A 49,575-nucleotide genomic window follows, 5' to 3' on the forward strand; every position below is an offset into this window, starting at 1 on the left:
CGTAGCGTGTACACGCCCGGTTTTTGGGAATCTACCGTTCCTTGCGTCCGGATACGGTCCGCCAGATCCCCATAATAGGAATCCGAAGCGGTCGCGCCCGGATCGAGGAATATCCCGCCTTCTTCGATCGTCATATCGGTCTTGCCGTTAAGCGTCAAGACAGGCGGTTCGATAACATGGACGATTCGTTTCGCTTCCGCCTCGTTGTCTGCCGGGTCGCTTACCCGGTAAACAAGCTCGTACGCTCCCGCCTGATTCGTATCGACCGCGCCCGACACCGTGATCATGCTGGAGAGATCGCCTCCTTGATCATCTTCGGCCGCGGCGCCCGGATCGGAGAAATTCGCTCCGATCCCTACGACCGTCGGGTTCTCGCCGTTCAGTTTAATGACCGGCGCCGTCATATCGTAAATCCGGCTCAGCGGAGCGGAAGGCACATTTCCGTTGCCCGCCGCGTCGCGAAACGCTCCGGCCGACATATTCACCGTCACTGCACCTTCGCCGTCCGGCGCGACATCGAAGCTATACACCCTGTTCGTGCCAGATGCCCGGACATTGCTCGCGGTTCCGTTGACGACTTCGATACGCCCTTCGTCCAAGACGACGACGTCTTCGCTGAAGGTAGCCGTCACTTCGAACGACCCGTTCACCGAATTGCCCGCCGTTGTCGTCAGCGCCACGGTCGGCGCGGTTGCGTCATACTGAAGACTCAACACATTGGAGGCCGTATTCAAGACTCCTCTGGCACTCTGAACCGCTCCTGCCGGTATAGCGATTTGGACTGCGCCCTCCGCTGTCGGAAGGATGTTTAACGTATAGGTTTGTCCGTTACCAACAACGGATTGCGCCAGACCGTTGACCACCTGCACATCCGTCACGTCAAAACCCGCGGTGTTTTCGCTGAACGACGCAACGACTTCAAACAGCTTGTTCGTCGGATCGTTCGCCGTCGTCGTCAAAACGACAGTCAGAGGCGCAAGCATTTGCCAACGCGCGTGCAGTGTTAGATCCCGGCTGATTACCGTTGACCGCGTGACCTGTTCGCCGCCCACCGATTCCGTATACCAGCCTTCGAAAGAGTACCCCGCGCGCGTCGGAGAAGCGGGAAGCATCAGCCCGGCTTGCTCCAGACTCGTCGCGTACAAAACGATCGGGCTCGGCACCGCGCTCGTACCTCCGTTCAGTTCAAAAGTCAGGGTGTAACGGTCATGCACTACCTGTGGACCCATAACGGAAACGCTGATCGTTCCGGTATCGTAAACTCTTCCGCTTCCGCTGATTTTTCCTTGCCCGTTGATGATTCCCGCATTTTCGACCGTAACGCCCGCCGGAACATTCAACTGCTGCCCCGACGGAATCGTGATCGTCCCTGTATTGATCAAGGAAAAGAACGGACGGGAGGCCGAGTTTCCCGCTCCGACAGCCGGACCGGTTCCGGCATCGGTGGAAAGAACGACGGTTCCGCCTTCGATCCTGATTTCTCCCCCCGCGCCTTGATAGCCTCCTCCGATTCCCGCTCCGAAGGTCCCGCCCGTCGCCGTAACCGTTCCGCTTTCGATAATGATCGTTCCCGCCGTTTCATTACGGCCGCCCCCGATTCCCGCTCCGTACATGCCTCCCCTTGCCGTCAAGCTCCCTCCGCCCGTTGCTCTGATCGCGAGCGAAGCGCCTTGAGGCACCCCGATCGCCGCAGCCATCTCGGAGGTCTCGATCGACAGGTCGTATCCTGACAAGTCCAGCGTAAGGCTCCGGCCCGCAGGAACCGCCACATAGCGTCCCTGTTCCGAAATATTGCGATCCAGTTCGATGATCGTGCCGCTGGCACTATCCCGAAGAGCCGCGTACAGCGTAGCCCAGTCCGACGCCGTAACCCGATTTTCTTCGGCACGCACGGATAGCCCTCCGGCTGCGAACATGCCCGTTGTCACGAGCATTACGCACATTAGAAGACGTAAACTTCCTTTCCATAACCTTGCGGTCGCCGATCGACGCTTTTGTATGTTCATGACCCTTTCCTCCCGGTTCTCTTTGTTCGAATGGCAAGCTTACCGAATTGATCTTTATCAGTATAAGCGAGTGTCGATTTTGTGAACACTACCGTTATTCGCAAACGCCGACTATTTTTTTCGCGGCGGACAAAGGCGGACAAAAAAAGACTCAAATCCCGCTATCACAGCGAAATTTGAGCTTTCTGATCGGAACTCAGACCGTTTTTCGTATATACGATCCGCTTTTTATTTCAAATTGACTTTCAATACGTTCCCGGCTGCTCCGCCGAACACGATCTTTCCGCCTTCCGGCAGGACCGCCGTATTCGAACCCATCGCGACCGACAGACCTACAGGCGCGCCGTTGGCATCGTAGACCGCGAAGCCCGTGCCTTCCGGCAGTTCTGCCGTCAATGTTTTGCCTGCCAGGCTCGCCGGAATATCGAACCAACGCACGCTGCCCGAAGCGGGAATCGTCACGAGGGAAGCATGCCCGGCGTAGATCGGCTGAATCGCGTCTTCGCTCACATAAGTGCGGCCGTCGGCTTGCAGATACTCGATGCCGCCTTGGCGGGAGAAGTCCAGATCGAACGTATCGCGACCGTTCATGACCGGAATTTCGGCAACGTTGACCGCATGATCGGCATCAACGATTTTCGTTCCGTTGGCGTAGCCGCCGCTCGCATCAAGCTTGATCGTTTTCGTCAGCACGGAAGGCGCGATGTAAAAGAGCGAATTAATCTTCTCGTCCAGCGCGTAGTAGGTCTTGCCTTCGCGCTGTTTCCAGGCTGCCGCCGCCGAAGCTTCTACCGGATTCGCGTCCAGCTTCTGCACTTCGTAAAAGGCCATGCGCGAACTTCCGATCGACGGAAATTGAAGATCGCTGGTAATGCGCATGTACGTGTGGCCGTTCGTCTGCTCGTCGAAACCCAGCACGGCGCGGCCGTCTTCGCTCGTAAACTCGCCGTCTCCGGTATAGACGTAAGACTGGGCCGGAATCATGTCGCTCATGAGAGCGGGCATTTGGATGGCGCCGTTTTCGATTTTGACGATGCGCGTCTCTCCTACGTTGCCGTACAAGCCGCTGTATTTGTCCATGCTTGCCGGCATGGCTTGTTTGACCGGTTTTTGGAACGTCTGTTCAGGCAAAATGTTCGTGATTTTCCCGGTCTGCTTCAGATACTCCAACAGGATGTCGGTACCCGCCGTCGTGTTGAATACGGACGAGCCGCCGGACGTGACGAACGCGATCGAAATATCGTCGTCGGGCAAAGTAATCAGCGCGGAGTGGTACATGATCGTGTCGCCGCCTTTGGTTGCCGCCCGGATGTTGTAGTCGCCGAATGGTTCGAGATCGACGGAATCCCAGCCGAGTCCGTAACCGAACGCGTTTTTCGTATCCGGCACCCAGACGCCGTTACGGTACTCCGGCTGAAGCATCGCTTCCGCGGACGCTGCGGACAGCAGCTCGGGATGCTTGCCGCTCAGGACTTCGGAGAACAGCGTCATTTCTTCCGCGGTCGAGTAGACGCCGCCCGTGCCGAGGATATTGGCGTTTTCCGGCAGCAGCGCATTCGGAATGCCCGGCAGGCGGATCGGTTCGAGCTGGTTGCGGTCGAAAGTATCCAGCGGCGTTTTCGTGGAGGTCAGGCCGAGCGGTTCGCTGACGTTCTTTTGCAAAAACTCGCTGTAGCCCATGCCGCTCACGCGTTCCACCAGCAGCTCCAGCAGTTGGAAGCCGTCGTTGGCGTATACGGAATATTCGCCCGGGTCGGACTTGAGGCGCTGCTTGCTTAGATTGCTGAGCAGTTGATCGTAGTTCTGCGTGTCGTTGTCTCCGAGCAGCATGCTGTTTTTGTAATGGGAACCGTACAAGCCGGCCGAATGGTTCATCAGCATGCGCGGCGTGATCTCTTTGTAGCGCTCGTCCGCCATTTTGAAATCGGAAATGTACGTCGTCAGCGGTTTGTCCATATCGATTTTGCCGTCGTCGACAAGCATCATCGTCGCGGCGGTCACGTACATTTTGCTGACCGATCCGATGCCGAACATGCTGCCCGCGTCGATGTTTTGCTTATTGCCGCTGTCGTCCAACGTCGTGCCGCCGGACAGCACCACTTTGCCGCCGTCGCGAATCGCGTACTGCGCCCCGGTCACGCCGTAGTTCGCCATCAGCGCCTCGACCATTTCTTTCGCTTTGGCTTGCGCGGCGTTTTTCTGTTCGACCGTCTGCGCGGATGCCGCAGGATTCGCCGCTTGCGCGGAACTTTGTCCCTCGGCTACCGGAAGGGCCAGAAGCAGCGCGAGAAGCGCAGCCGTACTTGTTTTTTTCCAAACGTTTATCGGTTGTGTCATGTTTATTCATCCTCTCGAAAAAGTGTGGGATACCGTTTCTCCATGCACAAAGCATACCGCACAAGCCTAAGCCGAACGAAAAAATGCCCCGAAACGCAAAAAAAGATCCCCGAACGACAAGTTCGGAGAACTTTTTCATTTGGGGAAAGGAAGCATGACCATGTTATCGAACGTCAGATTTTCCGTCGCGATCGTCATATGCCCGCCGTACTTTTCGCAGATCCGCTCGATATTGGTCAGTCCGAAACCGTGCTCGTCGGCGTTCGCTTTGCGGCTGCGCAGATCGGTCACCTCGCGCTCCGTCCGGTTGCGCACGCGGATGAACATCGCGGCTTCGCTGGAACGAATCTCGACCCGGATCAACCGATCCTCCGCCTGCCGGACGATTTTGGACGCTTCGACCGCGTTGTCCAACATATTCCCGAGCACGACGCACAGATCGTATCGCTCGATCGCAAGCTCCGGTTCGCGCAAACGCAGTTCCGTATCGATTCGAATGCCGTTCGCGCGTCCGACGTTGAGCGCATTGGTCACCAACGCATCGACGACCAGGTTGCCCGAGTTCACCCGGAGATACGCGTTATCGATGCCTTTGAGCGTCGTGCGGATATGCTCGATCGCTTCCTCGCTCCGGCCGCGCTCGATATACTCCGCCACGACGAGCATATGCTTGTTGGTGTCATGGATGATGCGTTTGATCTCTTTGAAGCTGTGCACCGTTTTCTCGTAATTGGCGTCCTGGTAGTCCATCTGATTCTGCAAACGGTCGTTCTGAAGCGCCAACTGAAAACGGGCGATCACGGTATCCAGCATATAGACGACCAGCACGTTCAGCACGATAAACCCGAAGATGGACAAGAAGTAATGAATATTTTTTTCGCTGTATAAGGTAAAGACGTTCACCAGATAAATGCTGATGATCGGCACGGAAAGGAACAGCAGCGAATAGCGCGACTCCAACGGAAAACGGCGCTTTTTGACCACGAGACGGATCACCTGAATCACCGCGAACATCATCGTGCACCCCAGCAGCATCGTCATGGCCAGCGACAAATCATCGGGGATTTCGTCCGAAGGCATCCTCAAACTAAACGGTTCGAGCGAAGGATGGATCAAATAGATGAGAATCAGGTTGATCAGCGTCAGCAAAACCGCGTACAAGATGGCGAACATCAGCTTCAGCTTTTGCGAGACCCCATAACCCTGCGCGAACAGAAAAATGATCGACACCGCGAAAAAAGACGAGAGCAGATCCGGCAGCGCAATCGTCAGATAAACGAAAATCAACGGCAGAAAAGCAGCGATCCAGTATCTTTTGCTGCGTTTGCTTTTCTCTTTTCCGAACACCGAATTGAAATAAAAGTTCACCTGAACCGCCATGACCAGCGAAGTCCCGATGTTCAATACGTACAAAGGCAGCATATCTTCCATCATTCCATCCTCAGCACCATGAATCGCGTGCAGGCATCCTTCACTTCTTTGATCTTCGAACGTCCGATCGGCAGTTCGATTCCGTTCGACATAACGACGCGGCTGCCGGAAAATTTGCGGACATGCGACAAGTTGACGAGCACCGAACGATGAATTTGCAGGAAACGGCCTTCTTTCAACGCATCGGCATAACTCGAGATCAATCCTCGACCGTCGTGCGCGCCGCGCGTCGTCGTGATCTTCAGTCTGTTTTTCACCGTGAGACTATTGGCTGCTTCGATCGCGATAATCTCGTCGTGCCGCAGTACCAAATCGCCCTCCGCGGATTTGACGATCAGAATTTCTTGCTCTTTTTCTTCAAAATATCGGCATAGCTTCAGCATTTTCTCTTCAAAAACGATAGGATCGACGGGCTTGAGCAGATACTGGAACGTCATGACGTCGAAGCTCTCCAGCATATACTCGGCATAACTGGTCAGGAAAATGATCTGTTCGCTCAACCGCTTCATTTCTCTTAATTTGCGCGCCGTCTCGATCCCGGTCAGTCCGTTCATTTCGATATCCAGCACCCAAATATGAAAAGGCTCCCCACCGTTCTCGTAATGAGACAACAAAGCTTCGCCGTCTTCGAATTCTTCCGGTTCAAAATCAATGCCGGTCTTGACCGACAAGTCGAGCAGCATGCGCCGAACGTCCGCCCGGCGCGGCTGCTCGTCGTCGCAAATGGCAATGCGGTACATGATGGGCGTCCCTCCGTAGTTTTTTCTTCTATTATATAGGTTGCGGAAGGGAACGCCTATGCTAAAGCTTAGGCATTGGTCAAAGGCCAGTGCTGTCGATCCAATCTCCGTAGACGGCATGGATCTCGCGCAACACCTGCTCCGCTTCTTCTTTGTTTTGCGCAGCGCCGGTAATTTTTAGCAGACGAGGTTCTTCTTCGCCCATCCATTCTTCTGTCGTTGTCCATAAATGGAATTGTTCAAAGTCGTTATCGAAAAAGACCGTTGCAAATTTGGCATGTCCAAACGAAGGGGAGCTTGAATACTGTTGTTCATGGTTGTAAAAGATGCTCCCCATATTGATTCCGTCTTTTCGTTCGCCAACCAAAGGCCCCGTCATGGAATGACGCCCGTCCGTCATCCAGTTAAATCCGTCGACCGTAATTTGCGTTTTCAACTCCGGTTGGCGAAACAATTTGCGGTAGACCGTGCCTTTCACATGAATCACGGTCGGCTTATTCGTATGCGTGATCGCCAATTCTTCGGAATCGGACGTCTCGTAAGGGTACGGCGTATCGGCAATCGACACGATCGCCGGAATCTCTTTGTCGATCTGCTTGGGGAACGGATAAACCCAAAGAAAAATCGCCAAGAAAAAAAGAATAATGAGTCCGAGTGCGTAAGGTGTTTTCATGACGTTCTCTCCTTCGGTGTGCAAATTCTTGTCTTGATTGAACGTTTCGTTTGTTCGTTTCGTTATGCCGTTCGACGAAAAGAACCCTTCGCTGCGGGGAGCAAAGGGGGTCATGAAGACTCTATTTTATTCGAATGCAATCGCCGTAAACGTTCAATAGACTTTCTGCACCGTATACTTACTCGATTCTTTGGCGAACGGGATGCTTTTTCCGGCTTGCTTGTAAGCGGCGTCGACGGTCACGTCCACGATCACCCATTTGCCGTCCAGAAAGATTTCGTTCCAGGCATGATATTCGGTGACGTAAGTCGTGCTGCCCATCACCAATTTGGTCGGAATCCCGACGCTTCTCAGCATGACCGCCATCAAGGACGCGTAATCGTAACACATCCCTTTTCCCGAAATCAGCGTATCGTCGACCGAAGGAAGATAAGCCACTGGTGTTTCTTTGTCTTCATACACAATGTTCGCCGTGACGTATTCGTGGATCGCTCGCGCTTTGTCTCCGTCCGTTTTTAGGGTCGCCGTAAGCTTAGCAGCAAGCGCGGTCGCTTTTTGGGATTCTTTCCAATTGACGTTTTGCACGGAGCCCAAAAACACTTGATCCGCACCGGAATCCGGAAGGTCGATCGACGTCGTGCCAAGCTTCCGATAGGTTGTGCCGCTTTTATGTTCAGCCCAAGTAATCTCGTACGTGCCGCCTCCCGATTGCAAAGGGAAGGTCTCGGAGGTGCGCGCAGGGTCCAGATCGTACGTGTACACCTTGTCTCCTTTGACGATCATCAACTTATGCCGCTTTTTTGAAAAACGAATATCGTAACCGATCGTTACGGTTCCTGCTTGCAAGGAAGAAACGTCGATAAACAAAGTTTCCGCCGACATGTTCGCGGTCGTCGCAACGGAAGTCGAACTCCAGCATACAGTCAAAACAAAAGCCAACGCTGCTTTCAGCATCCACTTGTGCATGACACAGACTCCTTTCGATAGCTGGCTGTCACCCTCTCGGGAAAGACCCTTTAGCTTTGCGTCCCTGTTTTTCAATCAGGTTTGCCTTTATCGGATATAGAGATCATGCGAGACGAAGTGCTGTTCTTACTATTTATAAAACACAAAATCGACGCTAGTCTTCTAATCGATTCCTATTTTTAAAAATAAAAACCCCATCCAAAGGATAGGGCTTGATTTTTGCTTAGTATACTTTTTGTACGCTGTATTTGCTTGCGTCTTTAGCGAACGAGATTGTTTTGCCTGCATTTTTGTAAGCTGCATCAACCGTAGTATCCACAACCACCCATTTGCCGTCCAGGTAGATTTCGTTCCAAGCATGGTACTCTTTGACGTAAGTCGTGTTGCCCATTACCAATTTGGTCGGGATGCCGGAGCTTCTCAGCATAACGCCCATCAAGGAAGCGTAATCGTAGCAAATGCCGGTCTTGGAGATCAGCGTAGCGTCTGCCGAAGGCATATACACGTTGCCGACCGTTGCTGCCAACTTTGTATCGTATTTAACGGTCAATACGACGTAGTCGTAGATCGCTTGTGCTTTTTCTTTGTCGGTTTTTTTGCCTGCTGTCAGTTTCGCTGCCAATGCCGTTGCTTTTTTAGCGTCTTTCCAGTTTACGTTTTGTACCGAACCCAGGAATACGCTAGCTTGGCTATCGGAGCTGAGTTCAACCGAAGACGAGCCGATTTTTTTGTAGCTTGTGCCGCTTGTGTTTTCGAGCAGCGTCACTTCATATGAACCAGCGCCGGATTGCAGCGGGAAGCTTTCGCTCTTTTTCGCCGTGTTCAAGTCGTATGTGTATACCGTGCTTGCTTTGGCGATCATGACTTTAACCCGTTTGGAAGTGTTCGCGCTGTAGCTGACACCGATCGTGCCTTGACCCAGGGTCGAAGTGTCCAACCACGAAGCATCTACGGAAGAGGCGGAAGCCGGTGCGGCTACCGTAGGCAGTAAGCCGGCAGTCAAGCTAAGTGCGAGTGTAAGTTTGAGGATCCATTTGCGCATGGATAAAACTCCTTTCGGTGGCTGGCTGCCAACCCTTGCGGGTAAGGCCCTATAGCTTTGCGTCCCTTTCTTTCGAAAGGTTTGCCTTTATCGTTTTAGTCTTATCGTTCAATAGTGAGATACGGATGAATAAAATATGTGAGTATACGAAAAAAGCCCTATCTTTCGGCGGCTGGCTGCCAACCCCCTGGGGGTAAGGCCCTATAGCTTTGCGTCCCTGTCTTTCGATCAGGTTTGCCTTTATCGGTGAAAAGCTTCTTCTAGTTACATAGTATCACGAAAAATCAATTTAGCAAGACGGGTTTTTTATCTTTTAATACTTTAGACCCAATCCCATTTCCGCTCTTGCCAATCCGGCTTTGAAATTTCGCTTCCTTTTAATACTATCGGATTAAACTCCGCTATTTTTTACAGCGCAAGTCTCCTATTCCGAAAAGAAAAATCCACTCCCTGGAAAAAGAGAATGGATTTAGGACAGATCTTTTGATGTTATTTGCGTGCTCCGCGTCTGAACAAACCAGCTCCAAGCGCGACCAAGGCCAAGCCCAGCATATACATAGGAGTTTGTGAAGCTTCACCCGTTTGCGGCAGCGTTGCCGGTTGATCGCCGGTCGGTACGGGAGTCTCTGTAATTACGGGTGTGCCGAGAGGCGTCGGATCTTCCGGAATCGTCACTTCGTCCGTAGGAACCGGTGTCGGATTCACTGGAACTTCCGGTGTGCCAAGCGGCGTTGGATCTTCCGGAATTGTCACTTCGTCCGTAGGCACGGTTGGCGTTTCCGAAGGAATTTCCGGCGTGCCGAGAGGCGTTGGGTCTTCCGGAATCGTCACTTCGTCCGTAGGAACAGACGGTGTTTCAGTCGAAGGCGTAGGGTCCGGCGTTGGCGAACCTTGCGGAACTTCTTCGTCCGGGATTACGACCGTGCCAGGAACGGTTGGGTTCGTTGGGTTCGTTGGGGTCGGATCTGGAAGTGCTGGTGTTGTCGGTGGAACCGTTGGCGGCTGCTCCGCCGGCGGCTGCTCTGTTGGCGGCTGCTCCGTTGGCGGTTGTTCCGTCGGTGGCTGTTCCGTCGGCGGTTGTTCCGTCGGCGGTTGCTCCGTTGGTGGTTGCTCTGTTGGTGGTTGCTCCGTCGGCGGTTGCTCCGTTGGTGGTTGTTCCGTCGGTGGTTGTTCCGTCGGCGGCTGCTCCGTTGGTGGTTGTTCCGTCGGTGGTTGTTCCGTTGGCGGTTGTTCCGTTGGCGGCTGCTCCGTTGGCGGTTGTTCCGTTGGTGGCTGCTCCGTCGGCGGCTGTTCCGTCGGTGGTTGCTCCGTTGGCGGCTGCTCCGTTGGTGGTTGCTCTGTTGGTGGTTGCTCCGTCGGCGGTTGCTCCGTTGGTGGTTGTTCCGTCGGTGGTTGTTCCGTTGGCGGCTGCTCCGTTGGTGGTTGTTCCGTCGGTGGTTGTTCCGTCGGTGGTTGTTCCGTTGGCGGTTGCTCCGTCGGCGGTTGCTCCGTTGGCGGTTGCTCCGTTGGCGGTTGCTCCGTCGGCGGCTGTTCCGTTGGCGGCTGCTCCGTTGGTGGTTGTTCCGTCGGTGGTTGTTCCGTCGGCGGTTGCTCCGTTGGCGGTTGTTCCGTTGGCGGCTGCTCTGTTGGTGGTTGCTCCGTCGGCGGATCCTCTCCGTCCGGGCTCATTGGAGGAACTTCACTTTCGAAAGGAAAATGATGAGACTCTCCGTATCCGTTCAACTCGCCGGCAATTAGAGTTCCCTCTACGTTGCCGTTATCAAATTGGACTGTGCTCTTGGGAGCAAGCACGCTGCCTTGAACGCCGATTTGTTTGATTTCTAATTGTTTGGACTCGTAGAAGTTATAAATCACATTATGTTTGCTAACTTTATCGAGAAACATTCCCATGTTCGACATCACAATGTTATCGCCGCTTACGTTGACAATAACCGTCGAACCTTCGGGAGCCGAGATTCTGAACGTATGTGCAGCCGTAAGGTCTGCTCCATTTATCGTAAAAACATTCAATTTTTTATCTTCGCCCGTAAGACTGATGCTTCCGTAATACAAGATCGGTTCGCTGGTTGTTTTTTGTTTGGAGAGTAATAGCGATTGTTGAGTAAGATACGAGGTTTCTTTGGCAAAATCGATAGGATTGCCTTTCGTCGTCACTTTTTCGTTAGCCGTCGGCATGTTGATTACCGTTCCGCCGTACACGATGGCTCCTTTAGCCTCACCGTTGGAGAAATCAAGATTCCCGCCTACAACTACGGCAGGGCTATCTGTTCCTTTTGTTTTGTCTCCGACACTAAAAGAAGTGGCTTTGAGGTCACCGCCAACAGCGACTCGGCCCTCGATATCCGATTTGGTTTGATTGAAGTTTCCCAGTACAAAAACATTAAAGGCTTGGGCCGTGCCCAGAATCGAATTGCTCGAAGCATAGATCTTCACATTCGAATGACCAAAACCGATCGAGAGAGCCAGCAACGTCGCAGCAGAAATTTTTGTAAACTTGTTCATCTACTTCTCCTCCGTTAAGACCGTATTTTCGGCGCACTCTTTGCGGAATGCGCAAAAAGACCGCCAGGAATTCCTTCGTGGCGGTCGGACGGTCATTGTGCGGGAAGATGCACTGTAGACTCCGGACTTTGCGTCCCAAGCTTTCGCTTGGTTTGCGTTTCTCAAGGGTCACACATTCAATTCATACATGAATTCGTGTTGTCTGCTAAATAAGTCACAATCAATATAATAGATTTTCAGACTCATGGTCAATGTGACTTTAGTCTCTATTTATGGTATTTATTTTTGCAAAATGGCGTGAACGATCAAACGATGCGTAGGATTGATCAAAGGATCGCACGTAATCAACGTCAATGCGGTTTCTCCTTCGGTCGGGTTCAGCACCCAGACTTCGGTCGGCTCCACAATATGGATTTTGTCCACCTCGTATTGATAGGTTTTTCCGCCTTGATCGATTTCGATCAGGTCACCGACTTTTGCTTCATTCAAACGATTGAACAACCGTCCGGTTTTATGGGCACGGTGAGCGGCGACAGCCATATTGCCGTCCTCGACGCCCGCAAGCTGCGTTCCGGTTACATGCACCGACGCGCTTTTCATATTTTCTTTCGTTGCCCCTTCGACGATCGGGAGTTTGATATCCAGCTTCTCGTAGCGGATGACGCCGAGCACTTCTCCGTCTTGAAGCGCGTTCTCGTCGAGCGGCGTGCTTTCTTCGGTTTCATCGTCGCCTTCGTCAAGCAGATTCGAGATTTTTTCGTAATCGGGCACGGCCGAACCGCTCGATACCGGGGTAAGATCCAATGGCTTTTGGCTTTCGGCCTCGGCTTCTTTTAGCAACTGGGACTGCGCGCGATCCTCGAGCCAGGTGTTCACTGACGGATACAAAATAATGCAAAGTCCTACAATCATGAAAATATACGACCATTTTTTCACTAGTATTCCTCCTTATCCGCATTGATAGGCAACCTTGTCGCAACCATCGAAATGCGTCCTTGATTCCTTATAACCTCAAAAGTATGGCACAAAGCGAAAGCCGTGTCCAAGGGGAGCCCCTGAACACGGCCTGCCTGCTTAAGCCATACTTCGGAAAATCAAATTCGTTTGTGTAGTGTAGTACCTTATCAACTCTTAATCATAGGATTATGTTCGCTGGAAACCCACACGCTTTAGGTGGGTTTCCGGCGGGCATAACCTTACTTTTAGCGTTGATAAGGTAGTAGGTCGTCGTTGCAAAAGCCTATTACTGATTTTTTTTACCCGAGCGACGCAGCCATGCGCCGATTGCCAGTAATGCCAGTCCCAGTGCATACAATGGGTTCGCGGAAGTTTCGCCTGTTTTAGGCAGCGTAGTCGGCAATTCGCTTACGGACTGGGCCAGTACATCGGCGTTTCCTTGCGGAGTCCGATTGTCCGGAACATCTACGACTTCCGAAGTGGGATCAGAAGCAGCAACTTTCGAAGCGGCGTCTGTTTCAGGAGCACCTTGCGGCGTCGTTTCGTCCGGTACGTTAATCTCTTCCGATTCCGAAGGTGCAGAATCCGTATCCGGCGCGCCTTGCGGAGTTTCGTCATCCGGTACGATCACGGTTTCATCAGAAGCGGAGTTCGTATCCGGCGCGCCCTGCGGCGTTTCGTTATCCGGTACGATTACCGTATCGGCAGGAGCGGGAGCGGGATTCTGTGTCGTCGGCTGATCATTGACAGTCGGAGCCCCCTGCGGCGTTTGATTATCCGGAATCGTAACAGTTCCATTATCGGTTGCCGGCGTATTATTCACGGGTGCAGATGTATTATTTTCATTGACCGGTTGTACAGGTTGCTGTGTTGGAGTTCCCGGGTTGGTCGGTTGTTGCGGTTGTTCAACCGGCTGCTCTGGTTGTTCGACCGGTTGCTCCGGCTGTTCCACCGGCTGCTCCGGTTGTTCCACCGGTTGCTCCGGCTGTTCGACCGGCTGCTCCGGTTGTTCCACCGGCTGCTCTGGTTGTTCCACCGGTTGCTCCGGTTGTTCTACCGGTTGCTCCGGCTCTGGCTTTGGATTTTGCTCTTCATGCTTCTTCTTCAATTCCTCGACTTTTTTCAAAGCGTCTTCGGCTTTTTTATTGGCTTCATCAGCTTGCTTCTGTACCTTTTCCAAGTCTTTTTGAGTTTTTGATGATTTATCTTGCGCAACGTCTACTTCGCACTTAACGGAATCCGCATCTTTTTTAGCCTGGTTCAAAGCTTTGTTTTCTTTTTCGAAAACCGCTTTTTTATCTGCATATGCTTTCTCTGCTTCTTGCGATTCTTTTTTTGCGTTTTCGTATGCTTTATTTGCTTTATTATCGAATCCCCAAGACTTAACGGCTTCTTTGAAAGCCGCTGCTTCTTTTTTCTTTGCTGCGTCTAATTTATTTTGCGCGTCAGTTTGTTGACTCTTCGCCGCCGTAACGTCGTTCGTTTTCTGATTGACGCTTTGAATGGCAGTGTCGTGTTTTTTTTGAGCGTCTTTAAGCACTTGCTGGGCTGCTTCAGTCGCGATTGTCTTTTGCCCGACAGTTTGCTGTTTGACTGCCGCATTTTTTTTGGCAGCTTCGGCTGAAGCCAGCGCCTGCGCGATTTGCTGTTCATAGCTGGATTGCGGCGTTTGAGAAGATGTTCCCGGTTTGCTCCAGTGCGCTTGTGCCGAATTCGTCGCATAAGGAGTCAAGGAAATAGTCGACGTCAACAGGATCGCTGCGGAGGCTTTGGTTACAGAAGCTTTCGTGATTTTACTCATAAGTAAATAATCTCCCTTTAATTTTTTTATGTTTTAGATAATATTGGATGCAGAGAAACGCAAAAATACCGCCTTGAATGATCTAGCCATTCGTGGCGGTCGGACGATCTTAACGAGCGGGCGCTCGCCGTAGATTCCTGACTTTGCGTCCCAGCCTTTCGACTGGTTTGCGTTTCTCGGAGGGAAGTGCGATGACGCGGGGGAGTTGTAACGCAGAACCGGTGTTCGGGACTCCAGAACTACAAACAACAAAAAGACCGCCATCGTTATCGAGGCGGTCGGACGATCATGGCGAACGTGTCGCTGTAGATTCCTGACTTTGCGTCCCGGACTTTCGACCGGTTTGCGTTTCACTAATTAAGTCGGTTATTTGATTAAGGCGAGTATACCGGAATTGTCGATTTTGTGTCAATATCTTTTTTCGGGAAAACCGAAAAGTCCAAAAACCCTGGAATGAAGGGGTTCTTGGACTTTTGGGTCTTGAAGGATTTTGTCGAATGCCGAGACTAGCACCTTGACCGCATCAAATCTAAGGTTTGCGTTCATCGGAAACCCGCACGCTTCAAGCGGGTTTTCGATGGACGTAATCTAACATCTTAAGCGGTCATGGTACGAGTACCCTTTCAACTCTTAACCACAGGTTTACGTTTTCCTGAAACGCACACAGGGGAGCGTATTCCTATCTTTAGTGTTGACAAGGGACTACAATTGACTGCAAATCCGATCGAACGCTTCTTCTGCACGGAGCGTCACTTTATCGGCATCGGCGCGGCTCTTAAACTCCACGCGACCTTCGGCGGCTTCTCGGCCCACCACTACTCGGTATGAAAGTCCCAACAAATCCGCATCTTTAAACTTCACGCCGGCTCGCTCGTCACGATCGTCGAGCAGCGCTTCAACCCCCGCCGAGCGGAAGCGATCGTATAAAGCAAGCGCGAGGTTGCGTTGGTCTTCGTCCTTGATCGAAGCCGGAATGATATGCACGGCAGCCGGCGATAATTCTTTCGGCCATCTAATCCCGTTCTCGTCATGATTCTGTTCAACCACGGCAGACAAAATGCGCGAAATCCCGATACCGTAGCAGCCCATGATCGCGGGTTGTCTGCGGCCCGATTCGTCCAGGTACTCCGCACCCAGCTTCTCGCTGTATTTCGTACCCAGCTTGAATACGTGCCCCACTTCGATGCCCCGATAAAACTTCAGCGGTCCGCTGCCGTCCGGGCTCAGATCGCCTTCGGCCGCATTGCGGAAGTCGCCCACTAAATCCGCGGTAAAGTCGCGGTCCGGTCGCACGTTTTCCGCATGATAATCCGTTTCGTTCGCACCCGCGACTCCGGATGCCGCAGCCTGAACTTCACGATCCACAAGCAACTTCACACCCGACAAGCCCACAGGCCCGGCAAAGCCGACAGCTGCGCCCGTCAGACGTTCAACATCGGCTGCTTCCGCCAATTCGATCCGTTCGCCGCCAAGCGCGTTCAGCACCTTCGTCTCGTTGACCTCGCGATCTCCGCGCACGACTACCGCGATCGGCTGATCGTCTACCCGGTACAGCAGCGTTTTGAAAAAGGCAGACGCTTCCGCATCGAAATGGGCACATAATTGATCGATCGTATGCGCGTTCGGCGTATGCACCCGATTCATTGGCGGAACTTCCGCGCCCGAAGCGGCAGGTTCCTCCCAGAACATCTCGGCCTTCTCCAAATTGGCTGCGTAATCGCCGTTTTCGCTGACGACGATCGTATCTTCCCCGATATCCGCCAAAGCCATAAACTCGTGCGTTTCGCCTTCGCCGCCGATCGCCCCGGCGTCCGCCTGGACGGCACGGAAATTTAAGCCGACGCGGGTGAAAATGCGGCAGTACGCTTCATACATCGCGCGGTACGTCACGTCCAACTCTTCCCAGCTCCGGTCAAACGAATACGCGTCTTTCATCAGGAACTCCCGTCCGCGCAGCAGACCGAAACGCGGGCGACGCTCGTCGCGATACTTCGTCTGAATCTGATACAACGTCATCGGAAGCTGGCGATACGAGCTCACCTCGCCCGCGATCAGCGTCGTGATGACTTCCTCATGCGTAGGTCCGAGCGCGAATTCGCGGTCATGGCGGTCTTTCAACCGGATCAGCTCGGGCCCGTACACGTCATACCGTCCCGATTCGCGCCACAGCTCGGCAGGCTGCATTGCCGGAAGCAGCAGTTCCTGCGCGCCTGCGCGATCCATTTCCTCCCGCACGATCTCCTGTACCTTTTTCAATACGCGGAAGCCCAGCGGCAAATACGTATACACGCCGGAAGCAAGCTGACGGATCAACCCCGCGCGCAGCATCAGCTTGTGGCTGACCGCTTCGGCATCCGCAGGCGCTTCCCGCAGCGTAGGAATAAGCAATTGACTTTGTTTCATCGCAATCTCTCCTTCAAAATAAATAATAAAAAGCGGTACGCGCAAAAAAGACGCATTCATCAGGGACGAATGCGTCTTCGCGGTACCACCCTAGTTCCCTTTTCACTGCACAATGATTCAGGCCGCGCAGGCAAAAAGGCTCGAAGTCCGTTAACGGCGGACATCCGGTGACGCAGAACGCGCCACAGCTCGCGGGGGAGGACCTTCGCGGTTTTGCCGGGAATTCTCGCAGCTCCGATACGTTGACGATATTCGAAAACGTACCCGGAATTCCTCTCTGTCGGCAGTCTATGCACCTTACGCCTTCAAGGCTTGGATGCCCGCGAGGCATGGCCCCGGTCGTTGCTGTTCATCTGTTAAATTCATGAATCCGTGACACCTTTGTACCATCGAAATCGCGGTCCCGTCAAGCGGATTGAACGATTAGATCCCGCACGCGACCAAAATGAAATCGAAACCGCAAAGCGTTCCGCGGGTTTTTACGCCCCCGGCTCCACTACCGTCCCGGGAATCACAACCCCTTCGCTTCCCGCAGCCGGAGGTTCAACCTCGCCTTGCACTTCCGGTTGCGTCGGCGTCGAAGGTTCCGAAGCCGGCTCCGATGGCGTCGGGATCTCGATCGGCGGCTCCTGTACAGGCGGTTCCACCGGCTCTGCAGGCATAATCGGAACTTCAGGCTTCGGCGTTACGCGGACCGGGCTTTTGATCGACACCGCTCCGGTATCTTTGTACACCGTCAACACGGCTCCCGTTGCTTGGCTGATCAAACGAACCGGAACATAAACGACCCCTTCATGCAACCTCGGCGCGGCGGTCAACGTCACGGTTTCCCCGTTGATCTCCGCTTCCTTTTTGCCCAGCGTAAAGCGAATCGTGCCGTAATCGCCTGTTGCCGCAACCGACTTGGCCGCGCCTTCCCACTTAAGCTTGTAGCCGAACGAAGTCAGCAGCGGCTTATACGATACATAGGTTGCGCCTTCCTCGTTAAATGCAGCCAGATCATCCTCAATCCGTTTGCCGTCCAGGAAGACGGAAATCGGCTTGACCGTCGTTTTGTTTTTCTCCGCCCATAGGGCATAGCCTTCCTGAGCGATCCACAAGCCGACTTTTTTGTTGCGCCGCCATTCTTCTCCGAACGCCGACAGCGGAAGATGCGTCTCGCCCGTTTTCACCCCGATCTCCGGAGTGAACGCGGGACGCCCCAGCTTCTGAATAAACCAATCCGTGTAGCCGCCGCCCCCGTTGGAGTTGTAGCTCGGGCTCACTTGGCTGTATCCGGTAAAAGCCGTGAAAATATTCGCCAGACGCTTATCGCGCGCGACATTGGCGGCAGGCGTACGGAAATTCCAATACAAAATCCGGCCCGCCGAATGATACGATACCGCAATCTCCGGGTCGATCTCGTACGTGAAGGCGATCATCGCTTTATTTTCCCGCGCGGTCATCGGAGCCGTCCCCTTATGCCCCATCCAGTGCGGATAATAATAATTGTTCACCAACTCTTCCCAATTCGCGTTATACTGCCGGTTCGGGTCGACGCCCTGCGCATTCGCTTTCCAACGCTTGAAGTTCCGGCTTCCGTCGTTCATCGCGATCAGCGCTTTGTGCACGCTGGCCGGGAACGATTGAAGTCCGGTCTGCTGAAGCGTGACGCCGTCCGGGTTGACCATCGGGACGAACCAAATCTTCGTTTTGCCCAAAATGTCCCGCACGTCATAGCCCTCGAACTTGCGGTTCTCGGTGTACGCGGCCGCGTACTGCTCGATCATCTGCATGTTCAGCGTCGTCGTCAGCCATTCGCGAGCATGATGCGAACCGTTGAAAAAGACCGTCGCGCTCCCCGTGCCCAGGCCGACCGCCCAGATGTCACGTCCATATAGCGTTTTTCCGATCGATTTGTATTCAATAATGTCCGGATATTTCGCTGCCAATTCCCGAATATCCCGCGTTAGCACCCCATATGTATACGTGACTGACGGGTCCACGATATTCGCCCCCGCCGCTTGCGAACGTCCTGCCGGCGCCAACGTCAGCACCAACAAAATGAACGCCATAAGCGTTACTCCCCACTTTTTCATAACAACCCCCTGTAAATTTCGTTTTCTTCCGCCTTTTAGCATTCGTGCACCTGCCTCTATTTTCCTGCTCGTTGCCGTTTTTCCCGGTAACCTTGACAACGCCTTAGGCCTAGCATTACGATACATAGTAATTCTAGGTATAGAAAAGGAGGCACCTGCCGTGAAAGTCAGTAAGGAACTGCTCAAAGGATCGACCGGAGCGCTCGTGTTGACGGTCTTGTCAGGCAAAAGCATGTACGGCTATGAGCTAATCAAAGAATTGGACAGCCGCTCGGGCGGCGTATTTTCGCTCAAAGAAGGCACGTTGTATCCGATTTTGCACGCCATGGAGGCCGAGAGCTGGGTGAAGTCGCATTGGGAAGACGGAAGCGGTCGCAAGCGCAAATATTATACGGTGACCGATGCGGGGCTGAAGCAGCTTAAGCACAAAACCGAGGAGTGGCGAACATTCAGTGGCGCGGTGAACGCGGTGCTCGGGGAGGGCGGAGCATGAGCGGAACCAACGGGATACATCCTGGAAAAGAAACAGCGGAACAACTCGAGCATCTTCGCCGCCTGGAGACCGAGAAAGCGGAAGCGCTCATCGAAGAGTATCTGGACCGGGTGTGTGCGCGTATTCGGGCAAGGGAGCTGCATCCCGAACTTCGGGAAGAAATACGCGGGCACATCGACGAGTTGTTGACGGAAAAAGAAAACGAAAAGATTCCGCCGATCGAAGCCGCCATCTGGGCGCTGAAGCAAATGGGCGATGCGGACGAGATCGGGGGTAGGCTGGGACAGGTGCATCGGCCGAGGTTCAACTGGAAATTGCTGCTGCCGCTGGCGGCGATGATCGGACTCGGGTTGTTGGCATTGTTTTCTTTGGGAAGTACGGGAAAAGGCAGCTACCAATACTTCAATCCCGGCAGCCGGCAGCTTTTTTATTACGGCATGGGGCTTGTCGCTTTGATCGCCGGCCTGTTTTTCGACTATCGATTATTGAAAAAGTACGCGATCGCGTTGTACTCTGCTGCCGTCGTATTGACGGTCGTATTTTTCTCCTTCGACTCGCCGACGGTAAACGGAACGCTGGGCTGGATAGGAATCGGACCTCTTTATTTTTATTGGACGCTGATCATGTTCGTGCTTTTCCTGATCACGCTTCCCGGCTTGTTCGAACGACTTTCGCTCAAAACCGAAAAATGGACAAGTCTTCGCCAAATCGGAAGCATCGGCTTGATCGTTCTTCCCGTCATGTTGTATATCTATTTCGATCTGCTGGCGTGGCTGCTGCTTATCGGCTACCTGGCCGCGGCTTTGACGTTGTACGCGCGCTCCGGCGGCTCCCGCATTTATGCATACGGGCTGCCTGCTTTGTTCGCTGCATGGATGGCTGTTTTGTATGTTCGCAACGAGTATTGGCAAGCGCGCATCCAATCGGTGTTCGCTCCGCATCTTCAAACGTCCAATAACAATTACCTGAACGACTCCATCGCTGCTGCCGTTCGGGAAGGCAGTTGGTTCGGACAAGGATTCGGTTCAAGCGGAAGTCGCGTGATTTACGCTTATAGCGATGCGATTCTTCCCTACCTGACCTATAGCTTCGGATGGATCGCCGCGGGCGTTCTCGTGGCTTGCACATTATGGCTGATCGCTCTTTTGCTGCATTCCACCCGGAAAATTACCGACCGATACGGACGTTCGCTCGCTACGGGCCTTTCTATTTTGCTGGTATGCCAATGGATCTACGGAATCGGCGCTTCGTTCAACCTGCTGCCTTTCACGACGTTGACGATGCCGTTCATCGGCTACGGGGGCAGCTCGACCGTCATTCACTGCGCCGTCTTGGGTCTGATCATGGGGATCTATCGACGCAAGGATATGATTTCGACTCGCGGGAAGCAAGCGCAAAAATCCGGCGACGATCGGTTAATCTTCAGCATCGGCGGCTTCGAGTTGTATGATAACCGCGAGAGACGGCTGGATTGGGTTCGTAAGTCCAGTGGGCGCTATCCTTGACACCTCCATCGGCTGCGTGCTAAGTTAAATTCATCCAAAACAAGAAGGGAGTGAGCAAGCCTTATGAATACGCAATTTCATCGCTTCTCGCTCCCTTACGGCATAATCTGATCGGCAGCAGGTGGACTGTTGTCTATTCATCGCGGGAGCTGGGACCCTTGAGGTTCCGGCTCTTCTTTTTGAACGCAGCTCTCCTAGACCCGGAGCAGGCAGCGTCGCGATCGATCTCTATCCGTCTATGCGCAAACCGCGGGAGCTTACGAGCTTTCGCGTTTTTTTGTATATCAGGAGCAAGCACATATGGAGCGTGTTCAACCTTGATTTACTTTTCACACAACCAACTAATCCAAATCGAAAGGCAGTGCGTACCTACCTATGATGAAACTTAGTCAAATGAGCAAGATCCGAAATCTTATCGATGAACAAACATGGAAAAGCCAGCTTGGCGATCAGTTTGCCCGATTGTGGAGACATGACTTGGGCAGCGTTTATTTTTGGCGAATCAGTTCGAATGCGATCTTCGTTGCGGACGTGGACGGAAAACGGCATTTTCTTCGTCTTAACCTCGCGGAAGAACGCAGCTTGCCTGAAGTCGAAGCTGAAGTACGTCTTCTGCTCGCGTTACATGACAGCTCATTTCGAGCCGCTCAGCCCGTCCCCTCGCTGGCTGGACGATGGATCGAGACTGCCGAATGGAACGGTGACGTCTATCACGCCGTGCTGTTCGAAGGCATGCCGGGGGAACATCCGGACGACGAGAATCTGACCGAAGCCCAATGCCTGCGCTGGGGAAAGGAACTGGGGCGCTTGCATAAGGAGCTTGCCGCCATACCTCCTGCGACCGTTAACGGTCGCGGCGATTGGAGCCTCGACCTCGCCAATATGCGGAAGCTTTTGTTTCGGGAATCTGCTGCGATCCGGAGTGCACTGGATGCTGCGGCATCGGAAATGGAGCAGGTGTGCCGCATCCAACCCGCTGCGCTTATTCATTTCGACTTCGAGATGGACAATTTGCTGTGGCAAGGCACATTGGTCAGCGCGATTGATTTTGACGATTGCCGAATATATCCTCCGGGCGCAGATATCGAATACGCGATTCGCAGCCTTAGGAAATCAGACGCTAGTGAAGCCTCCCAGCAGATTCAGGCTTTCTTGGACGGCTATGCGGCAACCTCTCCGTACCCGGTACCTTTGCAGCAAGAGCTTGCTCTCTTCCGGCAATGGCATCGTCTCTATCTTCTGGCGACAAGTCACCGGGAGATGGATCTGCCGGAAGATGCGCCGCGCGTATCCTGGCAATCCAGTTTGGAACTGAAATTTGCAGCGCTGGCTCAGAAACTTCGATCGGAGATCGTCGATCATTCGGCAAGCTAAATCCCCAACACCCGCTAACCTAAAAAAGCTTCGGGCCCTCCGGGGAGGACTCGAAGCTTTGCAAGATAAGTCAAAAATTACTTTTTGCCACCCAGGATTGTTTTCGTTACGCCGCCAAGCAGCGCTCCTGCTGTAGTTGTGGTGCCTGTAGTCGCTGTCGATGCCGCGGCTGTTGTCGTGGAAGCCGTTGCGGTTGTAGCAGTCGTTGTTGTCGTCGCCGCGGAAGCTGCTGCGGATGTTGCCGACGTTGTGCTTGTTGTTGCCGTCGATGTAGCTGGCGCGGTTGTTTGGGTTGTCGTCGATGTAGCCGGCGCGGTTGTGCCTGTACCCGAAGTTGTACCTCCCAACACGCCACCCAATGCGCCTGTCAGGCCATTCACTGTATTATTGACTGTATTAACCGTGTTGTTCACCGTCGTATTTACGACATTAACGACCGTTTCGATCAGACCCGGAGCCGAATTTGTAGTTCCAGTGGTTGTCGTAGGCGTCGTTGTTGTAGGTGCTGGCGTTGTGGCCGCCGGTGTCGTTGTCGCAGGCGCCGGCGCTGCGGCCGCTGGCGTCGTTACCGGTGCTGGTGCTGGTGCTGTTGCAACTGGCGTCGTTGTCGCAGGTGCCGGCGTTGCGGCCGCTGGCGTCGTTGTCGCAGGCGTCGGCGTTGCGGCCGCTGGCGTCGTTACTGGTGCTGGTGCTGGTTCTGTTGCAACTGGCGTCGTTGTCGCAGGTGCCGGCGTTGCGGCCGCTGGCGTCGTTACCGGTGCTGGTGTTGGTTGTGTTGCAACTGGCGTCGTTGTTGGCGCCGAAGCTGCCGGTGTTGATGTTGGCACTGGTGTTGAAGCCGCTGGTGCCGGTGTTGCTTTCGTACCGCCGGAAGTCGATGCAGAAGCAGAGCTTGCAGCCGGAGACTGAGCAGTTCCCGTCGATACCGCTGCCGCTGCGGCATCGCTTTGTGCCTTCGCAATCTGATCACCGTTATACATTTTGTAAGAACTTGAGCTGATATCCAAACGAAGTTGATGCAATTGCGACTTCCAAGTGATTCCGGCTTTCGAAACCTTCTGCTCGATCGCTCTTTCTCCAAGATTCTTCAACGTGCTTTTGAAGTCGTCCGTTTTCAGCGTGAAACCGTTTTGCGAGTAGATCGCTTGCAGCAGGTCATACTGCTGCTTGCGGTTGGTTTCCATTCTGTCGTAGAACTGCGTTTTTTCTTTTTTGATTTCGATATCGGTCCGGACTTCTTTCCCTACGGCCCGATCGTCTTGACTTTTATTATCGTACGCGCCGACTTTCGAAGAATCTTTATTCGTATAGGATGTTTTCGCGTTATAATCGTATCTGCTGGATTGATCCGCTCTCGAAGCGGAAGAGTAGGACGACAATGTGCTCATTTTTCACTACCCCCTCAATGGAATGTTCTGTGCGACTTGGTTAGGGATAGTTTACTATTTTATGGTAAAGAAAGGGAATAGGATCCTATTCCTCACTCGCTTCCTCCCATTTTTGTCCAAAAGCAGGAGCATAAGATGGGGTTTTATCTTTGTAAGGCTGGTTTTTCTATGTCGAATTCGAGTATCTTTGAGTTATTCGTTTTTAATCGACTTTTTTCTACAGCATTTTAAAAATATTGTTTCAAATCAATTAACTTACAATCTATGGAAAAATGACTCAAGCAACCATACTTCCTATTTCTTAAGTACTATGCCGACGCCAAAACATAAAAAAACGCAAAAAAAATCGCCCCTGCACAGGAGGCGATTGGTACAATAGGTGACTGGAATGCTTTAGGCTTGAACCGCCTCGGCAAAATCCTGTCTTGAACTGCTATGCTCATTCAGTTTGTCGTACGCCTCCACACTGATCTCCACACGGACCTGGTGCAGCTCCGACTTCCATTCCATCTTCATGGAGGAACCGTCGCGAATCATCAATTGCTCGATCGAACGTTGCGCTAGCGCCTTCATCGCATCTTGAAGCTTTTCAGGCGAAAGTTCGACCCGTGCTTTCTCGGCATAGAAGGTTTGCATCAATTTTTGCTGGGCTAAGCGCTCATCCGCGAGCTTTTGAGCCAATTGGACTTCACGCTTTTTGCGTTCTTCATCACTCAACAGTTCTTTTTCCCCTGTCTTTTCTGTGTTCAGCTCGGTTTTGTCTTTCATGACTACAACCTTTGAAGTCTCCAGCTTCGATGTTGGATTCACAATATCCGGATTCACAATCGCGGAAGGTTTGTAATCAATCGCCCAATTACCCGAATCTCCTTTGTTAAACGATACCTTCTCCATTTCAACACCCCCTGTTACATGATCTCGCTTCAATGTAACGCTTGCTTCGATTGCTTGGCAATCCGATAGACGAACTACAAAACAAACTAAAAATACGTACTTCGCGAAATTAAATAAAAGATAAGCCTTATACTACTATGCAATTCGAACTAAAATACATGAGACCAAAGACCTGATTATTTGAGATCTTAGAGACCGACTCACCTCCTTCTTTTTATGTCGGCTGCAAACAGGACATTTTTTCCATTTCAGCTCTAATTTCTTACCATCCTTATCATTACAAAATTGTTACTTATCAATCTTTTGCAAAACCTTGTCCGCCTGTGAAAAACCCGATATAGTCAGGACATGCGTCTGGAAAAAAAGATGCAAATCCGGCGATATACAGCGTGAATGCTTCTATGGAAGAACGTGCGTCGCCGCCTAATCGGAAAGGAATCTTACATACTTATGCTTCTTCGAAACTGGAAAAAAATCGTCTTGCTGTCTCTTGTCGTCGTCTTCGCCTTGGGCATCGCAGGGTTCTTCTTCGTGCGATATCTGGAACATGCCAGACTGGTCAATCACGGCGTAACCGAAGAACTGCTGCCCGTCGTCTCTGTCGCCGAAGTCGCCGACCACTACGATGCGGTCGTGACCGGAACCGATCCGGAAGGCATCGCTGCCGCGATCTCCGCCGCGCGCAACGGCCTGAAGGTGCTGCTTGTCGACGGACATGACCGTACGATGCTGGGCGGTCTTATGACGGTCGGGGGCTTGAATATGATCGACCTCAACTACTCGCCGGAGCAGCCTTTTTTTCTTCCGCAGTTGAGAGAACCGAAATATTTGAACGAAGGCATTTTTCAGGAATGGTACGATCAATTCGACGGGTCGGCGTTCGACGTGAACGTAGCCGCCAACGTGTTCTATAAAATGGTGAAAAACGAACCTAACATCGATCTGCTCATGGAAACGCAGGCCATGTCTCCGTTGACCGACACGCAGAACGAGCGCACGACCGTGACGGGAGTCGATCTGACGCTCAAAGACGGAAGCCGAAAGAAAGTCACGACCTCGGCCATTATCGACGCCACGCAAAATGCGGATGTAGCCGCCGAAGCCGGCGCCGAATTCACGCTGGGCCGCGAAGACATCGGGGATACCAACAGCGTAATGGCCTCGACGCTCGTCTTCCGCATGAGCGGCATGACCCAAGAAATTTGGGAGCAGCTCGGCAAGCACGAAGACACCGGCATCGACCGGATGAGCGTATGGGGCTATAAAGAAGCGAAAGAATACGAGTCCAGCGATCCGAGCAAGGTAAAAATGCGCGGCTTGAACATCGGGCGTCAAAATGACGATACGATTCTGATCAACTCGATGCTGCTGTTCGACATCGATCCGCTCGATCCGGAATCCATCAAGCAGGGCATCGAGACGGGAACCGCGGAAGCGCCGAAAATCGTGGAGTTCCTCAAGAAGCGTTTCCCGGAGATGGCGACGTTAAAATACGACGGAGTCGCCAGCGAATTGTACTTGCGCGAGTCCCGTCACCTCAAAGCGGAATACCGTTTGACGCTCGTTGACGTGATGGAAAATCGCGCGCACTGGGACGATGTCGCCTACGGCTCCTATCCGGTCGATATCCAGAGCACGAGCGACGGGCGAATAGGCACGGTGCTGATGAAACCGAGCCAGTACGGCGTCCCGTTCCGCACTCTGGTGCCCCGAACCGTCGACGGCCTGCTTGTGGTGGGACGCTCGGCCGGCTTCGACACCGTGCCGCACGGAAGCGCCCGCACCATTCCGGTCGGCATGGGGACGGGCGAAGCGGCCGGCGCCGCCCTCAAGCTTGCCTTGAACGCGGATATGACGCTGCGCGAATTGTCCGGCTCCGAAGAGCAGATCACCGCGTTGAAAAAGCAGCTCCGCAAGCAGGGCATGAATCTGTCCCGCCCGAATCTGCCGGAACCGGAATACACCCAGCACAAAGACTATGCCGGCATGCTCGTATCCGCCAATATGTATCTGACGTCGGGCGGTTACGAAAACGACGGCTGGGGCCTGGACGGCGAAGCCAACGTGCAGCGGTTCTTCAACGCGGTACGCGTAATTCGTTCTCTTCACCCCGACTTCTTCCCCGGCGAAATGCAGGGCGCGCTGGCCGGCATCGCCGATCCGGCGACGCAGCAGCTTTCGCTGGAAACGGCGTCCGGCTTGATCGCAAGCGCTCTGGACCTTCCGGTCGAGACAGGCAAAGCGACCGAACTGCTGGTCGCTGACGGCTGGTTGCAGCAAGACACGCTGAATCGGATTGCCGATCAGGAAAAGCTCACGAACGGCGACTATTATTCGCTCGTCGGCGATCTGTCCCGGCACTTCCTGCCTGCCGATACGGTAGAGCATCCGGCGCAGTAACAGTGTGACTTTGCGGCGGCTCCCGCCGTTAACCCTTTCCGAACATGAAGATAACAAAAAGCTTGGCAAAGTCCGCTTTCGGACTTTGCCAAGCTTTTTTCGTGCGACTTCCAATCCTCCGACGGAGCGTCGTTTATTCGGAAGATTCGGCTTCTTTCAGCATCGCCGTCAGATAAATCAGCGGCGAGTTGTAGTTCAGCGCCTGTTCATTCGTTTCCCAATCGATCGTGGATTCGTTATAGGCTTTGGCCGGGAACTTGGCTTTGGAATTGTTCGGTCCCCCTGCCATATAGCCGTTCGGCATTTCGATTATGAAGTCGCGCATATAAATCTCGTGGTGCGTGCTGCGGATCCGGTTTTCTCCGTAGCCGGTAATGTAGCTGAGTTGAAGCGGATTGATGCCCAACAGATAATTCAGGTTGCTGGACGCCGCCCGGATATTGTCTTCGTCGAACGTGCCCAAGATCCGGCTGCCGATCGCCAAACTTACCGGAACGCTGGCCACGTTGGAATTGGCGCCCCAATAGAATGCGTTTTGGGTCGAGTTGCCCCATACCGTCCGATTCAGCGTCGCATCCAACACGTTTTCGCGCCAAACGCCGTACTTCGCGGCGAACCATTCGCGAATTTGCGGATCGGCCTGCGGCGCGCTCAAGTAATGGTAGTAGCCGATCATTTCCATTCCGTTGATGCCGTGCGAGAAGTTTGTCGAGTCGAACACATGCGCGAACTCCTGGTAATGGGCTTTGACGTAATCGCCGTATTTCGCTTCTCCCGTCGCGCGGTATAAGGCGGCCGCCGCGTAGAAACGGTCGTTTTTATCGTTGCCGTCGTTGTAAGGACCGTCCGGCTGCGCAATGTATTCCGGCTGTTGTTCGAGGTAAGCCCATCCTTTGACCGCCGATTGCAGCAGCGTGTTCGAGTAGTCTTCAAGCGATTCGGTCGACTTGAACACGAGCGAAGCATGGGCCAGAGCGCCGACCGTATTGGCTGTCTGAGCGGTCGGAATGATGCTTTCCGGTCCTTCCCCGTCCATGATGAAGCGGTTCGGCTCAGGTTCGCGGATCACGTAAGCATAGAATCCGCCTGTCGCGGGATCCTGCATTTTTAGGAAAAAGTCAGTCTCGACCTTGATTTCGTCCAACAGATCCGAAACGCCGTTCCCGCTCTCCGGGATATTGAGCTGGCCGTCCGGGAATGCTTTCGGATACGCTTCGTATGCCCAGAGCAGATCGGATACGGCGGTCGCCGCGGCCGTCACGTATTTGCCCGTGTCGCCCGCGTCCCACCACCCGCCGGAGACGTCTTTTTTGATCGAAGGATCGGATTGAAGCGGAAGGTTGCGGTCTATCTTGTGCAGGCCTTCGCGCGCGAATTCTCCCGCGTGCTGCTCGTCCAGGTCGTCATTGGCGCGCTGGTAATAGAAAAATCTTTGCACGTCCGTGAGCAGGTCGCCGTACACGTCCGCCCCCACTTTGAACGACGCGGACGGCGCGGCGATTCCGTCCACGACGATCTCGTACTCGCCGGCTTCTTGAAGCGGCGTGAAGTCGGCTTTGAGCACTTTTTCGCCCGACGACGGATCATAAGCTCTGACCAGGGACAACTTTCCGCTGTACACGGATTCACCGTCGGATGTGCGTTTCACTTCGAACGGCGTACCGACCTTGGCATCCAGTTCGTTGTAATAACCGCTGACCAGCGCATACTTGTCGCCTCCGCTCGGATAACCGACCTGATTCACTTTGATCGGAGCGGCCGATACTTCCTTATCCGGCGATACGACCCGAATATTGGCGATATGTAACGTAATCGGAGCTTCGCTCGTTCCGACCATCTTCAGCAATTGGATCTGGCTCGGATCGAAAAGCGGCTCGGAGCCGAAAAGGTCCCGGAGCGGAATCGAATAATGCTGCCACTGCGTCGTAAGAGGTTTGTATTCGTTTACATCTTTGGACAAGACGTCAATATTGGTTTCTTCCGGATTATCGTCGCCGTCGGTGTAAAATTCGCCGTTGGCTTGAAGACGTTCATGCACGCCGTCGCGGAAGCCGATCCGGAACGATTCGCCGCCTTTCGCGCCGACCGCGTCGAATTCCAGCGTGCCGTTTGCGCCGTAACGCGAGAAATCGAACGTCTGCCAGCTGTTTGTCGTATAATGAGCCATCCAACTGCCGGAAGCTTCGATCCGCTTACCTTTTTTGCCTTGGTACGTTTTGTCGACTACGGTGACTTTGTCGCCCCATCCGTAATCGCTGATCGGGATATCCCGCAGTTTGTTCCAATCGGCTCCTCCGGTCGGCACGTAATTTACGATCTGCTCGGCATGCGTGGTCGCGATCGGTCCGACAACCGGAAAAACCAAAGAAACCGCGAGTAATCCGCCGATCATTTTGAACATGGAGCGTTTTGCGCTTTTTGCTTTTGTTCCGTTAGACATGAATCCATATCCCCCCGCCTTTTAAGTAAACGCTTTCAATATAAGCATAGGGTTTTTTATGAAAAAATAACACCCTACAAATCCGATTTTTTATCCCCTATTTATTAGTCATTCGCATTTATGTTTATTCAGGGCGTGTACGCAAACTTCGAAGGCAGAAGATTTAGATGGATTTTCGTTCTCAACAAGGAAGAGGTCCGAAGGCGTGCCGGGGCACGTCAAGGAGCACTGACGCAGTGGAGGGCGAAAAGGCAGCTAAAGATGCACATCGTTAAGTTTGCGTACACGCCCTAGCAAACGACAGCAAAAAAAGCGACGGTCCGGCATTGAAGCCGGGCAGCCGCTTTTTCGGTTTAATACTTTTTCAGCGCGGCACGGAGATCGTTCATCAACCGGCCGGCTCCCACGATCGCCGAATCGCTGTTGTTGTAAAAAATCGCCGTCTTGACTCCGTCCTGTTCCAGCTTCGGCAGGATCTTCTCCATAAAAGCAGCCAGATCAAGCGGACGGCCGGAGTACCCCGACCATTCATCGATCGCGCAATGCTCGGCAAACTCGCCTTTGGGCCAAAGCGGCAGCAGAGCCGAGCCGTCCTGATCATGCGTCATCGCCCAGCCTTCATCGTACAAGCCCCAGAGAATCTGCGTATCTGCCGTTTTCTTGATGAAATATTCGTAGCGCAGATCGGCCGGACTGCTGACGATCGCGTTAAATTCTTTTAAGTTCATACTGATAAAGGCCTCCCGTAGGGCCGAGTCGCCGGAGGCGGTCGGTTTTCTAATCTATTTACCCATCGGGGGAAAAGTTGACCTTACTCAGACGGATGAAGAGCATGCCTGCATGCGTCGAGCACTTCCGCAAGCGTGGATGCGATTCCGCGGGAAGGCTCGAACAAAAGGGCTTCCGCAGCGCCGACGGCAATAGTCTTCGCGCGGTCCGGACTCACCAATTCGAGCAGGCGGTTGGCCGCCGCTGCCCGGATATTCGCCTCCCGCTTGCTCAGCGCTCCGATCAGCGGCCGCAAAAAGTCAGGCTCCCCCCACTGTACGAGCACGGCGTCGCAAGCCAGCTTGATGCTTAGCGGTTTATGCGTCAGCAGAATACGCTTAACGAAGCGGCGGTCCGCGGTCGGATCGCCGTACAGCCGCTCGGCCAGATCGCCGATCGAGAGCAGCGCGTACACCCTGACGATCACGGACGGATCGAACTCCGCCGTCTGTTTGAGCTTCTCCAGTGCTTTCGGCGAACGGCTCGGTCCCAGCGATTCGCAGGTTTCCGCCCGTACGAGCCACTCCCGGTCATGCAGCAGCGTCAGCAGCAGGCGGTCTGCTTGTTCGGACGGGTGAAAGCCCAGCAGCAAAGCGACCTGCGACCGAATAAACGAATCCGAATGCCTGGCGTAGACGGCGAGCCGGGACAAATCCGGTTCTTCCCTGCTGCTCTCCAATTCATCAAGTTCCGCTATGATGCGATTCACTTCCTGTTCGCTGTCGTTCCGAGGTATCGGGCGCCGTCCGGTCATCTTTGTTCCTCCTCATTGCTTTCTTCCGCCCGTTCTGCCGGTTCGAACTGCCGACTCACCAATTTTCGATAAAAAGCGTGGGACGCCAACAGCTCCTCATGCGTGCCCTGTCCCGTAGCGCGGCCGCCTTCGATCACGATCAGTTTGTTCGCTCCGCGGACGGTGGACAGCCGGTGGGCAATCACCAACGTGGTCCGTCCCTGCATCAGCTTATCCAGCGCCTCTTGGACCAGCGCCTCCGATGCGCTGTCCAGATGCGCCGTCGCTTCATCCAGCAGGAGGATATCCGGATCGCGCAGGATCGCGCGGGCAATCGCGAGACGCTGACGCTGCCCGCCGGACAGCTTGACGCCCCGTTCTCCCGCCTGCGTATCCAATCCTTGCGGCAGAGAAGCGATAAATTCGGACAAATTCGCCAAGCGAACTGCTTCTTCGACGGCAGAATCCTCAACTCCCGACAGTCCGTACGTCAGATTGTCGCGAATACTTCCTGCCATCACGGGACTCTCCTGCGAGACGTAAGCGATTCGGCTGCGCCACTCGCGAATCGGGATACGGACGGCTTCTTCGCTTCCGTAAAGAAGCCTCCCGGACGTCGGTTCATAGAAACGTTCGATCAGCGAGAAGATCGTGGTCTTGCCTGCGCCGCTCGGACCGACGAACGCTGTCGTTTGCCCCGCTTCAGCCGTGAAATTCAATCCTTTCAGAATCGGCTTGTCTTCGGAATAACCGAAGTCCACGCGATCAAACACAAGAGGCTGCTGGTTAGAATGTCCTCCATCCGCAGACGCTGCTGCCCTGTCCTCCATTTTCGCGTCCGCATCGGACTGCTCGTTATCCTCCGCCGGAAGCTCCATGATCTCGCGCAGCCGTTCGGTGGCCCCCAATGCCTTTTGAAATTGAGTGAAAAAAGTAGCCAGCTGCGTAAAAGGTACGACAATCTGGAACATGTACAGAATGATGGCCACTAATGAGCCCGCCGTTAACACGCCGCGCGCGACCTGCGCGCCGCCGTAGCCGATCAGCGCCACGAGGATCAGCAGCATCACGGTCATCATCAGCGGCGACACGATCGCTTGAATCCGTGCTTCGCGCAAACCGAACCGGAACAAGCCCATGATTCGTTTTTCGCCCTGAACCCGTTCGACCGGCTCGGCCATCGAAGCTTTGACGAGGCGGATATCGGACAGCACCCGGCCCAGATCGCCTTGGAATTCGGCAATTTCCTGCTGCGTGTCGCGCGAGATCGCGTACATGCGGCGGCCGACCGGCCACAGCAGCAGCATCGCGGCCGGAATCGCCAGCAGCGCGAACAGCGTCATTTTCCAATCGATGGTCAGCAGGATCACTACGGACCCGACGATCGCGACGATGCCCGACAGAAACGAGATGACTTGCCCCGTGATAAAGTCTTTGACGATATTCGTGTCGTTCGTTACCCGGCTCATCGTTTCTCCCGATGCACTGCGGTCGAAGAACGAGATCGGCAGCTTCAGAATACGCCGCCACAGATCACGCCGTAACCCCGAGACGATAAACTGTCCCACATAAGACATCGTGTAGATCGCGAGACCGGACATCAACGCCTGAGCGATGAACGCCGCCCCGAGCAGCGCGATCGTGCCGCCCGTCAGGTTTTCCATCGAAAATCCGTCCACCAGCCTACTTGTTAATAGCGGAATCGCCAGCGTGAACACCGTCTCGAACAACCCCAATACGACGGCCGCCGTGAGCAGCCAGCCTTTGGGCATGTACTTGGCGACCAGCTTCCAAAACGAACTCCAGCTCGGCTTCGGCGCGGTTTCCTTTTTCGCTTTTACCGCATCGCCGCTCGGCGTTTCATTCATGGATCCTGCAGTCTTGAGCCCTGCATGCGTTCCGATTTCCGCTTCGTTCCTTTTTCGCCTATCGTCCATGAGTTCCTCCTTCGTCCGGCTCCTCGCCGTCCTCATGTTCCCCAACACCCGCAATCATTGTATCCCACATTCGTTCCACATAACGTTCCTCCTCCATAGTGAACGTTACCGGGAACTGAAACATTTGGGCCGGATCGATCTTCGCAAAAGATTCCAGCGCCTTCATTTCTTCTTCCGTGAGCGGCTTCTCCAGCCTTGACAACATGCCGCTGATCCGTCCCAACAACTCCGCTGCGAATCTCTGCACTTGCGGATCTTCCGGCGAAAGTCCTTCGCGCATCAACTTTTTGAGCCGCGAGATCCATTGCATCGCTTCGCGCTCGATCGTCCGCCACTGCTGCGATGCTTGGCCTTCCGGCCAGAACCGCTGCATCAGCGAATCCGGAATCCGCTCCGCCATCCAACCTCGCTGCTGTTCCTCCGTCGAGACGGAATGGATCATCAGCAGCAGAACGTCCGGCTCCCACTCGAGTTCGTTTTCGCTTTCCGATAAACTCAACGTATGTTCGAGCGTATGCAGCATCCGATCCAATTGGTCCCTCTTTTGCCGCAATAACTGCTTCTGATGCTCCAGCGAGCCGCGAAGCGCACTCCCCTCCGCTTCCAGTTCTTCCGCGATCCGCTCCAGCGGGTAATCCAGAAACTTGAGCGTCAAAATCTGCTGAAGCCGGATCAAATCGCGGTCCGTGTACAGCCGATGCCCCAGATTATTGTACGCGGACGGCTCCAGCAGACCTTTTTTATGGTAAAAACGCAGCGTACGCTCGGTAACTCCCGTCAATTTGGCGAACGTGCCGACGGTGTACGTTTTATTTTCCATTTCCCGACCGCCTCCTTCCTCCTGCTGGTTTCAGTATAGGGGTTGACGTAACGTCATAGGCAAGCAGAGATTTTCGCGAGGGGAATGCGGTTAAAGATTAATGTTCGGCGCATGGAAGCAAACCAATCGAGAGGCGGGAAAACGCAAATGGGCATGAACTACAGAACGCTCGGTAAAACGGGACTTCAAGTATCGGAGATCGGGTACGGAGCATGGGGCATCGGCAACAGCGGATGGCGCGGCGCGGAAGACGAGGAATCTTTGAAAGCGCTACATCGTTCGATCGATCTGGGGCTGAACTTTATCGATACGGCGCTGGGTTACGGAGACGGGCACAGCGAGCGATTAGTCGGACAGGTCGTGCGCGATCGCTCCGAAACCGTGTATGTCGCTTCCAAAATCCCGCCGAAAAACGGGCAGTGGCCGGCGCGCGCCGGCGTTCCGTCAAGCGAGACGTTCACGGCGGAGCATGTGATCTCGTCGACCGAGACCAGCCTGCGCAATCTGGGACTGGAAACGCTCGACGTGCAGCAGTTCCATGTCTGGTCGGACGAATGGGCAGCGCAAGGCGATTGGCTGGACGGCGTGCAAAAGCTGAAGGAGCAGAGCAAAATCCGCCACTTCGGCGTATCGATCAACGACTATCAGCCGGCCAACGCGGTCAAGCTGATCGAAAGCGGCGTCGTGGATACGGTGCAAGTCATCTACAACATTTTCGAACAAACGCCGGAAGACGAGCTGTTCCCCGCCTGCCTGGAGCATAACGTCGGCGTGATCGTGCGCGTCGCGCTCGACGAAGGCGGATTGACGGGCAGCATCTCGCCGGACACGGAGTTCGCCGAAGACGATTTCCGCAGCCGATATTTCCGTGACGACCGCAAGCGCGAAGTGTACGAGCGGGTGCAAAAGATTACGCAGGACCTTGGGATCGGCAGCGATCAAATCGCCGAGACCGCGCTGCGTTACGTGCTGAGCCACCCTGCCGTTTCCACCGTCATCCCGGGTATGCGCTCGATTCGCAACGTGGAGCGCAACATGCGGATCGGGGACGGAAAAGGATTGGCGAAGGAGCAGGTGGAGAAGCTGAAAAACCACCGTTGGGCGCGGAATTTTTACGAGTAAGCTTGGCGAAAGGATTAATGCCTTGTCAACGTTAAAAGTAAGGTTACGCCCGCCCGAAATGCACCTGAAGCGCGTGCCTTTCATTCGAACGTAATCCTCTGATTAAGAGTTGAAAGGCCTAATGTCTTCACATAAATACGGAAAACCGCAGCCGCGTGATCGCTCAGGATCACGGCTGCGGTTTTTTGTGATTCTGTAAAAACGTACTTATTCCATCCGCTCCAGCAGCCGTTTGACCGCTTGCAGATGATCTTCGATCTCCTGCCTCAGCTCCCGAATGATCGGCTGCCAGCGCTCCCGTTCATTGTCGCGCGTTCCCCAGAACTCCGCAGGCAGATTCGATAACGCATGCAGCAGCTCTCCCCGGTACAACGTTCCCGCAAAAACATCTTCTGTCAAGATTTCCAGCACGTTCGGAAGCAGCTCGTCCACATACAGCTCCTGACGCAGTAATCGGCATAAATCCCCCACCGTCAATTCGTCCAACCGACAGACACGAACTTCGGCGTACCATGCAGGCAGTCCGTACTTCAGATGTTCTTCGCTCGGCGAGAAGCCGGGCGGCGTCTCGAGATCCGACACTTTCATCGCTCCTCGGTTGCCGCGAACTTTCCATTCGTGCAAGCTTTCCAACTCGCGGCAGGCCCTGGCGATCACGCCGTCGAATACGCCGAGCGGAAGCATGTATTCGGTGCGCCAGCCGGGTTCGCCTTTCCGGTCGTAGTCGGCGATCAGCAGACGTTCGTACTCTTTTCCGGCTATCACGAACATGGATTTCGTGCTCATCGTCTCGTCGAGAATCACAATATTGAAGCGCGCCCACCTTTCTTCCTCCGCAAGCTGCGCGTCGTTCCCTTCATAAAAAACGTCATGCAGGCGATCGAACAATTTTTCTTTTTCCAACTGAAACAATCCGGCATGACCGCGATTCCCCTTATCCCGCGCTGCGTCCGTCAACATCGTCAACAAATCGCCGAGCAGCGTTTCGCCGTCAGCCAGCATGTTACCCATGACGTTCATGCTGAATCTTCCATACATCCGTTCGCCGCCGAAATGCTCGTCCAACTGAAAACGGATCGAAAACAACGAAGGTTCGCCGATCGTGCGGGTGATGCGATGTTCGTCGCTCATGCTTCTTCTCCTCTCCCCTTTTCATATCCAGGATTTTCTATTAGCATGAGAAAAACAACTTTCATTGACGCGTATGAGGTGATCAACGACTAAAACAAACGAAAAGAGGAAACGTAATGCTTTTGGATTCGGACATGACGATTCGCCCGCTCGAAGAAAAAGACCTGCCCCGTTTGTGGGAACTCGTGTATAAAGAAGAACAACCGGAATGGAAAAAATGGGACGCTCCTTATTACCCGCACGCAGCCATGCCGTATGACCGATTTTTGCCTACGGGTTTAAAGTGGGTCGGCAGCGACGATTTTTGGGTGGTCGAAGTGCAAGGGGTCGTACGCGGTATCGTATCCTATTATTGGGAGCACGAGCCTTCCCGCTGGTTGGAGATCGGAATCGTTCTTCATGAAGGAGATACTTGGGGAAAAGGCTTGGGCACGCGTGCTTTGAAGCTTTGGATCGGGCACTTGTTCGCGACTTTGCCGCTGGTGCGGATCGGCTTCAGCACGTGGTCGGGCAATCATCGGATGATTCGGGTCGGCGAAAAATTGGGCATGGAAACGGAAGCCAGAATCCGCAAAGCCCGTTATTACGAAGGCATGTATTACGACTCGATCCGCATGGGCATGTTGAAAGAAGAATGGGAGCAAGCCGAATTTAATCGAATATAAGCTAAGGCAAAAAGAAAGAGCAGCCCGACAACGGTTCGGGGCTGCTCCTTTTTTATTACCTTTCGTTACCCGTTCAAAATCGGAATCTGCGCCAGCATGTTTTTCAAATTGATCGCGTCCCACGGCGTATGCTCGGTAAAGCCCAATCCTACCACGTCCGTCTCCTCCGACAGCTCGCGCAGCAGTTCGGCCAGACGCGCGAACTTCAACCGGCCCGGCGGCGAGTACGTGTACGGCTCGTTCGGCTTGGCGAACAGCAGCGAACGGAACTCCCGCGGATCGAGCACGTCCAGATCGACGTGAATCGCCAGGTGCTTGATACCGCTCTCGCGTATCCAGGCCTTGATCGACTCCGTGCTCTTCGCCGTTTCCTGCGCGTCCGCCGTCCGGATACCTAGCCGCTGAATCATTGCCGTATCCGTCTCTTTCATAGAGATTCCGAGCCGTTCGAACGCTTCTCCGATGACCGCGCCTTCTTCCGGCGTCGGTTCCGACAATCCCGCGATAAACACGTTTTCCGGCTTCAACGGCATCTTCACCCGCTTCGCGAATTCCGCGTCGCCTTCGCCGAGCAGATTGCCCAGCGGCAGCGTGTGGCCCCGGTCATAGCCGTCGATCTGCACCAAATCGCTGTGCGCGTCGATCCAGATCAGGCCCATTTCGCCTTCGTACCGTTCATTCAAATAAGCGAAAGGCGCCTGCTCCACCAGACAATCCCCGCCGAACATCACCACGCGGTCGGGTTGATGCGCGCGGATCAGATGGTCCGCCGCGTCGAGCTGTTCCAGCAGTTCTTTTCTACCATAAACGCCGTTGTCGTTCGCAAGCGGCACGCCGTCGTCCTCTCGAACCGGCACCCGCACCAGCGGTTGGTCGTTCTCCGGCGCCAGCCAAGCCAGCAGCTCCGCACCGAAGGTATAATTCGGATTATATCCGCCCTGCCATTGAGGCATGAGCACGCGCAGTGTTTTTTTCGTCATGATTGCATCCCCTTTGCTTCCGAAGTACCGTTACTATAAAATGAACGCGAGCGAAAAAACAGTACGCACTTTAAAGATAGATACTATCGGAAAGGATAGTGCAGAGCATGAGCATGGCGGAATTCAAAGGTAAGGTCAAGCATATTCAGGACACCCCTTTCGGCTATACGCTGTCCGTGATCGGCGGCAAATGGAAGATGGTGATCCTGTACCTGTTGGCGGAAAATCCTCCGGTGCGGTTCAACGACCTGAAGCGGCAAATCGGGGTCATCACGTACAAAACGCTGAGCGCGCAGCTCAAGGAACTGGAAGCCGACGGCATGGTAGAACGCAAAGAATACCCGCAGATTCCTCCGAAAGTCGAGTATCGGCTGACGGCCAAAGCGGAAAAGCTGATGCCGCTGATGGAAGGCATGTGCGAGTGGGGCGCGGAGCATCAGCCGAAGGAGGACTGACTTTTGACGACGATCGATATTCAGCGGATTTATGAGAAGTATCAGACTTTGAACATCCCGAATACGTTTAACGAAGAACAGATTCATAAGCGGCTGACCGAGACGTATTTTGCGGAAAAAGTAAGCCTTGAACGCTTTGAGGATCTGCGGCAGGACGAGCATGCAAACTTTGAAAACGCTAAAGGAGCTTATGTGTTCGAAGACCCTCGCGGCACGATCAAGCTTGCTCGGTTGAACACGGAAGAAGAAAAGCCGGAAGATTCGTCATATGCCTGGGTCATGAACTCTACGCAAATGGGCATGTCCGACATGCTGACGCTTGAAATCACGATCTTCCACGGCATTGCGAAGGAAGAAATGCAGCTCGGCAACCTGCGGTTCGAGGAGTATCTGGTCATGCTGTACGTGACGGGGCATATCGAGTTCGAAAATGACGAGAATATCGAACGCGTTCGCGATCTCTATCGAAACGGCCACTATTTCCGCTATTTCGGGGCACAGAACGGAAGCGGGATTTATTTGTACAAACCTTAACGCACCCAAAAGCCCTTGATCGGAAACGTCCTCGCGCAGAGCGGGATAGACGTTTTCGTCGAAGGGCTTTTTCATGCTTCCTATTGATTTCTTATCGCTAAAAAATCTTTTACTGCGAAGATCCCAACTGAATCCACGCTTGCTGAATTTCTTCGATCGCCTGCTCTTTCGTTTTGTTTTTACCGATATACGCCTGCATGATCTCGCCGAATTTCTGATGGAACGTATCCAGCGAATAATTGACGGACAGGTCGCCGGACTTTTCGGTTTTCAGGATTTCGTCCATTTCTTTCGGCATTTGCAGGTCCGGCAGCGGAGCGTCTTTGATCGGCGGAATGACTTTGGCAACTTGGGAGAACCAGTTCTTGCCGTATTCCGACGTGTAGAGCCAGTTGAAGAATTCGATCGTTTGCGGCGCTGCCGCCGAATCTTTGTTGATTCGCAGCGCTTGGTCGGCACCCGTGATGATCTGGGATTGTTCGGCTTTGTTGCTGACCGGGTAACCCATGATGCCGAGTTTGAAGTCCGGGTTGATCTTCATGATCGCTTCTTCGTCCCAGGCGCCTTTTCCGGTCATCATGGCTGCTTTGCCGGACGCGAAATCGCTGACTTCGGCGTTGCTGTCGCGTTCCAGCGGTTTGTCCGTGCCGTGCGCGATCGTCGTGTCGATGAAGGCGAAGAAGTTGTCCGTCAGGAGCGGATATTCGCTGAACGTCGTTTCGCCTTTGATGAACTTGTTCACCAGCTCTTGCGCGGAGATGCCTGCATCGTCGGCCGCCGCGTCCACATAGTGTTGGAAGAAATGCTTCCATACCCACCACTCTTTGTAAGCGTTCGCAAAAGGCGTGATGCCTTTGTCTTCCAACTTGGCGATCGCGTCGTCCATCTCGGCAACGGTCTTCGGCGGTTCGGTGATGCCCGCTTGCTCAAATAGATCTTTGTTATAAATCAGAGCGAACAGATTGCCTTTGACCGGGAAGCCCAATACTTTGCCATCCAGTGAACTCATATTCGCGCGCACCGCATCCGTCATGGCGGCTGCCAGCGGCTCGTTCGTCAGATCGGCACTGTAATCCGCGTACGTGTCGATATCCCCGCCGGCCGTCGTCTGGAACACGTCCGGCGTGCTGCCCGCGGCGATTCGCGATTTAAGCACGGTATTGTAGTCGGCTTGCATGATTTCGAGGTTGATCGTGACGTTCGGTTTGACCTTTTTATACTCTTCGATGTAGGCATTAAATGCGTCCGTATACTCCGGCGAAGCGGTGAACATATTGATCGTGACCGGTTGATCGGCAGCGGCTTCTCCTGTGGCTCCGGTCGCTCCCGTATCGGCGGCCGGAGTGCTTCCGCAGCCTGCCAGCAATGACGTGCCAAGCAGCAATACCGCCGGCAGGGCAAACATTTTTTTGAACATCGTCGTACCCCCTGTTTTCGAAAAGTGGAACGTGACGTTCTTCGATCATCTTGCAGCGAAAAACACCAGCGTGCCCGTTACCGCTATTGTAGGATAAGCTCCGACTTAAGCAGAATGTACATAAGCGGCCTGTTAGGGGTAAAAAAGTGGCCGGCGGAAAACGAACGGCTGGTTCGCGCAGCGTTCCTTGCACAGGCCTTTTCTCCGATTCGACTTGTTATCCGTATGCCCGCAAATCGGCTTACCCGTTGATCCGTTCGCCGGCTCCGCTTCGATACTCCGACGGCGATACGCCATAATAATTGCGGAATGCCTTGCTGAAATAATTTTTGTCGTTATACCCGAGCATGTCCGAAATTTCCTGGATCTTCAGCGTTTCTTCGCCCAGCAGCACTCTCGCCTTTTCCATCCGCAGCTTCTGCATATATTCGTGAATGCCGACGCCGTACTCTTGCTTGAACAGCTTCATCAGATACTCGCGGCTGAGGAAGTACTTTTCCGTGAACATCGAAATCTTGATCTCTTCGAAGTAATGCCGATCAATATAGGCCCGAATGTCGCTGATATGAAAAGAAGCCCCTGTACGATCCGCTTGGCGCGCTCGGCGACAGCATTGCTCCACCGCTTCCGTAATGCGTCGCTCCCATTGGGAAGCGTCGACCAGATCGCCTTCCTCCGCATCCCCGTTCGTCGCTTCCGTTTCAAAAAGCAACCGCTGCGCTTCCTCCAACGCCAAATAGCCGCCGGCTTTCAGCTCAACGATTGCATCTTCCGCGATTCGCTGCGCCTGCGCGGGCGCCCCGCTTTGAGCAGCGGCCGCAACTCGTGCCCACGCAGCCGCGAAGGCGATCGATTCCGGTAAAGTCGCTCCCGTTCCGATTCCCGGACGAGCTTCGCATACTTTCGCCGCTACTATGCCATATCCGAGTTCGCCAAGCTTTAGCAGATTCATCTCCCCTACTGTGCGACGGGCCTGCTCATACGAGTCGGCAAGCTCCGCAATTACGGTCGACCCGGCCCCGTACCCGGCAATCGTACGCAATCCGAACAACCGATCCAGCGTCGGCAGCAGCTTTCGCAGATAACTTTCGATACGGTATTCAAGCTGCTCTTCTGCACCGTTGTCCGAAACGTTCGGCAGATGACAGACGACAATCATCTCGCGGTGCGAAGCCGGATCGGCAAACCCGAAGCAGTCCATGCCTTCCGGCGCGCAGTCCTGAATCACGTTGGCAATCGCCGCATGGAGCAAACCCGTGTCCCCGTAAAAACGTCCCCGCCGCACCCGATCGAGGTTCAACAAACGCAGGGAGACTCCGGCATGCAGCTTCGGGGATTCCCCGGATGCCCCGATCATCGCCAGCGTGTCGGCTTCGCGGCTCTCGTTGAAGCTGCGCCGAACGATCGAGAGATAGACGTTCTCGCGCAGCTTGGGAAGAGACACATTGAGCGTGCGACCCCGGCGCAGCAACTCCTCGGCTTTTTTCCGGCGCAGATTCAATTCCTCGACGGCGCGCTGCAACACGTCGTTCAGGCTATGCCGATTAACCGGCTTCAGTAGATAATCCAGCGCATGCGAACGAATGGCCTGGCGTGTATATTCGAAGTCGTTATAGCCGCTGATCACCACGCTGAGCACATCCGGGTAGTCCTTTTCCAATCGTCGCAAAAACTCGCTTCCGTCCATCCCCGGCATCTTCATGTCGATCATCGCCAGGTCGATTCGGTGTTCCCGCAGCAGCGCCAGCCCTTCTTCGCCGTCGGTCGCTTCGTAAATGTGCGTGATGCCGAGCATGTCCCAACTGCCAAGAATTCGTATGGCTTCGCGCAGCGGTTCTTCGTCATCCAGAATGAGTACGCTATACATCTTCTTCGCCTCCTTGCGGAATATGGAGAATTAATGACGTTCCCTGCCCGCCCGTCTCGATCGCAAGCCCCGCCTGCTCTCCGTACAAAATTTGCAGCCTCGTATGCAGATTTTGCAGCCCGATATGTCCGCCTTCCCGCTCTGTAAAAGGACGTTCCAGATAACCGAGCACTTGTTTGAGCCGAGCCGGATCAATGCCGGGCCCGTCGTCGCTTACGGTGATCACCGCCCCGTTGTCCATGCGTTCGGCCCGAATCATGATCGTGACCGTGTCTTTCACCCGCTCCAGGGCATGCTTGATCGAATTTTCGACCAACGATTGCACGGACAGCCTCGGAATTTGCAGGTTAAGCAGCGATTCATGCCACGCGTATTCAACCCGCAAACGACTACCGAACCGTGCCTTTTGCAGCGACAGATAGCGTTCGATATGCCGCAGTTCGTCGCTCGCCGGCACGATGTCGCTTCCCCCGATGCAGTAACGCAGCGACTGGGCCAGATCGTCGACCATATCCGCGATATCCAGCCGTCCGCCGCGCAGCGCCTGGGTCGAGATCGCTTGCAGCGCATTGTAGAGAAAATGGGGATTCAGCTCCGCTTCAAGCGCTTTCAAAATCGCGCTTTGCTCGACCAGCTTCATCCGGTAACGCTCGTTGATCAGCTCGTTCGTCCGTTGTACCATATCGTTGAAATGCCGGGTCAGATGGGCGATTTCGTCGTGCCCGCGCACCGGAGCCTGCGTCTCGAAGTCCCCGCCGCTAAACCGGTTCATCCGCTGCGCCAGCCGCGCGAGCGGCCGGGTAATCGCGCCGGAGACGAACGCGACAAGCAGTGCCGACAACACCACGAAGCCCGCTCCGATCCACGTATTCCATTCCCGCGCCCGATTCGCGGCTTCGTAGATCCGGCTGTACGGCATCGGCTTCGCCAACGTCCAATTCCCTCCCGCCGATTCGTTCGCCATCAGCAGATAGCCTTCGCGTCCCAGCTTCCAATCGGCCGGGCCGGATTCGGCCCTCTCCAACGCTTCACGCAATCCGCCGTTGTCCGCTTCGCGGTAAAAAGCTTCATCGTCCGTGTAGTACGGAGCGCCGTCCGCGCCGAGCAGCAGCAGATGCTCCCCGTCTTCCAGCGGCGTATCCCGCACGATCGTGTCCAGCGCGGAAGGATTGACGTAGACCGTCAGCACGGCCTGCGGTTGGCGCGACGCGATCGATCGCAGCACGCGGTGGTACGCGAGAGAGCGTTCGGAATGATCAGCGTTACCCGACTTGCCGGAGGCCGGATTCGGTGCGGCTTCCGCTGCGAGATCGTCGTTCGACGATGCCGTATCCTCTCTTGCTGCAACGATCAGTGAACGATACAACTGATTATCCGGCCGCTTCAGCAGCAGATTGTACCAATCCGTGTCGGCTGTCCCTTCGTCGGCCGAAGCCCGGATCACGATATTATACGCCTCGCGGGTCAGCGCATACGTTTTCCCTTCGCCCACGATGTACAAGTCCAGCCCGGCCAGATCGCTGCGCGAATAATACATCCGGCGCAAATAATTTTCCAGGTACATCCGCGACGAATAATCATCGCCTTCGTTCAGCACCGCATGGATCAGATCGTCGTACTGAAGCTGGGGCAGCGTGAACTGGGCGATGCCGTCCATATAGTCTTTCACGTTCCGGTTAACCAGCAGCAGATTGTTCGACGTGGCGTCGATACTGTGCCGGATCGCTTCCCCGCGAAGCCGCTGATGCGACACGACGCTGAGCGATACGACAACCAGCAGAACAATCGTGGTAAAAGGCACAAACAACTTGTACGCCAATCGCCCCGTCAGCGTGTTCCAGGCTTTTTCGGCAGTACGTTCAATCTTGGCAATCAACGAATGGCGTTTGGGCATGGCAGTTCACCTTTTTACCCTCAAGAGTTTTCTTTCCTCCATTGGGTGTGGAATATCGCCATTCTATAATACAAACATCAGGAAAATCCATACCTTTTCAAGCAAGTTTGCAACCGCTTTATTTTTGAAGGGTATGAATCGACCATTTACCGGAAAAGAGGTGCGCCATGTTCAAACTGGGAAGAAAACGCGGGGAAAAGCTCGAATTCGGCTTGTTCACCCTGCCTGCCCTGATCTGTATCGCTTTCGCTTTTTACGTGCCGTTCATGATGACCGTCCGCTACTCGCTCACCAAATGGAACGGCATCGCGAAAAACCCGACCTTCGTCGGGTTGGACAACTTCCGCCAAATCTTCAGCGGGGACGCCAACTTCGCGAACGCCGCCATCTTCACGCTCAAGTACATGATCCTGTATATCGTGTTGGTCAATGTATTGGCGATCGCATTGGCGCTGGTTCTCGACATGGGGCTGCGCTCGACCAACTGGCTGCGGGCCGCGTTCTTCGTGCCGTATATTCTCAGTCTGGTCATCGTCGGTTTTATCTGGAAATTCATCTTCATGCAGGGCTTCGAATCGCTCGGCGACTCGACAGGGTGGCAGGTGTTCGCGCTGAGTTGGCTCGGCGAGCCGGGACTTGCGTTCGTCTCGATTCTCGGCGTGTCGATCTGGCAATCTGTCGGCTTTTACATGGTCATCTATATCGCGGGTCTGCAAGCCATTCCAGGCGATCTGAAAGAAGCGGCTACCGTTGACGGAGCGGGTCCGGTGCGGCGCTTCATCAGCGTGACTCTCCCGCTGCTCGCGCCGTCGATCACCATCTCCGTATTCATGGCGCTGACCAACTCGATCAAAGTGTTCGACGTGATCTTGTCCCTGACCGCGGGCGGTCCCGGTGGCACCACGTACAGCGTCGCTTACGACATCTACCGCGATACGTTCCAAAATAACCTGTACGGTTACGGCACCGCCAAAGCGCTGATTCTGTTCGTCGCCGTGCTGCTGATTACGATCGTGCAACTGTCCATTTTCAAACGCAGGGAGGTCGAAGCTTAACATGTCCAAAACGATATCCGCAGCGCCGAAAAAGCGTGTGCGTCCCGGCCGTCTCGTGCTTGAAATCGGCATGGTGCTGCTGTCGCTCCTTTTCCTGTATCCGCTGATCCTGACCGTCATCAACTCGTTCAAAAGCTTCGCCGAGGTCATGAGCGACGTGATCGCGTTGCCGCAGTCGTTTACTTTCGAAAATTACACGTATGTCTGGAAAGCCGTCAATTATCCGCGGCTGTTCCTGAACAACACCGTCATTACCGTGATCGGGTTGCTCGGCATCGTGCTGTTCTCGTCGATCGCCGCTTACAAGCTGTCGCGCACTAATTCGCGCATGAGCGGCGTCATCTACATGCTCTGCATTATACCGATGCTGATCCCGTTCCAGTCGATCATGCTCACCGTGCTGCAAATCGCCAAAACGCTGAATCTGTCCGAAAGCACCTGGGGACTCGGCATTCAATACTGGGGCTTCGGCGCGCCACTCGCGATCTTCATCTACCACGGCTTCGTCAAAGGCATCCCGCGCGAGATCGACGAAAGCGCCACGATCGACGGGGCTTCCGGCTTCCGCTTGTTCTTTTCCGTCATTTTTCCGCTGCTCAAATCCGTTACGACGACTATTATCATCATCGACGTCATGTGGATCTGGAACGACTTCCTGCTTCCTCTGCTGATGGTCAACGGCTCGCCCGCCACCAAAACGCTGACGCTCGCCGCTTACACCTTCGTCGGACAGTACACGTCGGATTGGCAGTACGCGATGACGGCGATGGTGATGGCAGTCCTGCCGTCGATCGTCGTGTTTATCCTGCTGCAAAAGTATATTGTGAGAGGGGTCGTGGCAGGGGCGGTGAAAGGGTAGGGATTGATGCGAAAAAAGCTTGAGAGACCGTTGAATTGCGGTTTGCTCAAGCTTTTTTTAATAATCCATATGAGTTTCCCTTTCTTGATCATTCCGACGAAAACCGCACCTCGTTCCCGTTATGATCCACGTACCCGTACTCCCCCGTTTCCGGCCGCTTCACCAGCATCGCCCCGTTTTCGCTGCCGAAAGCCGCTTCGAAACGAGGTTCGATTCGGTATGCGCCGTTGGTATCGATATATCCCCACAGCCCGTTCGCGTCCTGCACGACCGCCAAGCCTTCGGAAAATCCTTTGGTATGCGGAAACGTCGCCTGCACGCGTACCCGGCCGGAAGCTTCGATGAATCCCCACAGCCCATTCGATTCGAACTTCGCCAGCCCTTCCGTAAACGGCCCGACCTCGTCGTACTGCGGCGGGATGATCTCGTTTCCGTCTTTGTCGATGAATCCCCATCGGTCCCCGCGCATCACGGCCGCTTTGCCTTCGACGAAATCGCGGGCCGCATCATACGCGAACCCGGTCAGCGGATTGCCTTGTTTATCAATAAAGCCCCACTTCTGCCGCAGCATGACGACCGCATAACCTTCCTGAAAATTGCCCGCGTACCCGTACACTGTATCCAGCGCCGTTTTTCCGCTCGGATCCATAAACACCATGCCGCCGGACTCGTCCGGCATCACGGAAGCGAGTCCTTCGGAAAAGGCGTTGGCTCGGTAGAATTGTTTGTTTAACACGTTCTCGCCGTTTTTGTTGATATAGATCCAGCTTTCGCCCGCATAGGCAGCCTGCTCGTCACTTTGTTTCATCACGACGGCCATGCCGTTTTGAAAATCGCCGCCTTCCGCCTGAATGACCCTTTTCCCCGTGGCGTCGATGTATCCCGTATCCCGGCCGATCCGCACGAAGGCCAGCCCTTCCGAAAAATGCCGGGCTTCGTTGTACAACGGCGGCAGTACCAGCTCGTTCGCCGGATTCGCGTACCCGTATTTGCTGTCGACCAGCACCGGACGCCAGTCTTTGGAACGCAGCGTATCGGCGGCAGCCACGGGAGCGGGCGCATGGCGGAACCCGTCGTCTTCTTTCCCGTCTTTGCAGCCAAGCATCAACAGCAGCACAATCGCAAAAGCGGTCAAGACCGCTCGAAACCCAACTTTTTTCACCCGATCCCCTCCCGCGGCAAGTACGGAGAAGCAAATGTTCCCGACTCTCTTATGTATCGCTTAACCGTTCCGCGGGTGGGGCCAAACAGAATTCGAAGACTTGATCTCGTCGCATAACCGAAGAACTTCCGGCCAATTCGGCGAGCTGCGGAATGCCTGCATGTTCCATTCCCCGTTTTCTTGAAGCGAGACGACTTTGCCGCGAAGCTCGGAGCTTTTGCGCATCGTTTCCCGATCAATGAATCCGGATGCGTGCAGACGCTCCAAATTGGAAGGATGCAGAAAAAACAGGCCGCATTGGTTGAGGGTATGGATGTAACATTCCGTAAGATCTTCGTCACTCAGCGTCATCGAATTTCTCTCCCCCTATCAAGTTCGAATTTTAAAGTCGTCTGCGTTTCCCGTGTTGTTCACGACTCCGGCCAAGCTTTCCGCACGCTATTCGTTTAATGGATAAAGGATGCCTTCCGCCTCGATGCTGCTTCATACCTTCACCAGACGAGTCATCTCTTCGGATTCCGCTTCTTCATGCCCGGCTTGTCGCAGCGCTTCAATCACATTTTCCAATACCTTTTTCCATTCGGCCGTAAAAGCTTCGATGTCCAGCGTAACCGGACCGCTCCGGCGCAGCAGTTCATCCAGGCCGTTTCCGATCTCTCCCCATTTCGATTCGATCGTCAACCGATTATCGCTCCACTCAAACCGCCACTCGTGAGCAAACGTATTCGACACCCAATGATTGGTCAGCTTGCCCGAATGCCGACTTTGCAGTTCTTCGATGATAAGCAAAAGATCTTCGATCATGCAAGAGAGGTCGTACTTGTAACTCAGCAGGATCGGAATATGGTTCCATACCAGTACCGCATGCTCGCCGTGTAGGGGAAACACCGATTCCACCGCATCCCATGGCGTCTCGTCCTCCTCCGATCGAACAGGAAGGCTCTCAGGCGCTCCGGCTTGTATAAAAAATGACATATTATTCAGCTCCCGACTTCTTACCATTTTCCTGATCATCCAATTTGACCGTTACTCATCGATCGGCTTGATCAAGATTGCATAAATCTGATTTTGCAGCAAAACCCGACTTCGAAATTAGCAGCAGAAACCACCTTATACTCGATTGAATTTTCGAAGACATGCTGCGTGTAAAAAGTCATGCCTTTGTATTCCAAATACATCAAAAGTTTATGGAAAATGACGTTAACGTCCATGATACTGTACTTTCTTACATTGATATGAATCACGTACATCGACTCGTACGCAGACACGAAAAAATTCTCGATTTGATCGATATCTGCAAGAAAATCGTTGATCTCGATATCCAAACCAGGGTCCAAGCCATAACGTATCGTTTTCGACACCAATTCAAACAACTCGTTTTTCATCGCTTATTCCCTTCTTTTGTTAGAGTAGGTTTCGGCTTGTCGATCGCTTCTTGTTTGTCTTCAATTCATTCGTACACAACATCCAAAATCGTCCCTTTTCCCACAACCCGAGAACCTGCGCAGATAGAAAAAGAAGCGCCTACCTTGACCAAATGACCGATCGCTTCGAATGCTTCTTCCTCGATCGTAAACATATGGATCAAGACGTCGTATGTTCTGCCTCTGTAAAGAATGTCGACTTCGTCTCGTGCAAGAATCTCGCCCGAAAATAACAGATCGTTCCCGAAATTGATCGCCGGCCTCAAAACATGTTTGGCTGCCAAATCTTTTGTTAAAGCATTCGTATTTTGCGAAGGGGTGTCTAAATAGATCGTCGCCTCCAACAGCAGCATGCTACACCTCTTTCGATCTTCGGCGTGGAACAAAACGTATCCCGTATTTCTAAAAATCTTATTTCCCCACGATCCCGTTCCAGACCTGAACGACGATATGCGGCGCATTTTCCTGCGGATAAAGCCAGATCGTAACGACCAAAGTCAGCGCAACCGTAACAAGGAACGTCGCGGAAGCATGTTTATTCGTAAATGCTCTGCTGATCAAAAACGCGAATCCGATCAGTCCGAGATTGATGATGTACGTCAAAGGAGTCGTGAGAATTCTGCCTAATCCGGTGTTCGGGAAGATCATGAATAGTAGAAAAAGCAGAATCGTACTCGGCAGTACGGCTGCGATAAATTTCGTGAAAACAGGTGCTTTGTTCTCCGCATCGGCTTCTTTCGGCATCGTTTCTTCCCCCTTTTCATGATTCGTCCGAACGATATTTTTGCAGCAATTTTTGCGCTTCTTCAAGCAACGATGCTTTTAATTTCCTGTTTTTCTCGCCGGCTTCGGGACGTTCAAAAATCTCCAGCGCGGCGGGATCGACCTTCTCGTCTTGCAGCATAAATTGTAAAGTTCGATAAGCTTCGCGTGCGTAAAGTTTTTCGACTTCCGTCCGGTTTAGCTTTTGTCCGTTCTTCGATTTCAGTCTTGCTTGGAGAGAAAGAGATTCTTTTGAAAAAACTTTTTCGCTTAATAAGCCATGATTATTGAAAAACTCGCGAATCGTGCCCAACTGAGTGATCGAAACTTTATCTTCTTTTATTGCCGTGATGATAACGCTCTCAATAGCGAGCAGCCTTTTTTCTTTATACTTGTTCAAGATCTCGGATAGCAGGTGTCCATCGAGGCTTTCTTTTTCGTCCAACTTGTTTTTAAAATAAGCCCATATCAAATGCTCTTGAACCTCTTCCGAAAAGTTCAACTCGTTCATCACCGGATAAATCCGATTGATCATGTTTTGCGAGAAGGCTTCTGGAATC

The 49,575-nt window shown here is 53.8% G+C and carries 41 protein-coding genes and 6 riboswitches (1 of these 47 only partly in view); of the genes, 10 read left to right on the forward strand and 31 right to left on the reverse strand.

The genetic code is table 11. The annotated features are described in order from the left end of the window. From SACSAC_RS08240 to SACSAC_RS08305, 12 genes are all read right to left on the reverse strand, one after another. A protein-coding gene (locus SACSAC_RS08240) for an immunoglobulin-like domain-containing protein (RefSeq protein ID WP_084777972.1) crosses the window boundary here: on the reverse strand, window positions 1-2,006 show its 5' portion. It extends 1,228 nt beyond the left edge of the window; the window shows 2,006 of its 3,234 coding nt (coding positions 1-2,006); the start codon lies at window positions 2,004-2,006; its stop codon lies off the left edge, out of view. Between the two features lie 228 nt (window positions 2,007-2,234). Beyond that, entirely contained in the window at window positions 2,235-4,343 is a 2,109-nt protein-coding gene (locus SACSAC_RS08245; RefSeq protein ID WP_084777973.1) for a serine hydrolase domain-containing protein, read from the reverse strand. Between the two features lie 135 nt (window positions 4,344-4,478). After that, complete coding sequence (locus SACSAC_RS08250) at window positions 4,479-5,777, reverse strand: sensor histidine kinase (RefSeq protein WP_425414800.1); 1,299 nt, start codon at window positions 5,775-5,777, stop codon at window positions 4,479-4,481. Beyond that, complete coding sequence (locus SACSAC_RS08255; RefSeq protein ID WP_037285245.1) at window positions 5,774-6,514, reverse strand: LytR/AlgR family response regulator transcription factor; 741 nt, start codon at window positions 6,512-6,514, stop codon at window positions 5,774-5,776. The genes SACSAC_RS08250 and SACSAC_RS08255 overlap by 4 nt, the downstream gene beginning before the upstream one ends. Window positions 6,515-6,593: 79 nt before the next feature. Next, a complete protein-coding gene (locus SACSAC_RS08260; protein WP_037285247.1) occupies window positions 6,594-7,187 on the reverse strand; it encodes a hypothetical protein in 594 nt (197 codons plus the stop codon). A gap of 153 nt (window positions 7,188-7,340) precedes the next feature. Next, window positions 7,341-8,153, reverse strand: a complete 813-nt coding sequence (locus SACSAC_RS08265) for a transglutaminase-like domain-containing protein (protein ID WP_037285249.1) — start codon at window positions 8,151-8,153, stop codon at window positions 7,341-7,343. Between the two features lie 13 nt (window positions 8,154-8,166). After that, window positions 8,167-8,249: riboswitch (cyclic di-GMP riboswitch) on the reverse strand. A gap of 127 nt (window positions 8,250-8,376) precedes the next feature. Continuing rightward, the gene (locus SACSAC_RS08270; RefSeq protein ID WP_037285251.1) at window positions 8,377-9,195 is read right to left on the reverse strand and encodes a transglutaminase family protein; all 819 of its coding nucleotides are present in this window, start codon (window positions 9,193-9,195) and stop codon (window positions 8,377-8,379) included. 13 nt (window positions 9,196-9,208) lie between these two features. After that, window positions 9,209-9,291: riboswitch (cyclic di-GMP riboswitch) on the reverse strand. Window positions 9,292-9,359: 68 nt separating this feature from the next. Further along, window positions 9,360-9,444, reverse strand: a riboswitch (cyclic di-GMP riboswitch). A 240-nt stretch (window positions 9,445-9,684) separates the two neighbouring features. Continuing rightward, a complete protein-coding gene (locus tag SACSAC_RS27590) occupies window positions 9,685-11,697 on the reverse strand; it encodes a choice-of-anchor A family protein (protein WP_084777974.1) in 2,013 nt (670 codons plus the stop codon). 76 nt (window positions 11,698-11,773) lie between these two features. Continuing rightward, window positions 11,774-11,864: riboswitch (cyclic di-GMP riboswitch) on the reverse strand. Between the two features lie 112 nt (window positions 11,865-11,976). Next, window positions 11,977-12,633, reverse strand: a complete 657-nt coding sequence (locus SACSAC_RS08290) for a class D sortase (RefSeq protein WP_051506972.1) — start codon at window positions 12,631-12,633, stop codon at window positions 11,977-11,979. Window positions 12,634-12,940: 307 nt separating this feature from the next. Further along, window positions 12,941-14,455 carry an LPXTG cell wall anchor domain-containing protein gene (locus SACSAC_RS26945; RefSeq protein ID WP_051506973.1) on the reverse strand — a complete coding sequence of 505 codons (1,515 nt, stop codon included), beginning with the start codon at window positions 14,453-14,455 and terminating at the stop codon, window positions 12,941-12,943. A 91-nt stretch (window positions 14,456-14,546) separates the two neighbouring features. Further along, window positions 14,547-14,637, reverse strand: a riboswitch (cyclic di-GMP riboswitch). An 88-nt stretch (window positions 14,638-14,725) separates the two neighbouring features. Continuing rightward, window positions 14,726-14,813: riboswitch (cyclic di-GMP riboswitch) on the reverse strand. A gap of 344 nt (window positions 14,814-15,157) precedes the next feature. Then, on the reverse strand, window positions 15,158-16,858 hold the full coding sequence (locus tag SACSAC_RS08300) for a proline--tRNA ligase (protein ID WP_037285256.1): 1,701 nt from the start codon (window positions 16,856-16,858) through the stop codon (window positions 15,158-15,160). A 479-nt stretch (window positions 16,859-17,337) separates the two neighbouring features. Beyond that, entirely contained in the window at window positions 17,338-18,936 is a 1,599-nt protein-coding gene (locus SACSAC_RS08305) for a M14 family zinc carboxypeptidase (RefSeq protein WP_084777975.1), read from the reverse strand. A gap of 160 nt (window positions 18,937-19,096) precedes the next feature. On the opposite strand from SACSAC_RS08305, the gene SACSAC_RS08310 reads away from it, so the two are divergent. From SACSAC_RS08310 to SACSAC_RS08320, 3 genes are all read left to right on the forward strand, one after another. After that, window positions 19,097-19,429, forward strand: coding sequence for a PadR family transcriptional regulator (locus tag SACSAC_RS08310; RefSeq protein ID WP_037285258.1), 333 nt, complete (start codon window positions 19,097-19,099; stop codon window positions 19,427-19,429). Further along, window positions 19,426-20,934 (forward strand): FtsW/RodA/SpoVE family cell cycle protein, encoded by a 1,509-nt coding sequence (locus SACSAC_RS08315; RefSeq protein ID WP_037285260.1) that lies wholly within the window; start codon window positions 19,426-19,428, stop codon window positions 20,932-20,934. Before SACSAC_RS08310 ends, SACSAC_RS08315 begins: the two co-directional genes overlap by 4 nt. A gap of 393 nt (window positions 20,935-21,327) precedes the next feature. After that, complete coding sequence (locus SACSAC_RS08320) at window positions 21,328-22,308, forward strand: phosphotransferase enzyme family protein (RefSeq protein ID WP_037285262.1); 981 nt, start codon at window positions 21,328-21,330, stop codon at window positions 22,306-22,308. A gap of 77 nt (window positions 22,309-22,385) precedes the next feature. Here the strand turns inward: SACSAC_RS08320 and SACSAC_RS27955 are convergent, their stop codons facing one another. Beyond that, entirely contained in the window at window positions 22,386-23,696 is a 1,311-nt protein-coding gene (locus SACSAC_RS27955) for a hypothetical protein (protein ID WP_037285264.1), read from the reverse strand. Between the two features lie 393 nt (window positions 23,697-24,089). Next, on the reverse strand, window positions 24,090-24,590 hold the full coding sequence (locus SACSAC_RS08330) for a hypothetical protein (RefSeq protein WP_037285266.1): 501 nt from the start codon (window positions 24,588-24,590) through the stop codon (window positions 24,090-24,092). A gap of 450 nt (window positions 24,591-25,040) precedes the next feature. Between SACSAC_RS08330 and SACSAC_RS08335 the strand changes: the two genes are divergently transcribed. Beyond that, complete coding sequence (locus SACSAC_RS08335; RefSeq protein ID WP_037285268.1) at window positions 25,041-26,990, forward strand: FAD-dependent oxidoreductase; 1,950 nt, start codon at window positions 25,041-25,043, stop codon at window positions 26,988-26,990. Window positions 26,991-27,123: 133 nt separating this feature from the next. On the opposite strand, the gene SACSAC_RS08340 is transcribed toward SACSAC_RS08335, so the two are convergent. From SACSAC_RS08340 to SACSAC_RS08360, 5 genes are all read right to left on the reverse strand, one after another. Next, window positions 27,124-29,430: a glycoside hydrolase family 9 protein gene (locus SACSAC_RS08340; protein WP_245608609.1), complete on the reverse strand. Its 2,307-nt coding sequence runs from the start codon at window positions 29,428-29,430 to the stop codon at window positions 27,124-27,126. A gap of 353 nt (window positions 29,431-29,783) precedes the next feature. Then, window positions 29,784-30,158: a DUF2750 domain-containing protein gene (locus tag SACSAC_RS08345; protein ID WP_037285270.1), complete on the reverse strand. Its 375-nt coding sequence runs from the start codon at window positions 30,156-30,158 to the stop codon at window positions 29,784-29,786. Window positions 30,159-30,241: 83 nt separating this feature from the next. Further along, a complete protein-coding gene (locus SACSAC_RS08350) occupies window positions 30,242-30,952 on the reverse strand; it encodes a HEAT repeat domain-containing protein (protein WP_037285272.1) in 711 nt (236 codons plus the stop codon). Beyond that, on the reverse strand, window positions 30,949-32,799 hold the full coding sequence (locus SACSAC_RS08355) for an ABC transporter ATP-binding protein (RefSeq protein WP_051507485.1): 1,851 nt from the start codon (window positions 32,797-32,799) through the stop codon (window positions 30,949-30,951). Before SACSAC_RS08355 ends, SACSAC_RS08350 begins: the two co-directional genes overlap by 4 nt. A gap of 58 nt (window positions 32,800-32,857) precedes the next feature. After that, complete coding sequence (locus tag SACSAC_RS08360; protein ID WP_037285274.1) at window positions 32,858-33,688, reverse strand: MerR family transcriptional regulator; 831 nt, start codon at window positions 33,686-33,688, stop codon at window positions 32,858-32,860. Window positions 33,689-33,835: 147 nt separating this feature from the next. On the opposite strand from SACSAC_RS08360, the gene SACSAC_RS08365 reads away from it, so the two are divergent. Continuing rightward, complete coding sequence (locus SACSAC_RS08365) at window positions 33,836-34,810, forward strand: aldo/keto reductase (protein ID WP_211251334.1); 975 nt, start codon at window positions 33,836-33,838, stop codon at window positions 34,808-34,810. Between the two features lie 207 nt (window positions 34,811-35,017). Here the strand turns inward: SACSAC_RS08365 and SACSAC_RS26955 are convergent, their stop codons facing one another. Beyond that, window positions 35,018-35,941 carry a contact-dependent growth inhibition system immunity protein gene (locus tag SACSAC_RS26955; protein ID WP_051506975.1) on the reverse strand — a complete coding sequence of 308 codons (924 nt, stop codon included), beginning with the start codon at window positions 35,939-35,941 and terminating at the stop codon, window positions 35,018-35,020. A 116-nt stretch (window positions 35,942-36,057) separates the two neighbouring features. Between SACSAC_RS26955 and SACSAC_RS08375 the strand changes: the two genes are divergently transcribed. Next, entirely contained in the window at window positions 36,058-36,606 is a 549-nt protein-coding gene (locus tag SACSAC_RS08375) for a GNAT family N-acetyltransferase (protein WP_037285276.1), read from the forward strand. Between the two features lie 65 nt (window positions 36,607-36,671). Here SACSAC_RS08375 and SACSAC_RS08380 read toward each other — a convergent pair whose 3' ends face one another. Beyond that, a complete protein-coding gene (locus SACSAC_RS08380; RefSeq protein ID WP_037285278.1) occupies window positions 36,672-37,586 on the reverse strand; it encodes an arginase family protein in 915 nt (304 codons plus the stop codon). Window positions 37,587-37,693: 107 nt separating this feature from the next. Between SACSAC_RS08380 and SACSAC_RS08385 the strand changes: the two genes are divergently transcribed. Together SACSAC_RS08385 and SACSAC_RS08390 are read left to right on the forward strand one after the other, a co-directional pair. Beyond that, a complete protein-coding gene (locus tag SACSAC_RS08385; RefSeq protein ID WP_037285279.1) occupies window positions 37,694-38,041 on the forward strand; it encodes a winged helix-turn-helix transcriptional regulator in 348 nt (115 codons plus the stop codon). A 3-nt stretch (window positions 38,042-38,044) separates the two neighbouring features. Then, window positions 38,045-38,575, forward strand: a complete 531-nt coding sequence (locus SACSAC_RS08390) for a pyruvate kinase (RefSeq protein ID WP_245608611.1) — start codon at window positions 38,045-38,047, stop codon at window positions 38,573-38,575. Between the two features lie 109 nt (window positions 38,576-38,684). On the opposite strand, the gene SACSAC_RS08395 is transcribed toward SACSAC_RS08390, so the two are convergent. The 3 genes from SACSAC_RS08395 to SACSAC_RS08405 form a co-directional block, all read right to left on the reverse strand. Beyond that, window positions 38,685-39,992 (reverse strand): extracellular solute-binding protein, encoded by a 1,308-nt coding sequence (locus SACSAC_RS08395; RefSeq protein WP_037285281.1) that lies wholly within the window; start codon window positions 39,990-39,992, stop codon window positions 38,685-38,687. A gap of 241 nt (window positions 39,993-40,233) precedes the next feature. Beyond that, complete coding sequence (locus SACSAC_RS08400) at window positions 40,234-41,859, reverse strand: response regulator transcription factor (protein WP_037285283.1); 1,626 nt, start codon at window positions 41,857-41,859, stop codon at window positions 40,234-40,236. Further along, the gene (locus tag SACSAC_RS08405) at window positions 41,852-43,753 is read right to left on the reverse strand and encodes a sensor histidine kinase (protein ID WP_084777977.1); all 1,902 of its coding nucleotides are present in this window, start codon (window positions 43,751-43,753) and stop codon (window positions 41,852-41,854) included. Before SACSAC_RS08405 ends, SACSAC_RS08400 begins: the two co-directional genes overlap by 8 nt. A 167-nt stretch (window positions 43,754-43,920) precedes the next feature. Here SACSAC_RS08405 and SACSAC_RS08410 point away from each other — a divergent pair, with 167 nt between their 5' ends. Together SACSAC_RS08410 and SACSAC_RS08415 are read left to right on the forward strand one after the other, a co-directional pair. After that, the gene (locus SACSAC_RS08410) at window positions 43,921-44,808 is read left to right on the forward strand and encodes a carbohydrate ABC transporter permease (protein ID WP_037285286.1); all 888 of its coding nucleotides are present in this window, start codon (window positions 43,921-43,923) and stop codon (window positions 44,806-44,808) included. Window position 44,809: 1 nt separating this feature from the next. Further along, window positions 44,810-45,667: a carbohydrate ABC transporter permease gene (locus SACSAC_RS08415; RefSeq protein WP_051506976.1), complete on the forward strand. Its 858-nt coding sequence runs from the start codon at window positions 44,810-44,812 to the stop codon at window positions 45,665-45,667. Window positions 45,668-45,755: 88 nt separating this feature from the next. Here the strand turns inward: SACSAC_RS08415 and SACSAC_RS08420 are convergent, their stop codons facing one another. From SACSAC_RS08420 to SACSAC_RS08450, 7 genes are all read right to left on the reverse strand, one after another. After that, window positions 45,756-46,829 carry a WG repeat-containing protein gene (locus SACSAC_RS08420; protein WP_051506977.1) on the reverse strand — a complete coding sequence of 358 codons (1,074 nt, stop codon included), beginning with the start codon at window positions 46,827-46,829 and terminating at the stop codon, window positions 45,756-45,758. A 60-nt stretch (window positions 46,830-46,889) separates the two neighbouring features. Continuing rightward, on the reverse strand, window positions 46,890-47,180 hold the full coding sequence (locus SACSAC_RS08425; RefSeq protein WP_037285288.1) for a hypothetical protein: 291 nt from the start codon (window positions 47,178-47,180) through the stop codon (window positions 46,890-46,892). A 132-nt stretch (window positions 47,181-47,312) separates the two neighbouring features. Further along, entirely contained in the window at window positions 47,313-47,804 is a 492-nt protein-coding gene (locus tag SACSAC_RS26960; RefSeq protein ID WP_051506978.1) for a hypothetical protein, read from the reverse strand. A gap of 71 nt (window positions 47,805-47,875) precedes the next feature. After that, a complete protein-coding gene (locus SACSAC_RS08435) occupies window positions 47,876-48,214 on the reverse strand; it encodes a hypothetical protein (RefSeq protein ID WP_037285290.1) in 339 nt (112 codons plus the stop codon). A gap of 65 nt (window positions 48,215-48,279) precedes the next feature. Continuing rightward, on the reverse strand, window positions 48,280-48,606 hold the full coding sequence (locus SACSAC_RS08440) for a hypothetical protein (protein ID WP_037285292.1): 327 nt from the start codon (window positions 48,604-48,606) through the stop codon (window positions 48,280-48,282). Between the two features lie 58 nt (window positions 48,607-48,664). Continuing rightward, window positions 48,665-48,997 carry a hypothetical protein gene (locus SACSAC_RS08445; RefSeq protein WP_037285294.1) on the reverse strand — a complete coding sequence of 111 codons (333 nt, stop codon included), beginning with the start codon at window positions 48,995-48,997 and terminating at the stop codon, window positions 48,665-48,667. Window positions 48,998-49,013: 16 nt separating this feature from the next. Then, window positions 49,014-49,460, reverse strand: a complete 447-nt coding sequence (locus SACSAC_RS08450; protein ID WP_169833760.1) for a hypothetical protein — start codon at window positions 49,458-49,460, stop codon at window positions 49,014-49,016. Window positions 49,461-49,575 lie beyond the last annotated feature (115 nt).

It is taken from the genome of Saccharibacillus sacchari DSM 19268 (assembly GCF_000585395.1).
Taxonomy (GTDB): domain Bacteria; phylum Bacillota; class Bacilli; order Paenibacillales; family Paenibacillaceae; genus Saccharibacillus; species Saccharibacillus sacchari.

What these genes read in the sequence shown, in the direction of transcription:
- SACSAC_RS08330 (WP_037285266.1), bottom strand. Translation starts at nt 24,590, where the DNA reads ATGGAGAAGGTATCGTTTAACAAAGGAGATTCGGGTAATTGGGCGATT.
- SACSAC_RS08340 (WP_245608609.1), bottom strand. Translation starts at nt 29,430, where the DNA reads ATGTCTAACGGAACAAAAGCAAAAAGCGCAAAACGCTCCATGTTCAAA.
- SACSAC_RS27590 (WP_084777974.1), bottom strand. Translation starts at nt 11,697, where the DNA reads ATGAACAAGTTTACAAAAATTTCTGCTGCGACGTTGCTGGCTCTCTCG.
- SACSAC_RS08410 (WP_037285286.1), top strand. Translation starts at nt 43,921, where the DNA reads ATGTTCAAACTGGGAAGAAAACGCGGGGAAAAGCTCGAATTCGGCTTG.
- SACSAC_RS08375 (WP_037285276.1), top strand. Translation starts at nt 36,058, where the DNA reads ATGCTTTTGGATTCGGACATGACGATTCGCCCGCTCGAAGAAAAAGAC.
- SACSAC_RS08355 (WP_051507485.1), bottom strand. Translation starts at nt 32,799, where the DNA reads ATGAATGAAACGCCGAGCGGCGATGCGGTAAAAGCGAAAAAGGAAACC.
- SACSAC_RS08350 (WP_037285272.1), bottom strand. Translation starts at nt 30,952, where the DNA reads ATGACCGGACGGCGCCCGATACCTCGGAACGACAGCGAACAGGAAGTG.
- SACSAC_RS08405 (WP_084777977.1), bottom strand. Translation starts at nt 43,753, where the DNA reads ATGCCCAAACGCCATTCGTTGATTGCCAAGATTGAACGTACTGCCGAA.
- SACSAC_RS08255 (WP_037285245.1), bottom strand. Translation starts at nt 6,514, where the DNA reads ATGTACCGCATTGCCATTTGCGACGACGAGCAGCCGCGCCGGGCGGAC.
- SACSAC_RS08360 (WP_037285274.1), bottom strand. Translation starts at nt 33,688, where the DNA reads ATGGAAAATAAAACGTACACCGTCGGCACGTTCGCCAAATTGACGGGA.
- SACSAC_RS26955 (WP_051506975.1), bottom strand. Translation starts at nt 35,941, where the DNA reads ATGAGCGACGAACATCGCATCACCCGCACGATCGGCGAACCTTCGTTG.
- SACSAC_RS08425 (WP_037285288.1), bottom strand. Translation starts at nt 47,180, where the DNA reads ATGACGCTGAGTGACGAAGATCTTACGGAATGTTACATCCATACCCTC.
- SACSAC_RS08305 (WP_084777975.1), bottom strand. Translation starts at nt 18,936, where the DNA reads ATGAAAAAGTGGGGAGTAACGCTTATGGCGTTCATTTTGTTGGTGCTG.
- SACSAC_RS08380 (WP_037285278.1), bottom strand. Translation starts at nt 37,586, where the DNA reads ATGACGAAAAAAACACTGCGCGTGCTCATGCCTCAATGGCAGGGCGGA.
- SACSAC_RS27955 (WP_037285264.1), bottom strand. Translation starts at nt 23,696, where the DNA reads ATGAGCACATTGTCGTCCTACTCTTCCGCTTCGAGAGCGGATCAATCC.
- SACSAC_RS08245 (WP_084777973.1), bottom strand. Translation starts at nt 4,343, where the DNA reads ATGACACAACCGATAAACGTTTGGAAAAAAACAAGTACGGCTGCGCTT.
- SACSAC_RS08270 (WP_037285251.1), bottom strand. Translation starts at nt 9,195, where the DNA reads ATGCGCAAATGGATCCTCAAACTTACACTCGCACTTAGCTTGACTGCC.
- SACSAC_RS08315 (WP_037285260.1), top strand. Translation starts at nt 19,426, where the DNA reads ATGAGCGGAACCAACGGGATACATCCTGGAAAAGAAACAGCGGAACAA.
- SACSAC_RS08435 (WP_037285290.1), bottom strand. Translation starts at nt 48,214, where the DNA reads ATGAAAAACGAGTTGTTTGAATTGGTGTCGAAAACGATACGTTATGGC.
- SACSAC_RS08365 (WP_211251334.1), top strand. Translation starts at nt 33,836, where the DNA reads ATGGGCATGAACTACAGAACGCTCGGTAAAACGGGACTTCAAGTATCG.
- SACSAC_RS08265 (WP_037285249.1), bottom strand. Translation starts at nt 8,153, where the DNA reads ATGCACAAGTGGATGCTGAAAGCAGCGTTGGCTTTTGTTTTGACTGTA.
- SACSAC_RS08440 (WP_037285292.1), bottom strand. Translation starts at nt 48,606, where the DNA reads ATGCTGCTGTTGGAGGCGACGATCTATTTAGACACCCCTTCGCAAAAT.
- SACSAC_RS26960 (WP_051506978.1), bottom strand. Translation starts at nt 47,804, where the DNA reads ATGTCATTTTTTATACAAGCCGGAGCGCCTGAGAGCCTTCCTGTTCGA.
- SACSAC_RS08445 (WP_037285294.1), bottom strand. Translation starts at nt 48,997, where the DNA reads ATGCCGAAAGAAGCCGATGCGGAGAACAAAGCACCTGTTTTCACGAAA.
- SACSAC_RS08395 (WP_037285281.1), bottom strand. Translation starts at nt 39,992, where the DNA reads ATGTTCAAAAAAATGTTTGCCCTGCCGGCGGTATTGCTGCTTGGCACG.
- SACSAC_RS08400 (WP_037285283.1), bottom strand. Translation starts at nt 41,859, where the DNA reads ATGTATAGCGTACTCATTCTGGATGACGAAGAACCGCTGCGCGAAGCC.
- SACSAC_RS26945 (WP_051506973.1), bottom strand. Translation starts at nt 14,455, where the DNA reads ATGAGTAAAATCACGAAAGCTTCTGTAACCAAAGCCTCCGCAGCGATC.
- SACSAC_RS08335 (WP_037285268.1), top strand. Translation starts at nt 25,041, where the DNA reads ATGCTTCTTCGAAACTGGAAAAAAATCGTCTTGCTGTCTCTTGTCGTC.
- SACSAC_RS08345 (WP_037285270.1), bottom strand. Translation starts at nt 30,158, where the DNA reads ATGAACTTAAAAGAATTTAACGCGATCGTCAGCAGTCCGGCCGATCTG.
- SACSAC_RS08320 (WP_037285262.1), top strand. Translation starts at nt 21,328, where the DNA reads ATGAGCAAGATCCGAAATCTTATCGATGAACAAACATGGAAAAGCCAG.
- SACSAC_RS08250 (WP_425414800.1), bottom strand. Translation starts at nt 5,777, where the DNA reads ATGATGGAAGATATGCTGCCTTTGTACGTATTGAACATCGGGACTTCG.
- SACSAC_RS08260 (WP_037285247.1), bottom strand. Translation starts at nt 7,187, where the DNA reads ATGAAAACACCTTACGCACTCGGACTCATTATTCTTTTTTTCTTGGCG.
- SACSAC_RS08300 (WP_037285256.1), bottom strand. Translation starts at nt 16,858, where the DNA reads ATGAAACAAAGTCAATTGCTTATTCCTACGCTGCGGGAAGCGCCTGCG.
- SACSAC_RS08385 (WP_037285279.1), top strand. Translation starts at nt 37,694, where the DNA reads ATGAGCATGGCGGAATTCAAAGGTAAGGTCAAGCATATTCAGGACACC.
- SACSAC_RS08415 (WP_051506976.1), top strand. Translation starts at nt 44,810, where the DNA reads ATGTCCAAAACGATATCCGCAGCGCCGAAAAAGCGTGTGCGTCCCGGC.